Raw genomic sequence first — 57,671 nt, 5'->3', positions numbered from 1 at the left:
TGACAAGAGCTGGACCAGGTACTCATCGAAAGCGCTACCGTCCGCCATGACATGCCGCTTGAGGTATACGACCTTGATCGCCTTCAAATCGTAAAGAAAGCGCAGGGCTTCGGCAGTGGGGCGGCTGGTGTGGGTGTACAGGGTGGTAAGTTGCTCCTCCTTCTCTGCACGCAGCGCATCCACTTCCTGTTCCAAGGTCCTGATCAGCGCATCGTCGCCACCGGCATCGCGCACTACGCTCACTGCCTCGGTCAGTTTGTTCAGCTGAAGATCGTATATCCTGGCCACCAGCGACCCGCTGATATCGATCTCGACATAGGCCTTGGCTGAGGCTCGATGGTCATTGCTCTTATTCAGTAGAGACTGCACCCAACTAGCGAGATCGGCTAGGGGGGCTTCGTCGGGTAACGATGGCTGCTGGACCTCGCGCCACTCGCCATCTACTTGTTCAAAGGTGGCCAATACCTTATCGCTGATCTTCTCACGCACCTCGAGCAAGGATTGCCCTTCGATAAGGTTGCCGATCATCAGTTGGCCCTGGGCGTTACGCACCAACCGCTGCGGCACGCGGGACGCCGGATAAGGCCTACGCCCGGCCGGCAGAAGGGGATGATCCTGCTCATCATACGCTATGCCCAGACGTATGTTCACATCGAGCTTGAGTTTGCTGATGTGCTCCCGATAGCGCTTGATCATGGCCGGTTCGATCAACGCCCCACCCTCTCGGCAAACGCGATCGCTGTTGACCAGTGCAGCACTGTATTCGTCCCAGGCTTCGTGGAGGATGACGATCCGGTCCTGCGCCGGCAGGTTGGAGAAGGCCAGCTCGCCGTGGGCTTCGGCCGCGTTGCGCAGGCTTGAGCTGGCCAGGGCAGCTTTGTAGCCTGCAAGTACGTCTGGCCGGTCGCTTTCCAGGTGCAGCGCCAGCTCGGCCAGATTCACCACCTGGTGTAAACGCAGTTGAACTGTACTGACGCGGCGCTTGGCAATTATGTCTGCGACGGTGCCTTTGGCGTTGCCCCCCCCAATCCTTTACCTCGAAATCTTCCGGCGTTTCGGTCAACAATTGATCCAGCTGCTCACTCCCGACCAACATGCGATCCTGCACGTCGATCACGACTTGCTGTTTGACGCGCAACTTCTCATACAAATCCGCGAATTCACGGACTGACCGCCCACCCAGCGCGTCTTGCATCTCCACAAGTTCGGGGTAATTCGCAAGGCTCCAGAGCTCGGTGAAAATAATCTCGGCATCGTTGATAGCGCTGTTGCGAACAACTTTATCGTGCTCGGCAAGCACCCCGTCCCAGCCCCCCTTTTCCCGCTCACGGGCAAATTTGTCTTCTCGCATGGTCGCGTGCAGCGCCAGTATTTCAATATCGGCGCCGACCGCAGCTTCCAGCTCCTTCAGCATCAGGTTCATCTGTGTGAAGTGGTCCTGCTCGAACGTAATCTTGCGCTCATCGTAAAGCGCGAGCGTTGTGCGCAACTGCGACTTCCCCGCCTCGTCTTCGGCGGGCAACGCGGCCAGCCTTTCGGATGCGTTGGCCCGAAGTTCCCTGAGTTTCAGCAGTTTTTCGCGCAATTCGTCCACAGCCTTGGCAAAAGGCCCGGCTTGCTTTCTGGCCTCCCGGGCGCGACTGTCAAGGCCCTCTATCTTTTGGTGCATGTCGCGAAACCGATCCCTCAGCCACTTTTGTGTACGCTCTCGCCCCATGCCACCCCGCAGACCAAGCGCCGTGTCCACACGCCACGCGCCGTCGACGAAACGCAGCCAGGGCCCCGCGGCTCCGCCACCATCGACCACCCGTACACCCTCTGGCAACCGCTCCACGCGGTACGTATCACTGGCCAGGGCTACATAATGATCACCGTCGATCAGGTACAAGCCCGTCGCCGCGTCGTGGTTCAAGGGCTGCACGCCCGCAAGCGAGAGCGGTGCACGCATGGCCCTGAGTGCTTCGCGCTGTTCGCGCGGCAACCAGTTGAAGCCACTCTGACCTCGCCATGAAAAATCGAGCCAGCGGCTCGGCAGCGCTTGGCCAGGCGCAGGCGTTTTCTCGATAGGCGCAATTGCAATTTCGGCAAATGCGCCGCGCTGTGCCTCAGGCCCCTCGACCTCCGCCGCACCGGGCAATGCATAGGAGGGAAAGGCTTTGGCGGGTTGCCTGGCATGCAGCAACACCATGCCCAGGTTCAATATCAGGTCAACCGTTGCCGCCGACCGATCGAACTCATTGCCACGCTCCAAGGCCTCAATGTCTTGCTGCAACGCGTTCAGCAATTGCACCAACCAGGCCACCGAGGCCACAGGCCCCCGAAGCGCCATGGTCACGACATCGAACAGCAGCCATGCCCCCTCGCACAATGTCTGCCAGCGGCTCTCGGCGTTGGACACAGACTGTTCATCAGCGAGCGTCAGCAGCAGGTCCCGATTGGCTGTATAAAGTTTCTCGTCAATGTTGCTAAGCCAGAGTTCGATCGCCAGCCTGGCAGGTTCCGGACGCTCAGGCAGCGCATAGGGGTCGATGCCGATGACACTGATGTGCGGTTCGCGGAAACCACCATGGTCGTAGACAGGCCTGGCGCTGGGCTGCATCCAGTCAAGAATACTCTCCTGCAAAATCTCCGATTCACGCACGTGTTCGAGCAAAGCCGAGAGGCTGGCATATTCACGCAGCGTGTCTTTGGCGAACAAGGGCCGGTACAGCAACACCAGCGAGGGTTCCGCGCAAAACAGAATGTACATGCAGCGTACCGGGTCCGTGACCCTGGACGCTGCGCTACGCCTGAACGCCAGCGGAAACAGGGTCATGCGCGGCGCGGCGGGGTCGACGTGCCCCGCACAATAGTCGACCACGCATTGCAGGCCTGGCTCTTTGATCTTGCCGTCCATCTTGGCAGTGAGTGCAGCGGCCAGCAGTGCTGCACGCCATTCCCGCCCCAGGCGCGTGACCCGGTCCGCGCGCTTGGCCGGATCGTCCAGTTGCGCCGCGACATAGGCAGGATAATGGCTACCGATATCCACTTTGGTCACGAGGGCTCTGGCGGCGTCGGCATCGAGCCATGCCGGTGCCTCGCCCCCGCCACGCAGGTAAATGCGCTCGATTGCCGCCCCCTTGAGCGACGCGAGGTTGCCAATGGCAAATTCGGTGAGCGTCTTGCTCCCGGCGAAGGCCAATGGCTCGCCGCCGCCGGTGCCTGTGCCCGCCCCACCAGGGATCCCACGGGCCAGGTAAAGGTCAAATACAAGATCGTCCGGCGAGCTGTCTGCCCCGTGATCCTCGCGGATCTGCCTGGTCAGCCGTTGACGGGCGTAATCGGTCAGCGACTGAACGCCATCCAGTGCTGAGACCCCACCCGAGTCGAGCTGGTAAAGCGCGAGCTGCAGCAAGGCAGCGCTGCAGGCAAAACTGTCCTGCGCACTGGCCATCAACCCAGGGGGAGGTTGCACTGCCGGGGTTTCATCCGGGTACCCCACGAACCACGAAGAAGGGTCGCCAAGCTGGTCAAAACGCTGCTCAAGGGCCGGAACATCCTGGATATCGGCATAACGCGCAAGCTCGACCCTGGCGAGCACCGTATCGAGCAGCAGCGAGACCTGCTGGGCAAACACATTGCCGGTGGCGGGATAGCGTTGCCAACTCATCCGTTCGAAGGCGTAGCGTTGCGCCAGTTCGTCACGCAAGGCCAGGCCAAACGCGTGCAACGACTCGAAACTGCGTACTATCCCCGAAGGTGCGCACCACAGGATGACCTTACGCTCATCCCACTCGGCGGCAATCAGCATCTGGCACTGCAGTTGATCGTATTGCATGGAGGCACTGGTCAGCCGGGTCTGCACGAAGTACACCGCGGGCTGTTCATCACCGCCGTGCAGCAGGCCGCGGATACAGGCCTGCTCCTGCGGGTCCAGTCCCTGCCAGGGCAAGCTGCGCAGTAGCGCGAGCTTGAGCAGCAACTGCAACCATTCGTCGCGACTCACTCCGGCGCTACCCTTGCCTCGCCAGAACTCGAGCTGGGCCTCGCAGAAGTGTCGTGGCAAGTCCTCAACCAGCTGGTTCAGGGCAGCTGACAAGTCAGGCAACTGCCGGGTGTCGAACTCGCTCGACGAGCCGGCAAAACGATGGCTGCCGGTGAGCCCGAGGTTGTAATGGCGCCCATCCGCCAGTGGCGCCAGGCTCAACGCCTGGGGGTCGAGCAAGGCTTCCAGAACCCGGTCCACAAAGGGTGTGGTGGTCCAATACGCGGTAGCGGGGTCTGGGCTGTCCAGCATCAGTGGGTCAGCATTTGTCAGGGCTGGCGTGGTGCTGGCCAACCATGGCAGGTGCGGCAGCAGCACGCGCAGTAGCTGCGCACTGGCGACCTGGCGCAGGGTCGGCCGGCCGTCGAACTGCCCGGCCACGGCCTGGCGGAAATCGAAGGGGGGTATCTTGTAACTCGTCATGCTGGGTGCCTCCGCTGAAAAAAACGCAGGCTGCGGTATTCAGGTGCGATACCCGCGCTACATATTGCTCAAAAAAAAGGCCTTGCACGGTGGGCAAGGCCTTTTCTTCATCGCAGCAGCGTCAGCTGTACACTCGCCCCAGCAACTGGCGATGGCTTTCGAACTGGTCCAGCACGTCACGCACGATCTGCTCGGGCGCAAAGCCCATCAGGTCGTACTCCTGGCTGCCGTCGTGCAGGTAAACTTCGGCACGGTAGAAGCGTTGACGGACTTCCGGCTCGCCTTCCACCGGCGCCTCGCTCGGTGCCGCCAGGTAGCCGTCCAGGCTCACTTCGTAGACGAACGGGTTACCCTCTTCCATCATCACCCGCAAGCCCATCATGTCGCGCGCCTGGCCAACACGGGACTCCACGTCGAAGCCCAGGGTCTGCAACTGGGCAGCAGCCTCCTTGAGGGCCGGGCTGACCTGCTTGTCCATGAAGCGCTGCACCACGGCCTGGGTCGGCTGCAGCTCCAGCTGGGTCAGCCGCTCACTGAACCCACGTCGGCCACGGGCAGCCAGTTCGGCGCGCTCCTGCTCTACCGCCACGTCCTGTTTCATGGCCTTGTACAGGCCGAACATGAACAGCACCAGCACCACCGAGAACGGCAAGCCCGCCAGCACGACCATGGTTTGCATGGCCTCGAAATTACCGGCGAACAGCAAACCGATGGTCACCAGGGTGATCACCACCGACCAGAACACCACCATCCAGTGCGGGGCATCCTCGTCGACCTTGCCGCCTTTGCAGGACAGGTTGGCCATCATCACCGCACCGGAATCGGCCGGGGTCAGGAACAGCACGAAGCCGACGAACACCGCCACACCAATCACGAGCTTGGCTGCCGGGAAGTATTCCAGCAGTTGGTAGATCGACATCGAAGGTTGTTCCAGCGCAGTCTTGCCCAGCTCGACCGCGCCTTGGTTGATCACCAGGTCCAGCGCCGTGTTACCGAAAATCGACAACCAGGCCAAGGTGAAGCCCAGCGGGATCAGCAGCACACCCATGACCAGCTGGCGCACGGTGCGGCCTTTGGAAATACGGGCGATGAACATGCCTACGAACGGGCCCCAGGAGATCCACCAGGCCCAGTAGAACACGGTCCACAGGCCCAACCAGCGTTCGGACTTGCCAGCCTCGCCCTCATACACGTACAGGTCGAAGGTTTTCAGCACGATACCGTTGAGGTAATCGCCTACGTTCTGCACGAAGCCGTTCAGCAGGTGCAGGGTTTCGCCGCCCAGCAGGACGAAGATCAGCAAGCCGCTGAACAGCATGATGTTCAGGTTGGACAGGCGGCGAATGCCGTTTTCCACACCCGAAACCGCCGCCACGGTAGCCACGCCAGCCATCACCAGGATCACCACCAGCAGGTTGGTCTTGCTGTGGTCCATGCCGAACAGGTACTCCAGCCCGGACGATACCTGCATGGCACCGATGCCCAGGTTGGTGACCAGGCCCAACAGGGTGACGAACATGCCGAAGATGTCCACGGCATTGCCGGCGGCACCCTTGACCCAACGTTCGCCGACCAGGGGGTACAACGCCGAGCGCAGCGCCAGCGGCTGGTTATGCCGGTAGGCGAAGTAGCCCACGGCCAGGCCGACCAGCGCATAGATCGCCCAGCCATGCAGGCCCCAGTGCAGGAAGGTCAGCTGCAGGCCCTGGCGCGCGGCTTCGAGGCTTGCCGGGGTGCCCTCCGGTGGGTTGAAGTAGTGGTCCAGGGGCTCGGAGGCGCCAAAGTACAGCAGCGAAATACCGATGCCCGAGGAGAACAGCATGCCGGCCCAGGCGCCATAGCTGAAGTCGGGCTGGTCGTCCTTGCCGCCGAGCTTGAGGCTGCCGTAATCGGAGAAGGCCAGGTAGACGACGAACAGCAGGTAACCGCAGATCACCAGCATGTAGTACCAGCCAAAGGTGCGCGTCAGCCACTTCTGGGCCACGCCCAGCACCTGGCCGGCAGTTTCGGGTACAGCGATCAGCAAGGCAGTCAGAACAAGGATCATCAGCGCCGAGGTGAAGAACACCACGCGGTTGACCCGTACCCTCTCGGCGGGGGGCTTGGTAAGTGAGGCAGAACTCATTGCACGAATGCTCCGGGCAGTGCGGCTGTGGAGGCTAATCATTCTTTCCCGAGCAATTGGTGGAATATCCCCACTGCATCAGGTGTTATAAAAGCACCCTGGAAACCGTGATCCCGAATCGATACGTTGCAAAAAACAGACAGGTGGTCTGCTGCAAATGCCACGCTTTACCCGCTGGGTGCGCGCATTCGTCACAGATCACCCCGCCCGCTCCAAGGGCCCGCCGCAGGGCCGGGGCCGCGTGGCAGAATCTGCATTTCGCATCGCTGATGCCCGTCAACGCCTTGTATTCCGGGGGTTACGCGATTTCCTGGGGTGTCAATTCGTGCCTGCTCGACGACCTGAAAGACTGTCAATGGCACAAATTGTCGCAGAGCTTATTCTTTATTGATTGAACGTTCAATCAAAACAAAATAGACTGGTCTTCGCCGAGTCAGCCGCCTGTCGCCTGCTCGCAGGCCTGAGGAGATAGCAAGATGCCCAAGGTCGGTATGCAACCCATCCGCCGCCAGCAGTTGATCGAAGCCACGTTGCAGGCTGTCGACCAGGTCGGCCTGGGGGACGCCAGCATTGCGCTGATTGCCCGTTTGGCCGGGGTGTCGAACGGCATCATCAGTCACTACTTTCGGGACAAGAACGGCCTGATAGCAGCGACGATGGGTTACATCATGAATATGCTCAACGAAGGCGTTCGAGCACGTCGCCAGGCCCTGACGGACGACAGCCCGCGCGCTCACCTGAAAGTGATCATCGAGGGCAACTTCGATGCCAGCCAGGTGAACGGCCCGGCGATGAAAACCTGGTTGGCCTTTTGGGCTTCCAGCATGCACCAGCCCGATTTGCACAGGTTGCAACGGATCAACGACCACCGTTTGTACTCCAACCTGTGTTGCCAGTTTCGCCGTGCCTTGCCGCTTTACCATGCGCGCAAGGCCGCCCGTGGCCTGGCAGCCCTGATCGACGGTCTGTGGCTGCGCGGTGCCTTGTCGGGTGATGCATTCGACACTGGCCAGGCAGTACGGATTGCTTACGAATACATGGATCTACAACTGGCTAAGCAGCACACCCTGGGCACCAACGACCCGGCTGCTGAACAAGCGCGCACGGCCCTTGCCCACCCGGCAGGAGCGTGACGCAAAGCCAAACCACACACTGCACTTGCGAGGACACTATGGCCCGTTTCGGAACGCAAAAACTCTACATTGATGGCGCTTACGTCGACGCTGGCAGCGATGCCACTTTCGAAGCCATCAACCCGGCTACCGGCGAAGTCCTTGCCCACGTGCAGCGTGCGACCGAGGCTGACGTCGAGAAAGCCGTCGAAAGCGCCGAGCGTGGCCAGAAAGTCTGGGCTGCGATGACCGCCATGCAGCGCTCGCGCATCCTGCGCCGCGCCGTCGACATCCTGCGTGAGCGCAACGACGAGCTGGCCATGCTGGAAACCCTGGACACCGGCAAGTCGTACTCGGAAACCCGCTACGTCGACATCGTCACCGGCGCCGATGTGCTGGAGTACTACGCAGGCCTGGTACCGGCCATCGAGGGCGAGCAGATCCCGCTGCGTGAATCGTCCTTCGTCTACACCCGCCGCGAGCCGCTGGGCGTGACCGTAGGTATCGGTGCCTGGAACTACCCGATCCAGATCGCCCTGTGGAAATCCGCCCCGGCCCTGGCCGCTGGCAACGCGATGATCTTCAAGCCATCGGAAGTCACGTCGCTGACCACCCTCAAACTGGCCGAGATCTACACCGAAGCCGGCCTGCCCAATGGCGTGTTCAACGTGCTGACCGGCAGCGGCCGTGAAGTCGGTACCTGGCTGACCGAGCACCCCCGCATCGAAAAGGTTTCCTTCACCGGCGGCACCACCACCGGCAAGAAGGTCATGGCCAGCGCCTCGAGCTCGTCGCTCAAGGAAGTCACCATGGAACTGGGCGGCAAGTCGCCGCTGATCATCTGCGCCGATGCCGACCTGGACAAGGCCGCCGACATCGCCATGATGGCCAACTTCTACAGCTCGGGCCAGGTATGCACCAACGGTACCCGCGTGTTCATCCCGGCTGAAATGAAGGCTGCCTTCGAAGCCAAGATTGCCGAACGCGTTGCGCGCATCCGCGTTGGCAACCCGGAAGACGAAAACACCAACTTCGGCCCGCTGGTCAGCTTCCAGCACATGGAAAGCGTGCTGGGCTACATCGCCAAGGGCAAAGAGGAAGGTGCCCGCCTGCTGTGCGGCGGCGAGCGTCTGACCACCGGTGAGTTCGCCAAAGGCGCCTTCGTGGCCCCGACCGTGTTCACCGACTGCAGCGACGACATGACCATCGTCAAGGAAGAGATCTTCGGCCCTGTGATGAGCATCCTCACCTATGAAACCGAGGAAGAAGTGATCCGCCGTGCCAACGACACCGACTACGGCCTGGCCGCCGGTGTCTGCACCAACGACATCACCCGCGCCCACCGCATCATCCACAAGCTCGAAGCCGGTATCTGCTGGATCAACGCCTGGGGTGAATCGCCGGCCGAGATGCCGGTCGGTGGCTACAAGCAGTCGGGCGTAGGCCGTGAAAACGGCGTCAGCTCGCTGGCCCAATACACCCGTATCAAGTCGGTTCAGGTCGAACTTGGCGGCTACAACTCGGTCTTCTGACCGACAGTTGCAAGCCGCAAGCTTCAAGCTGCAAGAAAGAGCCGGTCGGCGTCAGACCGCCGGCCCTTGCAGATACCATCCATTCGCAAGCTTCGCCCAACTGCTTTTTCTTGCAGCTTGTAGCTAGAAGCTTGCCGCTGCATTTCGGAGAAATGCCATGGAATACGATTACATCATCGTCGGTGCCGGCTCCGCCGGTAACACACTGGCCACCCGCCTGACCGAAGATGCCGGCGTCACCGTACTGCTGCTGGAAGCCGGCGGCCCCGATTACCGCTTCGACTTCCGCACCCAGATGCCAGCAGCCCTGGCCTTCCCGCTGCAAGGCCGCCGCTACAACTGGGCCTACGAGACCGACCCGGAGCCGTTCATGGACGGCCGCCGCATGGAGTGTGGCCGCGGCAAGGGCCTGGGTGGTTCGTCGCTGATCAACGGCATGTGCTACATCCGCGGCAACGCCATGGACTTCGACGGCTGGGCAGAACTGCCAGGCCTGGAAGACTGGACCTACCTCGACTGCCTGCCGTACTTCCGCAAGGCCGAAACCCGCGACATCGGCCCTAACGACTACCACGGCGGTGACGGCCCGCTCAGCGTCGCCACGCCCAAAGCAGGCAACAACCCGCTGTTCAACGCAATGGTCGAAGCCGGTGTTCAGGCCGGTTACCCGCGTACCGAAGACCTCAACGGCTACCAGCAGGAAGGCTTTGGCCCGATGGACCGTTCGGTGACCAAGAACGGCCGCCGCTCCAGCACCGCCCGTGGCTACCTGGACCAGGCCAAGAAACGCCCGAACCTGACCATCGTGACCCACGCCCTCAGCGACCGCGTGCTGTTCGAAGGCAAGCGCGCGGTTGGCGTCACCTACCTGGTGGGCGACAGCGAAGAGCGCGTAGAAGCCCGTGCCCGCAAGGAAGTGATCGTCAGCTCCGGCGCCATCGCTTCGCCGCAGCTGCTACAGCGCTCCGGCGTCGGCCCGCGTGCCCTGCTGGAAAGCCTCGACATTCCGGTGGTGCACGACCTGCCGGGCGTGGGTGAAAACCTGCAGGACCACCTGGAGCTTTACCTGCAGTACGCCTGCACCCAGCCGGTGTCGCTGTACCCGTCGCTGCTGTGGTGGAACCAGCCGGCCATTGGTGCCGAGTGGCTGTTCAACGGCACCGGCATTGGCGCCAGCAACCAGTTCGAGGCTGGCGGTTTCATTCGCAGCCGCCCTGAATTCAAGTGGCCGAACATCCAGTACCACTTCCTGCCGGTGGCGATCAATTACAACGGTTCCAATGGCGTGAAGGAGCATGGCTTCCAGGCGCACATGGGTTCGATGCGCTCCCCTTCCCGCGGCCGCATCCAGGCCAAGTCGAAAGACCCGCGCCAGCACCCGAGCATCCTGTTCAACTACATGTCCTCCGAGCAGGACTGGCAGGAATTCCGTGACGGCATCCGCCTGACCCGCGAAATCATGGCGCAGCCGGCACTGGACCCGTACCGTGGCCGCGAAATCAGCCCCGGCGCTCATGTGCAAACCGATGAAGAGCTGGACAAGTTCATCCGCGAGCACGCCGAAACCGCCTTCCACCCGTCCTGCTCGTGCAAGATGGGCACCGACGACATGGCGGTGGTCGATGGCGAAGGCCGTGTGCACGGCATGCAGGGCCTGCGCGTAGTGGATGCGTCGATCATGCCGTTGATCATCACCGGCAACCTCAACGCCACCACGATCATGATTGCCGAGAAAATCTCGGACAAGATCCGTGGTCGCAAGCCGTTGCCACGCAGCACCGCCAAGTACTACGTGGCTGGTGATGCCCCGGTCAAAGGCAAGCCGATGCGTGAAGTGAAGCAGGCGTAAGCCTGCACCGGCCGCATCGCCGGCAAGCCGCCTGCCACAGGTTGAGCACCGGCAACATGACAAAAGGCACCCCACCGCGGTGCCTTTTGCACATCTGCAGAAACGCTTTACATGCTGCCAATTCATCAGGTTAGAATCGATTGGCACGCGACTTGCCAGTCATTCCCCTTTCCAGCGTTATCCCGGAGTACCTGCCTTTGGATGCCAGCACCATCAACAGCCTGTTCCTGATCGGCGCATTACTGGTGGGCGCGAGTATTCTGGTCAGTTCGCTGTCGTCGCGCCTGGGCATCCCTATTCTGGTCATCATTCTCGCCGTGGGCATGGTCGCCGGTGTCGATGGTGGCGGCATCATCTTCAACAACTACCCAACCGCCTACCTGGTGGGCAACCTCGCCCTGGCGGTGATCCTGCTCGACGGCGGCCTGCGCACACGGGTGGCGAGCTTTCGCGTAGCGCTATGGCCGGCACTGTCGCTGGCCACGATCGGGGTCATGATCACCACAGCCCTGACCGGCCTTGTTGCTGCCTGGCTGTTCAACCTGAGCCTGATCCAGGGCTTGCTGATCGGCGCCATCGTCGGCTCCACCGACGCCGCAGCGGTGTTTTCGCTGCTGGGCGGCAAGGGCCTGAACGAACGGGTTACCGCCACCCTGGAGATCGAGTCGGGCAGCAACGACCCGATGGCGGTCTTCCTGACAGTTACGCTGATCGACATGATTGCCAGCGGCCAGACCGGCCTGCACTGGAGCCTGCTCACCCACCTGCTGCGCGAGTTCGGCATCGGCGGGTTGCTGGGCCTGGGCGGCGGCTGGCTGATGCTGCAACTGGTCAACCGGATCAACCTGGCCGGTGGCCTCTACCCCATTCTGGTGGTGGCCGGTGGCCTGGTGGTGTTCTCGCTGACCAACGCCCTGCACGGCAGCGGCTTCCTGGCTGTGTACCTGTGCGGCCTGGTGCTGGGCAACAAGCCGATCCGCAGCCGCCATGGCATCCTGCACATGCTCGACGGCATGGCCTGGCTGGCGCAGATCGGCATGTTCCTGGTGCTGGGGCTGCTGGTGACACCGCACGACCTGCTGCCCATTGCCCTGCCGGCACTGGGCCTGGCGTTGTGGATGATCCTGGTGGCGCGGCCTCTGTCGGTGGTGGCGGCATTGCTGCCGTTCAAGGCCTTCCACGGCCGCGAAAAAGGCTTCATCTCGTGGGTTGGCCTGCGCGGCGCGGTGCCGATCATTCTCGCGGTGTTCCCGCTGATGGCCGGCCTGCCGGACGCCCAGCTGTTCTTCAACCTGGCTTTCTTCATCGTGCTGGTGTCGCTGCTGGTGCAAGGCACCAGCCTGCCGTGGATGGCCAAGCTGCTGAAGGTGACGGTACCACCGGATCCGGCGCCCATCTCCCGCTCTGCGCTGGAGGTGCACATCACCAGCGAGTGGGAAATGTTCGTCTACCGCCTGGGCAAGGAGAAGTGGTGCATCGGCGCCGCCCTGCGCGAGCTGAAGATGCCGGAAGGCACACGCATCGCCGCCCTGTTCCGCGGCGAGCAGTTGCTGCACCCCTCTGGCAGCACCGTGCTGGAGGTCGACGACATGCTCTGCGTGATCGGCCACGAACACAACCTGCCGGCGCTGGGCAAACTGTTCAGCCAGGCGCCGCAGCGTGGCCTGGACCTGCGCTTCTTCGGCGACTTCGTTCTCGAGGGCGATGCCGAACTGGGTGCGGTGGCCGCACTGTATGGCCTGAAACTCGATGGCCTGGACGCGAAAATGCCGCTGGCGCAGTTCATCCGACAGAAGGTCGGAGGCGCTCCAGTAGTAGGTGACCAGGTGGAATGGCACGGCACGATCTGGACCGTGGCGACCATGGTCGGGAACAAGATCCAGAAAGTGGGCGTCAGATTCCCCGAAGGAACGCGACCCGGACCAGGATTGTTCCTCTAAACTTCGTTTCTGCCGGATCCACAAGTAGTCTGCCTATGTCCCTGCGCGCATACCTTCGCACAGCCCTGCTCGGGCTGTGCCTGTCCCTTTCCTTCGCGGCCACCGCGGCAGAGCCGCCAACGGCTGCCAGCATTCAGAACAGCCTCGACAAGATTGCCGAGCGCAAGCTGCCCGAGGCCGACCAGAAGGCCTTGCAGCAGGTACTGGAACAGACGCTTAGCCTGCTGGCCAGCAAGGACGACAACGAGAAGAAGCTGGCCGCCCTTAAGCAGCAACTCAGTGCCGCACCCAAGGAAACCGACGACAGCCAGAAAGAGCTGGCCCGGCTCAAGCAAACCAAGGTTCAGCCGGTTGCCCAGCGCTATGCCAACCTCAACGTGCAGCAGCTCGAACAGATGCTCAGCGAGCGCAACACCCAGCAGGGCGAGCTGCAGAAGTCGCTGTCCGACGCCAACAGCCTGATCATCAACTCGCAGACCCGCCCCGAACGTGCCCAGGCCGAAATCAGCAGCAACCAGACCCGCGCCCAGCAGATCAACACCATCCTCAAGACCGGCAAGGACGGTGGCAAGTCGATCAACGCCGACCAGCGCAACCAGCTGAACGCAGAACTGGCTTCGCTCAACGCGCTGACCCTGCTGCGCCGCCAGGAACTGGCCGGCAACAGCGTGCTGCAGGACCTTGGCAACGCCCGCCATGACCTGCTGATCGAGCGTGCCGCGCGCCTTGAGCAGGAAATCCAGGACCTGCAGACGCTGATCAACGACAAGCGCCTGGCCCAGTCCCAGGAAACGGTCACCCAGCAATCGATCGAGGCGCAGAAGGCGGGCGGCAGCAGCCTGTTGGCCACCGAAAGCGCAGCTAACCTGAAGCTGTCCGACTACCTGCTCAAAAGCACCGACCGCCTCAATGAGCTGACCCAGCAGAACCTGCGCACCAAGCAGCAACTGGACAGCCTGACCCAGGCCGACCAGGCGCTGGACGAGCAGATCAACGTGCTCAAGGGTAGCCTGCTGCTGTCCAAGATCCTCTACAAACAGAAACAGACCCTGCCACACCTGAAACTCGACCGTGACCTGGCCGACCAGATCGCCGACACCCGCCTGTACCAGTTCGAGGTCAGCCAGCAGCGCGAGGTGATGAGCAGCCCGGTGACCTATGTCGACAAGCTGCTGGCAGCCCAACCGCAGGAACAGGTAACCCCGCAGCTGCGCAAGGCCCTGCTGGAGCTGGCGATCACCCGCAGCGACCTGCTGGAGCGGCTGAACCGCGAGCTTTCGGCGCTGCTCAACGAATCGATCACCCTGCAGCTCAACCAGAAACAATTGCTGGGCACTGCCCAGAGCCTGCGCACCACCCTCGACGAACAGATGTTCTGGATCCCCAGCAACAAGCCCCTGGACTGGGACTGGCTGCGCACCGTGCCGCAACGGCTGGCCGACCAGGTCGCCAACCTGCCGTGGGCCTCCAGCCTGAGCGAGCTGACCGACGGCCTCAGCCACCGGCCGCTGCTGTTCCTGCCGCTGTTGCTGGTGATCGGCGCTCTGTTGTGGCGGCGCAAGTACCTGTACCAACGGCTGGGCAAGGTGCACCAGGACATTGGCCATTTCCGCCGCGACAGCCAGTGGCATACGCCACAGGCGATTCTTATCAATATCCTGCTGGCGATGCCGGTCAGCCTTGTCCTGGCGTTGTGCAGCTACGCCCTGCAAATCGACGCCCGCGGGCAGAACGCCAACCTCGGCGCGGCCCTGTGGCAACTGGCCCAGGCGTGGCTGGTGTTCTATACCGCCTACCGCATCCTTGCACCCGGCGGCGTGGCGGAAGTGCATTTCCGCTGGTACAAACCCCAGGTCGAGTTCCTGCGGGGCTGGGTACGCCGCCTGGGCACCGTGGTGCTGGCCCTGGTCGGGGTAGTGGCGGTGGCCGAGCACCAGCCGTCGGCGCTGGCCGACGATGTACTGGGTATTGGCGTGGTGCTGGCCTGCTATGCGCTGATGGCCTGGCTGCTCAGCCGCCTGCTGCTCAGCAGCCCGGCGCACCGTGACACTTCGCTGTTCCGCAAGGCGGTCGGCGTGGCGTTCACTGCGCTGCCTATCGCCCTGTTCGTCGCGGTGTGCTTCGGCTACTACTACACCGCCCTGAAACTCACCGACCGGCTGATCTACACCCTCTACCTGCTGCTGTTCTGGCTGGTGATCGAGGCCGCCTTCGTGCGCGGCCTGTCGGTTGCGGCCCGCCGCCTGGCCTACCAACGGGCACTGAGCAAGCGCGCGGCGGCCAAGGAAGGGCTGGACGGCGAAGTGGTCGTCGAAGAGCCGACCCTGGACATCGAGCAGGTCAACCAGCAATCGCTGCGCCTGATCCGCCTGGCCCTGCTGGGCGGTTTCATCGCTGGCCTGTACTGGGTATGGGCCGACCTGCTCTCGGTGTTCGCCTACCTCAACAACTTCGTGCTGTACGAATACACCAGCGGCACCGGCGCCGCTGCCAGCATGGTGCCCATCAGCCTGGGCGACCTGTTGGGGGCACTGGTGATCGTCGGCATTACCTTCGCCCTGGCCGGCAACCTGCCAGGCCTGCTGGAGGTGCTGGTGCTGTCACGCCTGAACCTTGCCCAGGGCAGCGCCTACGCCACCACCACCCTGTTGTCGTACACCATCGTCGGCGTGGGTATCGTCAGCACCCTGTCGACCCTGGGGGTCAGCTGGGACAAGCTGCAATGGCTGGTGGCGGCGCTGTCGGTGGGCCTGGGCTTTGGCATGCAGGAAATCTTCGCCAACTTCATTTCCGGCATCATGATCCTGTTCGAGCGCCCGGTACGCATCGGCGACACCATCACCATCGGCAACCTGTCGGGCACGGTGAGCAAGATCCGCATCCGCGCCACCACCATCACCGACTTCGACCGCAAGGACATCATCGTCCCCAACAAGACCTTCATCACCGGCCAACTGATCAACTGGTCGCTGACCGACACGGTCACCCGGGTCACGCTGAAGCTGGGCATCGACTATGGCTCCGACCTCGACTTGGTGCGCGAGCTGCTGCTCAGGGGCGCGCATGAAAACCCACGGGTGCTCAAGGACCCGGAACCGATCGTGTACTTCCTCAACTTCGGCGAAAGCTCGCTGGACCACGAACTGCGCATGCACGTGCGCGACCTGGGTGACCGCAACCCGACGCTAGATGAACTCAACCGCTTCATCAGCCGCGAGTTCAAGGCGCACGACATCAAGATCTCGGTACGCCAGGTCGAGGTGTTCCTGATGGACGCAGCCGGCGGCAAGCAGCAGCTGATACCGATGGAGCAGCCCAAACCCGATGGCACCCAACCTGTGTGAGTGGACGCCATAGGGCATGAACGCCCAGAATGCCTGCGAGGGCTTGGCCCTCGATCGCCGGCAAGCCAGCCCCCACAGCTGGGCCCCGCAAAGCGGCCCCAATGGCACCGACTTCCAGGAGCAGCCCGTGAAAGCCCTCGACCAACTCACTTTCGACAACCGCTTCGCCCGCCTGGGCGATGCGTTTTCTACCCAGGTGCTGCCCGAGCCCATCGCCGAGCCCCGCCTGGTGGTGGCGAGCGAGTCGGCCATGGCGCTGCTGAACCTCGACCCGGCCCAGGCCGAACTGCCTCTGTTCGCCGAACTGTTCAGCGGCCACAAGCTGTGGGACCAGGCCGACCCAAGGGCGATGGTGTACTCCGGCCACCAATTCGGCTCGTACAACCCGCGCCTGGGCGATGGCCGCGGCCTGTTGCTGGCCGAGGTTCTGAACGACGCCAATCAGCACTGGGACCTGCACCTCAAGGGGGCCGGCCAGACGCCGTACTCGCGCATGGGCGACGGCCGCGCCGTGCTGCGCTCATCGATCCGCGAGTTCCTCGCCTCCGAAGCCCTGCACGCCCTGCACATTCCCACTAGCCGCGCGCTGTGCGTCATCGGCTCGAGCACCCCGGTATGGCGCGAAACACGTGAAAGCGCGGCCATGCTCACCCGCGTGGCGCAGAGCCACGTACGCTTCGGTCATTTCGAGTATTTCTACTACACCAAGCAGCCTGAGCAGCAACGGGTGCTGCTCGACCACGTCTTGCAACAGCACTACGCCGAGTGCGGCACCGCCGAGCAACCTTACCTGGCGATGTTCCGCACCATCGTCGAGCGCAACGCCGACCTGATCGCCCGCTGGCAGGCCTATGGCTTCTGCCACGGGGTCATGAATACCGACAACATGTCGATCCTCGGCATTACCTTCGACTTCGGCCCGTATGCCTTCCTCGACGACTTCGACGCCAATTTCATCTGCAACCACTCCGACGACCGTGGTCGTTACAGCTACGCCAACCAGGTGCCCATCGCCCACTGGAACCTCAGCGCGCTGGCCCAGGCGCTGACCACGGTGGTCGAGGTGGAGCCGTTGAAGCAGGCGTTGAGCCTGTTCCTGCCACTGTACCAGGCCCATTACCTGGACCTGATGCGCAGGCGCCTGGGCTTGACCACGGCAGAGGATGACGACATGGCGCTGGTCGAGCGCCTGTTGCAGTGCATGCAGCGCGGTGGTGTGGACTACAACCTGTTCTTCCGCCGGCTGGGCGAGCAACCGGTGGCCGAAGCGTTGAAGGTGGTACGCAATGACTTCATCGACCTGGCCGGCTTCGATGCCTGGGGCGCCGATTACCTGGCCCGCTGCGAGCGTGAAGCCGGTAATGCCGAGGGGCGCCGCGAACGCATGCATGCAGTGAACCCGTTGTACGTGCTGCGCAACTACCTGGCGCAGAAAGCCATCGAGGCAGCTGAAGCGGGGGATTACAGTGAAGTGCGGCGGCTGCACCAGGTGCTCAGCAACCCCTTCGAGGAGCAACCCGGGATGCAGGCCTACGCCGAGCGCCCACCGGAATGGGGCAAGCACCTGGAAATCAGCTGCTCTTCCTGATTGGCGCTTCCCCCCTGTGGGAGCGGCCTTGTGTCGCGATGGGCTGCCAAGCAGCCCCAAAAATCTCGAGGAACCAACATGTCCGAACCACTGGTCATCCCCTGCCCCCACTGCAACGGCCTCAACCGCTTGCCTGCCGAGCGCCTGGGCGACGCGCCGAAATGCGGCCGCTGCAAACAGCAGGTCCTGCTGAGCGCCCCTTTCGAACTCACCGAAGCCAGCTACGCCAGCCAAATCAAAGGCGACCTACCGCTGCTGGTGGATGTCTGGGCCGACTGGTGTGGCCCGTGCAAATCGTTCGCCCCCACCTTCGAACAAGCCGCCCGCCGACTGGCCGGCCGCTGCCGCCTGGCCAAGCTCGACAGCGAAGCCAACCGCAACCTGGCCGGGCAACTGGGCATCCGTTCGATCCCCAGCCTGCTGCTGTTCAAGAACGGCCGCGACGTCAGCCGCCAGGCCGGGGCGTTTCCACTCCAAGCGTTGTTGGAGTGGGTGCGCAGCCAGGGGGTTTAGTTTTCAAGCGCTTGCCAGCAGCGACTCATAGGGAATGCGAAGGCCATCATGCAGGCGCTTAATCATGGAAAGGCTCAGCCCGCGCTTCCCGCTCAGTACTTCCGAAACTCGCCCGCTTGGACCGATGTACGGTTCAAGATCTCTTGGCGTGAGCCCCTGCTGATCCATACAAAACTTGATAGCCTCGATGGGATTGGCGGGGTGAATGGGATAGTGCCTGTTCTCGTACACTTCGATCAGTGTCACAAGCACTTTCATTTCATCAGCCTCAGGCGTGCCCGCTTCAGACTGAAAAATGGCTTCGAGGCCCTGGAATGCTGCTCGAAGATCGTCCTCGTTACGAATCGGCTTAATATTCACAGTTTGTCTCCACGTCAATCTCGTCATCGCGCTTGTGCGTACCGACGAACTTCACCCAGGCGATACCGGCGCGGTACTGCATCTCAACCACAAGCCGGTACTTGTTACCCCCAATAAGGAAGCGGGCTAGATACCTACTCGCTGCGCTCCAGCAAATCATGCAACTCGACAAACTGCTGTGTCAGCTTGTGCCTGGGCTCCAGGTGAATCAGCGGCAGGCTGGCGTGGTGCGATTCACGCATCTTCACCGAGCTGCCAAGGTACACCGGCAGCACCGGCAGCCCTTCGGCCAGCAGTTCGTCGAGCATCTGCTGCGGCAGGCTGGCACGCGACTGGAACTGGTTGACCACGATGCCTTCGACTACGAGGTCTTCGTTATGGTCTTCCTTGAGGTCTTCAATTTCGGCCAGCAGGCCATACAGGGCCTGGCGCGAAAAGCTGTCGCAGTCGAAGGGAATCAGCACACGGTCAGCCGCGATCAGCGCCGAAACTGCATAAAAATTAAGCGCCGGCGGGGTGTCGATATAGATCCGCTCGTAATCCTCGTCTAGCTCATCGAGCAGCTTACGCAGCTTGTTGATCTTGTGCTTGGCCTCGAGCTTGGGCTGCAGGTCGGCCAGTTCAGGCGTTGCAGTCACCACATGCAGGTTGTCGAACGGGGTTTCATAGATATCCACCCTGTTCTTCTTGCTGAATGGCCCGCTGGACAGGCTCTGCTTGAAGAAATCGGCGATACCCATGGGGATATCCTCACCCGTCAGCCCGGTGAGGTACTGTGTCGAGTTGGCCTGGGCATCCAGGTCGACCAGCAGGGTCCGGTAGCCCTCATTGGCACTGACCGCCGCCAGGTTGCAGGCGATGCTCGACTTGCCTACGCCACCTTTCTGATTGAACACCACGCGCCGCATGGTTGACCTCCGTGTTTCAACGAATGCCCGAGTATGTGGCGGTGTCGCCGCCATGGCCAGTGCTATTCGCCTGAAGCAGCTGCGCAAACGCCTTGGCCATGGCCGACCCGCCGCCTTCGCGCTGCACCAGCCACACCGCGGTCATCGCCCCCTCGTCGAGCAAGGTGCGGTACACCACCCCTTCGATACGCATGCGCTGGAACGAGGCCGGCAGCACCGACACCCCCAACCCCGCCGACACCAGGCCGATGATGGTCATCGCCTCCCCTGCCTCCTGGGCAAAATGCGGGCTGAACCCGGCCTGCCGCGCCAGGCTCAGCAACTGCGCATGCAAGCCGCTGCCATAGCTGCGCGGGAAGAACACGAACGGCTCATGGGCCAGCGCCGCCATGTGCACGCCTTGCCCGCTGGCTTCGGCCAGCGGGTGTGAGGCATTGATCACCGCCACCAGTGGCTCGCGGAACAGCTCGGTGGCCAGCAACCCTTCCGGCAGCGGCATTGGCCGCATCAGGCCGACTTCGATGGACTCATCGAACACCCCCTCGGCAACATCGCGGCTGCTCATTTCCTTGAGGTTCAGGTGCACTGCGGGGAAGCGCTGGCGAAAGGCATGGATGGCCTTGGGGATCTTCGATGTGAACGGGGCCGAGGAGGTAAAGCCGATCTTCATCTCGCCCAATTCACCCAGTTGTGCACGCCGCGCCACATCCGCGGCCTTCTCCACCTGCGCCAGCACCTGACGCGCCTCGCCCAGGAACAGCCGGCCTGCCTCGCTCAGCTCGACCCGGCGGTTGGTGCGCTCGAACAAGCGCGCCCCCAGCTCCTGTTCCAGCGCCTGGATCTGCTGGCTCAGCGGCGGTTGCGAAATGCCCAGTTGCTGGGCGGCGCGGCCGAAGTGCAGCTCTTCTGCCACGGCAATGAAATAACGCAGATGGCGCAGTTCCATGGTTCGCTCCAAACAAGTCGCACAACGTCTTAAATAGGTCGAACAATATATTGGATATAATCATTAGCCAGCTATATGCTTTTTTCATTGCACCAGAGGTACCCGCCGTGAAAACTGCTGTAGCCGCGCAGCCCATCGAACTCGAACCTGCCACCTTGACCGACATGTGGATCGAAAAAGGCACCCCCGCCTTCATGAAGACCGTGCTGGCCCTGTTCAGCGGCGGCTTCGCCACCTTCGCCCTGCTGTATTGCGTACAGCCGATGATGCCGTTGCTGTCTAAAGAATTCGCCATCAACGCCGCACAAAGCAGCCTGGTGCTGTCAGTGTCGACCGCGATGCTGGCGTTCGGCCTGCTTGTCACCGGCCCGATCTCGGACCGCATCGGCCGTAAGCCGGTGATGGTGTTCGCCCTGGTGTGCGCCGCGCTCTCCACCCTGGCCAGCGCGGTGATGCCGAGCTGGGAACTGGTGCTGGCCACCCGCGCACTGGTCGGCCTGTCGCTGAGCGGCCTGGCAGCAGTGGCCATGACCTACCTGAGCGAAGAGATCCACCCCCAGCACATTGGCCTGGCCATGGGTTTGTACATCGGCGGCAACGCCATTGGCGGCATGAGCGGGCGGCTGATCACTGGCGTGTTGATCGACTTCGTCAGCTGGCACACAGCCATGCTGACCATCGGCGGCCTGGCCCTGGGCGCCGCCCTTGTGTTCTGGAAGGTGCTGCCGGAGTCACGCAATTTCCGCCCGCAGACGATGAGCCCGCGCAGCCTGCTGGACGGGTTCGTCATGCATTTCAAGGATGCCGGCCTGCCCTGGCTGTTTCTGGAGGCCTTCCTGCTGATGGGTGCCTTCGTCACCCTGTTCAACTACATCGGCTACCGCCTGCTGGCCGAGCCCTACCACATGAACCAGGCACTGGTCGGCTTGCTGTCGGTGGTGTACCTGTCCGGCATCTACAGCTCGGCGCAGGTCGGCGCCTTGGCGGACAAGCTGGGCCGACGCAAGGTGTTCTGGGCCAGCATCGTGGTCATGGCGTGTGGTTTGCTGATGACCCTGGCCAGCCCACTGGCCATGGTGATCGTTGGCATGCTGGTGTTCACCTTCGGCTTCTTTGGCGCGCACTCGGTGGCCAGTAGCTGGATCGGCCGGCGGGCGCTGAAGGCCAAAGGGCAGGCGTCGTCGCTGTACCTGTTCAGCTATTACGCCGGCTCGAGCGTGGCCGGTACGGCGGGCGGGGTGTTCTGGCACCAATGGGGCTGGAATGGCATCGGCCTGTTCATAGGCAGCTTGCTGGCAGTGGCGTTGCTGGTGGCGCTACACCTGAGCAAGTTGCCACCGAAGTCGGGGTGAGGCATTCGCGGGCACGCCCGCGAACTGGCCCGGGAATCAGTTGATGATTTCGACGATATCCACATCCACTTCACGGCTCATCAGGTGTTTCTCCACCTCACCGGTCAGCTTGACCTTGGTCTTGTCGTTGAATGGCGTCGGTGGCAGGTCTTCATCATCGATTTCCACGGTGATGGTGCCGGTGTTGTCCTTGAATTCGTATTTGTCGTCGTTGTTGATCTTCTTGGTGACGAAGCCCTGCAGCACCGCCGGCGTGTCATCGGCGGCATCGTTCGCAGCGGCCACGGTGGTTACCGCTTGTGCACCCGGGCCGGTATAGCCGGCAGCCAGGGCAGCAGTGCTGAACAGCGGGGCGAGGATCAGAGCAAGGTAACGGGTTTTCATGGAGGCAGGTCCTGTTTCGGTTTGGATGGGAACAGCCTACCGAAGCTGGCTGAATCCAATCTTAATCGCCTCAGGCTTCGTCCAGTTCCAGCGCCAGCTGCACCTGCAACTGCTCGCCAGTCACCTGTAGCTGCACACTGCGCAGCTGTGCGCCGTCACGTTCCAGCGTGTGCAGCCAGCTCAGCACTGCCGTGGGCTGGCCTTCGAGGCTGACATCGAGCTGATTGGCCCGAGCCTGCAGCCCGACAACGCGCAAACCGGCGGCCAAGGCACGCTCATTGAGCGCGGCGGGCGTCAGTGCCCGCACCGCTTCGCGCCCCCCGACCGGCGCTGACGCCACCTGCTGCAACTGCCCGGCCAGCTCCAGCGCCTGCCCATGGGCAAGCTCGGCCTGCAGCATGCGCTGCTTACCAGGCAGCCAAGCCAGTTGCCAGAGCGCCAGCATGGCCACCCCCCATAGCGTGGCCCTGATCAGTGCCCGCCGCGTGGCGGGTAGGGTTTGCCATTGGCGAACAAGAGCCTGCTCAAACCTGTGCTTCATCAAGTCCCGCTCCAGGTCAGGGTTGCCCGCACCCCTTGGGCAGTCTGCCGGGCCTGGTCCATCAGCACGGCAGGGGCCAGCAAACGCAAGCGCTCGAGGTCATCGAACCCCAGGGCCAGCACATCCATACGCCACCCTTGCGCCGGGCTGAACGCGGCCCGTTCAAGGGTAATGTTCCCGGTTTCCACCAGCGGCTGCGCGACGGCCGCCAGGCCTTCCATGCGGGTGGTCGTACGAGGGCCGGCCTGCAACGCCCTGACGCGCACCGCCAGGTCACCGGTGACGGGCTGCCCGGGCGCCCACCGCTGGAATGCCTGAACGTTTTCGGCATGCTGTTGAGCCACGCGCTGCAACAGCCCCTCGACACGCCAATGATCGGCCACGCACAGCATGGCGAAGCCCAGCAGCACTGCGCCCGCCAACGCCGACCAGGGTAACGCCAGGCGCTGACGGCGGAATGGCCCCTGGCGCAGGTCCAGCGCCTTGGCTCGCCCTTGCAGCAAGGTCTGGAAGGCATTGTCGACCCTGTGGTTGACCAGCGGTTGCCCGCCATCGGCAGCAGCGGCCTGCCAGGCCATCGGCGGCAATTGCCGCGCCACGATTTCGGCTGCCTGGGGCGTGGCGACCAGCCACGGCCCACCTCCGCCGCCCACCAGCCAGCGCCCGTCAAGCCACAGTGCACTGGGCTGCTCGCCACCCAGCAGGTCGGCATCGACATGGATCGCGACCGGGTCGATACCCAGGGTTTGCAACAAGGCCAAGACATTGCGCAGCACCTGACGCTCTATCACCAGCGCACGGCGGTGCCCTTGCATATCTGCTGCGGCAAAAACCAGGTGCACCGATTCCAGCGCCGCTGCCAACTGCTCTTCGGCGGCGTAGGCCAATGATTCAGGCTTCGGCCGCTTGCATGGCACGGGGCCGATTTCGCAACTGCCGAGCATTTCCATCGGCAAGACAAGGATCACAGGGCCGGCCAGGGTCGCCCCGAGCGCGTCCAGACGCGTCTTGCGCACGCTGCCATCGCCTGCTCGCAGCCACACCGGCCACTGCGCATCGGCCGCCGCAACGCCCGCGGGCAATAGGTACAGCCAGGTTTCACTCATCTGCTCTTCGCTCCCGCATTGCAGTAAATACACGCCGCACCACACGAACCTGGTGCGTGTTCAAATCGATCTCCAGGTCGCTGTACAGGTACATGCGCCTACCCGCCTGCTGTGCCTGCACCTCAAGGCGAAACCAGCGGCTGGTCACGGCAAGCCGGCGCCGGTTCACGCCCACGCCGTCCAATTGCGCAGAGGCCAGAAAACGCTCCACTGTCGGGTAGCCCGCCTCGGGGCGTTGCCGTACCAGGTCGGCGGCCACCGCTGGCGACAACTCGGCCAGTGCTGCCAACAGACGTGCCGGGGCCGTGTTGATGTTGAGCCGCGCCTCCTTGGGCAACACCACTACCCAAGGCTGCAAACGCGCCATCACCTCGGCAGTGACGCCCGGCAGGGCCCGCAACTGGGTAGGGTCCAGCAGCGGCTGGCCCGCCAGCGCCTCCAAGGCCGGCGGCGCCACCTGCAGTGCATGGCACAGGCGCTGCCAACGCTCGAGCAGCAAGGGGTCGGGGGTTTTACCTGCGGTCAGGGCGCCGAGGTTGAAGCGCCCTGCAAGGTCCTCCAGCTGTAGTTGCACCCGGCCTTCGCCCAAGGTCAACACACGGGGTTGGCCCCAGCCCTGCCGCCCGTGGGTCACCTGCAGGATCTCCCCTACCTCACCCCGCAGGCTCGCAAGCGCCTGTTGTTCGCCGGCTTGCGCCAGGCGCAACAGGCGCGTGGCTTCGAGCTGCTGGGCAACACCGCCAAGCAGCAGGCGATGGCTGTGCAACATGCCGGCTACCAATAACGTCAGCAGCGCCATCACCAGCAGCACGGTAATCAGCGCCAGCCCCTTCTGCCGTTGCCGCTTCACTGGCTGGCCCCGCCAAGCGGCAGTACCCGCCGAATCTGCGCCAAGCGCCGGGTGGACAGGGTCACCTCCAGCGCCTGCGGTGGCAGGGCCCGGCGCTGGACCATTGGCCAATGCGCCTGCCAGCCGCTACCGGGTACATGCAGGCGCCACTGCAGTTCGCCCACACCTTCGAGCAAACGCTGCGGGCGCGGCTGGCCCTGCCCCTGGGTGCGCCGCTGGCGCCACAGCACGCCGTCGGCGAGCCAGTATTCGACCACCCTCAGTTCGCTGCGCTTGAGCGCCTGGTGGTCGGGTTCGCGGGTCAGCCAATGGGCCCGGTCGCCGTTCAGCAGGATGCCGTAACCGCCCTTGCCCAGGCTCGCCGGCAGATACCCTTGCAAGGCATCGCGCTGGATCAGGCTCATGGCCCTGCCCAGCGCATGCAACTGCTCGGCCTGGGCCTGGCGCGCACGCTCGGCCCGCATGACCACATCCAGCACACGCGCACTGCCCACCGCCAACAAGGCAAAGAGGGCGATGGCCAGCAGCAGTTCGATCAAGGTGAAACCGCGCTGGCGGGGCCTAGCGTGAAGCATCGCTGCCCCCCTGCCACCCGGTGGCCTGGTGCAACACCTGGCGATCGGCCGCAAGGCCCACGTGTACCTCGACCTCCAGCAGGCCAGCCCCGCCCAGCCGTCGCCGGCTTTCCTGCAGCAGCCAGCGACGCTGGCCGAACATCACCTCCATGCTGCGCTGGCCGGGCGCCAGGGCCGGTTGCAGGCGCATCTCCATCAGGTGGTTGTCGGCGACCCAGCTGGCAAAAAGACGGTCCTGCAACCCCTGCGACTGCACCAGTATGCGCTGGCTGGCCGTGCTCACCGCCACGGCCAGCACCGCGAAGATCGCCAGCGCCACCAACACCTCGAGCAGGGTGAAGCCGCGTTCAGGGCTGGAACTGCGGGGCATTGAGGCCATCGCTCGACAGGGAGACCGGGCGCACAGTGTCGGCCTCGAAATACAGGGAAAACGGCGTGTGCTCGTCATTGCCGTACATCACCAGTTGCGGCGCCTTGCCAGGCACGACGGGTGGCACTGGCAGCCCATCGATCTGCAGGCGCAGGTCCAGGCCAATATCGCGCTGCTGGCCCGCGGGCTCCCAGCGGTCACCGCGGGCCTTCAGCAGTTGATAGCCTTGCGGGTCGATTCGGATACCCAGCGCCACGCCCTCCAGCACAGCCTGTTGCCGTGCGTGTTGCACCAGTTGCAGGAACAGGTTGGCCTCCTGGCTGGCCAGGCGCTGCGGGTCGCGCCCGATACCGAGCCCCGCCATGCCCATAACGATGCTCAGCAGCAGCAGGACCAGCAACAGTTCCAGCAGTGTGAAGCCTTGCGCGCGGGGCCGTTTCATTCAGACCAGTTGCCGATATCGGCATCCATCTGTTCGCCGCCCGGCTGCCCGTCGGCACCCAGCGAGTAAAGGTCATACCCCTGGTTCGAACGGCTGCCCGGGTTCACGTACTGGTAAGGCGAGCCCCAAGGGTCGGTAGGGGTACGCTTCAGATAGCCCTGGGCACTCCAGTTGCGCGGCAATGGCGCCACGCTGGGGCGTGTGACCAAGGCGTCCAGGCCCTGCGCGGACGTTGGATAACGGCCGTTGTCCAGCCGATAGATTTCCAGCGCGGTGGCGATCGACTGCAGGTCGGTGCGGGCTGCGGTCAGCTTGGCATGGTCGGGACGGCTCATCACGTTGGGTAGCACCAGCGCGCCAAGCACGCCCAGAATGATAACCACCACCATGATTTCGATGAGTGTGAAGCCACGTTGCGCGTGGCGTGTAGCACGAAGGGACATGTCAGTTGACCAGTTGGTTGAGGTTGAGGATCGGCAGCAGGATGGCCAGCACGATGAACAGCACGATGCCCCCCATCACCAGCAGCATCAGGGGTTCGCAGAGGCTCACCAGCAGCGCGATACGCCCTGCCAGTTGCCTGGCCTGGAGGTCTGCGGCACGTTCAAGCATGGTGTCCAGTTCACCGGCGCGTTCGCCGCTGGCGATCATGTGCAGCATCAGCGGTGGCAGGGTGTCGCTGCGTGTCAGGCAACTGGCCAAGGCGCTGCCCTCGGCCAGCTCGCGGGCGGCCTGCAGCAGACGCTCGCGCAGGGTGAGGTTGCCGATCACCGCCGCAGCGATGTTCATCGCTTCTACCAAGGCCACGCCGCTGCGCCCCAGGATCGCCAGGGTGCTGATGAACCGCGCCGCCTCGCTGGCCCGCGCGAATTCGCCATAACCTGGCAGGCGCAGTGCCAAGGCATGCCACCGGCTACGCCATGGCGGTTGTTGCAGGGCCCACGCGCCCAGAGCAATGCCGGCCAGCAGCAGCGTGAGCGCTGCCAGGCCGTACTGGTTGGCGGCATCGCTCAGGGCAATCAGCACTTGCGTGGCCAACGGCAGGCGCGCCTGGTCGCGGGAGAATGCCTGCACCACATCAGGCACGACATAGCCCAGCAGAAACCCCACCACCAGCAACGAGACGGCCAGCAGAATCACCGGGTAGACCATGACCAGCTGCACTTTCTGCCGCAAGGCTTGCTCGTCCTCGCCATGCGCGGCCAAACGTTCGAGCACGTCCGCCAAGCGCCCAGAGCGCTCCGCAGCGGCCACGGTGGCCCGGTAGATGACCGGGAACGCCCGCGGGTACTGGGCCAGCGCCTGGGCCAGGGCATGGCCTTCGGCAACCCGCTCTGCCACGCCGCGCAACATCTGCCGCTCCTGGCGCCGGGTGCCTTGCTCGGCAACCGCCTCCAAGGCTTCGGTCAACGGCAGCCCAGCCTGCAGCAGGGTCGCCAGCTGGCGGGTCAGCAGCGAACGCCGGGCCAGGCTCAAACCGCTGCGGTTCAGCACGCCCGCCAGCAGTGACCGCGGCACGGGGCGCAGTTTCAGCACCTGCCAGCCTTGCTCGCGCAAGGTTTGCCGAGCCTGACGCGCCCCTGGGGCTTCCAGCGTACCGCGCTGGCGGGCGCCCTTGGCATCCTGGGCCTGATAGCGAAACAGCGGCATGTCAGTCCTGCCCGGTCACGCGCAGCAGCTCTGCCACGCTGGTCTGCCCTTGGCAGACACGCTGAACACCGTGCTGGAACAGGCTCGGCGTGTCCTGGCGAATCAGTTCATGCATGGCGGCCTGGGATGCCTGGGTGTGGATCGCCTGAGCCAGTGCGGGCTTGACCACCACCATCTCGTGCAAGGCCAGGCGCCCACTGTAGCCCGCCTGGCATTCACTGCAGCCCTGCGCCTGGTAAAGCTGCGCGGGCAGCCCGGCAGGGTTGCCCAAGGCGCTGGCCATGGCCTGGTCCACCTCGCAGGCCACCTTGCAGTGCGGGCAGAGCCGGCGTACCAGGCGCTGGGCCATCACCCCGGCCAGCGACGAAGCCAGCAGGCAGGTATCGATGCCCATGTCGGCAAGCCGCGTGATTGCCCCCAGCGCGCTGTTGGTGTGCAGGGTGGAAAGTACCAGGTGGCCCGTCAGCGACGCCTGCACCGCGATGTTGGCGGTTTCCTTGTCGCGGATTTCGCCCACCATGACCACGTCCGGGTCCTGACGCAGAATGGCGCGCAGGCCACGGGCGAAGGTCATGTCGACCTTGGGGTTGACCTGGGTTTGCCCGATGCCGGCCAGGTGGTACTCGATCGGGTCCTCCACGGTGAGGATATTGCGCGACTCCTGGTTCAGGTACGCGAGCGCGGTGTACAAGGTGGTGGTCTTGCCCGAGCCGGTTGGGCCGGTGACCAGGAAAATACCGTGTGGCTTTTCCAGCATGCTCATGAAGCCAGCACGCACAGCCGCCGGCATCTGCATGTGGTCGATGTCCAGGCGCACGGCCTGCTTGTCCAGCAACCGCAGCACCACCCGCTCGCCATGGGTGGCAGGCAAAGTCGATACGCGCACGTCGACTTCATGGCCAGCCAGGCGCAGGCTGATGCGACCGTCCTGGGGCACGCGCTTCTCGGCGATGTCCAGGCGCGCCATGACCTTGATACGCGAAACCAGCAGGGCAGACAGTTCCCGCGGGGGTGACAGCACTTCGCGCATAACGCCGTCGATGCGCATGCGCACGCGCAGCTGATGCTCGAAGGTTTCCAGGTGGATATCCGAGGCCCGCGAGCGCACCGCTTCGCTGAACAGGGCATTGAGCAGGCGGATGATCGGCGCATCGTCTTGCTGTTCGAGCAGGTCGCTGGTTTGCGGCAAGGCCTCGGCCAGCCGTGGCAGGTCGATTTCCTGGTCCAGGCCCTGGACGATCGATTGCGCGGCATCCCCACCGAGGCCGTAGCAACTGGCCAGGCGCTCGGCGAAGTCGGCTTCGCTCACCTGGCGCAGCGGCCAGGTATTGCCCAGCAAGCGGCAGGCTTCGGCCAGGGCGGCCAGGGAGGCGCCCTCTCGCATCATCAGCACCGGCTCGGGCGCCTGGCGGTCGAGCAGGATCCCGTGACGCCGGGCGAAGCCGAATGGCAGCTCAGGACTCATGGCTGTGGCACTTGCGCGCTTGGCAAGCGACGCGGCTCGAACAGGCGCTGGGCATCAGCCGGCAAGGGCGAATCATCGGCGGCGCGCACCCCGTCGTAGGCCCTGCGCCCTACCTCGACCCGCTCCGCCTGGCTACGCAGGATGGTCGGGCGCAGGAAGACCATCAGGTTGGTTTTCTCCTGAATGTCGCTGCGCCAGCGGAACAGACCGCCAAGCCACGGAATGCGGCTGAGCAACGGTACCCCACGCTCGACCTTGCGCATGCTGTCCTTGATCAGGCCGCCAATCACGATGATCTCGCCGTCGGAGGCCAGGATGGTGCTCTTGAGCGTACGCTTGTTGGTGACCAGGTCGTTCTCGGCCGTGCTCGGCGCGATTTCGGAGCTTTCCTGCTCGACCTCCAGGCGCAGGCTTTGCCCCTCATTGATGTGCGGGCGCACCTTCAGGCTGATACCGATATCCTTGCGTTCGACCGTGGTGAACGGGTTCTCCGAACCACTGCCGGGGGTAACGTAGGAGCCGGTCTTGAAGGCGACGTTCTGCCCCACCAGGATATGCGCCTCCTGGTTGTCCAGGGTCAACAGGCTTGGCGTGGACAACAGGTTGCTGCGGCTGCTGCTGGCCAAGGCCGATATCAGCGCGGCAAAACGGTCCGTGCCAATGGCCAGGGCAGCACCACCCGGCAGCTTGGCCTCCTTGCCCAGCAGGTCGGCCAGCCCGGTGCCACTTTCGCTGAACGAGACCCCGCCGTTGAGCCCGCCGGTGCCCACGCCCCACTGCACACCCAACGCTTCATCGATGCTGCCGCTGACTTCGACGATTGCCGCATGGATGAGGACCTGCGCCCGTGGCTGGTCCAATTGCTGGATGATCTGCTCGACGCTGCCCAGTGTCTGCGGCTCGCCCAGCAGCACCAGCGCATTCTGGTCGGCATCGGCCTTGACCACGGCGTCGCCAGTGAGGTTGGCGCCCAAGTCACGGGTGCCCGGCGCGCCATCCAGGCGCTTGCCCACCTCACCCAGCACGTCGGCAAGCTGCTCGGCGTTACTGTGCTGCAAGCGCACCACACGCCAGTTCTGCGCGGTGGCGGGTGCCGCCACATCCAGCGAACGGGTCAGTTGTGCCAGGCGCTGCCTGGACTTGGCCGGGCCGAGGATCAGCAGGCGGCTACCGTTGGCGTCGGCCACCACCTGCACACCGCTGTCCGGCCCCCCGGCGGCCGCTTCGACCACGGCGAACACGGCCTCGGTCTGGGCGTTATGCAGGGTCACCAGCTCATAGTCGTGCCGCTGGCCGCTGTCCAGCTGCAAGACCAGGCTCTCCAGGCGTTCAAGGTTGGCTGCAGAGTCGGTCACCACCAAGGCGTTGGCCGAGCTGGAGGGGCCAATGTAGCCGCTGCTGGACACCAACGGCCGCAACAGGCCGGCCAGGTCGGCAGCGACGCTACCCGACAAGGTAAAGACGCGCGTGGTGAACGCGGCCGGTATGGCCTCCACCTGTTGGTTGGCCCAGGCCTTGGCTTCGCTGGCCGGCAGCACCAGCAAACGGTCGCCGTCGTTCACGGCGGCAAAGCCCTGGGCATTGAGCACCGAGTAGAACAGCCGGCGTATGCCTTCACGATCCAGGGCTTCGTTGGAAAGCACCGTGATGCGCCCCTGCACACGGGGGTCGAGGATGATGGTCTGGTCGAGGATTTCCCCCACCTCACGCACCACCTCGCGTACGTCGGCATCGCTCATCGCCAGTTGCCAGGTGGGCATTTCAGCCAGCGCCAGGGAACAGCACAGGGTCAAACAGGCGCCGAACGAGGCGCCTTGCAAATATCGCTTGAAAGTCATTGCACCTCCCGCAACAGGCGGGATGAAGGATCAGAAACCGGGCGCGGGCGAGGGGCCGCTCCCATGGGCAGAAAAACGCTGGGGCCAGGGGTAGCCAACGCCACGACTTCCTCGCGGCCGTCGACCCACAGCACGATGGAGCGCACATCGATACGGCGCAGCACACCGTGGCCCGCAATCCGCTCACCCACCCGGTAGACAGCCTCGCCCCCAGCGCTTTTCACCAACGCCCGCGCCCCGCCCTGGCTGGATACGAAGCAGGCCTTGAGCGTGATGTCCGCCCGGCTAGACCGCTGGCGCTCAGGCTGAAAGCCGAATGCCAAGGCCAGGGCGGTCGTCGAGAACGGTTGCTCCGGGGCGGCTGCCGTGGCCAGCGCCGAGGCCGGCAGCAGCGGGGGCGCAGTTAACGGATACAGCCGTTCCCGCGCTATCAGCCCGGCAAGCGTTACCAGCACCAGCGCCAGCCAGATCACATGAGACGAGCGCTTCATCCGAATCAGGGCAGCATGCGCCGCAGTACACGGCGCCCGGCCAGCTCATGCAGCACCACGGCGCCAATGTGCACCGACACGCCCAGGGCCAGCAGCAGGCACGCGCAGATGTGGACCTTGAACCACAGGCCGTGCCAGAACGGTTCGCTCAACAGCGGCGCGAGGGTGAACCAGCCGAACACGTCGATGGGCCGGTCCATCATCAATACGCCGGACAGCAGCACGATCGCGGTGGTCCAGTACAAACCTTCATGGACAAGATGGGCGATCCGCTCCCCCCTGGCTGCACCCTCCAGGCTGCCGGGTTTGAACAGGGTCCGCCGCAGCAGCCAGCGCAGCAGGAATATCGGGATGAACAGGGTGGTCATGGCCACGTTGACGAACGCAACCAAGTGAAACGTGGTCGGGGTGACGTTCAGGTGCGCCACGTAGAAGCCGCTGAGCAGTACCCAAATGATGACCAAGGCAGAGACCCAGTGCAGGAGGATCTGCTGCCAGGCATATTTTCGTGCTTGCATAAACAGTACTCGAAGGGCCTGGCCCCCCGTCGAGGGGCCAGGTGTGCTGCATTACTTCTCGGTCCAGGCCATGTTCCAGTGAGAGCCGGTACCTGGCTCGAACTGGGCGGCATTGGCGGAGTACTGCACGCAGTAACCCGAGTTCGGGAAGGGCTGGCACTCGTAGACCTTGCCATTCTTGGGCTGCAGTACCTTGGTGCCGGCCTGGTAGCTCGACAGCGACTCCGGGAAGACAAAGTCGTACGACCCGTCACCCGACGCCTTGAGCTGGACCGTGCGCTCATCCTGCAGCAGCTCGCGCTCGCGCTTGTCTACGCCGACGACCTTGAGGGTGTGCTCACCCGGCACGCTGGCGACGTTCAAGGCGAACGGCGCGCTGCCGTTGACCAGTTGCCGTGCGTAGGCGACCTGCTTGTTGCTGGCGTCGAACAGCCGCGCCGATACGGTCAAGGCCTTGTTGGTCATTACGGTAAAGTCCACGCTACCCTGGCCATCAGCGATGGTGTACTCAGGTTTGACATCATGCAGGTGCAGGGTGGCGGGCTCACCGGCAGCGGCCTTGAAGTCGAGGATGTAGTTGGTCAGGCCACTTTCGGCTTTGGCGAAGATGCTGTTGGAGCCCTGGACAGGCTCGATGTTACCGTCGGCATCCATTTGCCCGGCACGGACCAGCGTCTGGGTTTCGTTGATCTGCCTGGCGAGCTTGTAAGCCCAGTTGGCAGCGATACCTTCTTCGGCGTTGTCGATGGTAACGCTCACATGGTGCGACGGACGCTCGCCATTGGCATCGAATGCGCGGGCCGTCACCTGGTCGCCCACTTCAAGGTCTCGGCTGGCGCTGATCTCGGCCAGGCGCGGCCATTCGGGCGCTGGCCCGCCGTCAAGTTGAATATCGACGTCAGCCACGCTATGGAAGGCCTTGTCGGTATCCCCCACTTTCCAGACACCCAGGATCACGTGCTGGCCGGCACGGTCGGCTGGCAAGGTGCAGCTATGCTTGGGGTTGGTGCCAGTGCCGCTGGCAGGCACCTGGTTGTTGCCATCGACTACACAGAACGGCGCGTCGTCGAACGAGGCGCGGCTCAGTGCGGTATTGGGGTTCCAGTCGGCTTTGGTGATGAAGTATTCCCACGTGGTTACCGGGTGCGGCGCCTGGTAATGCCAGTCGAACTGAATGTTCCGGTCAACGATGGGGGTCAGATGCCAGCGGTTGGCCGACTGCTCGTCGAGGGCACCGAAATCACCACGGACACCACCGCTGGCAATTTTCCCGTCAACAGGGCCGGCCGCCGGGAAACGCCCAATGGCCTCACCGACCGACCACGGTTCGTACTGAGCGCCGCCACAGTTGCTGTTCAGGTTCTTGTGGTTGGCATGGCACAGCGCTGCACGTGAAGGCGGGTCAGCCAGATGGCCGTGTGCCTGGGCAACCTGAACCTGCAAACCTGCACCTGCGATAGCCATCCACACACCGGTGGCAACAACGCTTCTGCGCAGGGTTTTTCTTGTATTCATCACGAACTCCGAAGGTTGAATGCAAAAGGGCACATTCACGCGCGGCGAATGTGCCCTCTGCTCAAGGGAGGTCGGACATTAGAAGAAACATCTGTGCCTATATGTAGGAATACGGCTGAACGTTCGGCACATTTTCGGAAATGCACGGCAGCGGCAGGCACAGGCTCCCCAAACCCTGGTTCGGGGAGCCTGGAAACTCAAACGTGGTATTGCGCCGACAGCTCGTGCACCGCGTTGATGAACACGCCTGCGTGCGCCGGGTCGACTTCCGGGGTGATGCCATGGCCCAGGTTGAACACGTGGCCGTTGCCGTGGCCGTAGCTGGCCAGGATGCGCGCCACTTCCTGGCGGATGGCCCCTGGCTTGGCGTACAGCACGGTCGGGTCCATGTTGCCCTGCAAGGCCACCTTGTCGCCCACACGGCGACGGGCGTCGCCAATGTCACAGGTCCAGTCCAGGCCCAGGGCATCGGCACCGGCCTCGGCGATGCTTTCAAGCCACAGGCCACCGTTCTTGGTGAACAGAATGACCGGCACCTTGCGCCCTTCGTGCTCGCGGATCAGGCCGCTGACGATCTTGCGCATGTAGGCGAGGGAGAACTCCTGGTAGGCCGCCGCTGACAGGTTGCCGCCCCAGGTGTCGAAGATCTGCACGGCCTGGGCACCGGCAAGGATCTGCCCGTTGAGGTAGCTGGTCACCGACTGGGCCAGCTTGTCCAGCAGCAGGTGCAGCGCTTGCGGGTTGTCATAGGCCATGGCCTTGGTCTTGCGGAAGTCCTTCGACGAACCGCCTTCGACCATGTAGGTGGCCAGGGTCCAGGGGCTACCGGAAAAACCGATGAGCGGAACGCGGCCGTTGAGTTCGCGGCGGATGGTGCTGACCGCATCCATCACGTAGCCCAGGTCTTTTTGCGGGTCGGGAACCGGCAGGGCTTCGATATCGGCCGGGGTACTGACGACCTTCCTGAAACGCGGGCCTTCGCCGGTTTCGAAGTACAGGCCCAGGCCCATGGCATCGGGGATGGTGAGGATGTCGGAGAACAGGATCGCAGCGTCCAGCGGATAGCGGTCCAGCGGCTGCAAGGTAACCTCGCAGGCGAACTGCGGGTTCATGCACAGGCTCATGAAATCGCCTGCCTTGGCACGGCTGGCGCGGTACTCCGGCAGGTAGCGCCCGGCCTGGCGCATCATCCACACCGGGGTGACGTCTACGGGTTGCTTGAGCAGTGCACGCAGGAAACGATCGTTCTTCAGGGCAGTCATGTCGGCATCCGGAAAAATAGTGCGGGCATTTTCTCAGACGCCAGCGCAAAAGGCACGGCCATGGCCATGCGTTTTGTCTATTGGATGCCACAGATCAAGCGTTTTTGTATACAAAAGCTTCGCGGGCACGCCCGCTGCCACAGGTTCTGCGCCGAACCCTGTGGCAGCGGGCGTGCCCGCGAACAGGTCGAGAATCAGACTTCCAGGTAGTCCAGGATACCCTCAGCAGCAGTGCGCCCTTCGAAGATCGCCGTCACCACCAGGTCCGAACCGCGCACCATGTCGCCACCGGCAAACACTTTCGGGTTGCTGGTCTGGTGCTTGAACTTGCCCTTCTCCGGCGCCACCACACGGCCCTGGCTGTCCAGCTGGATGTCATGCTGCTCGAACCACGGCGCCGGGCTTGGGCGGAAGCCAAAGGCGATCACCACAGCATCGGCCGGCAGGATTTCCTCGGAACCCGGAATCGGCTCGGGGCTGCGACGGCCACGGGCATCCGGCTCGCCCAGGCGGGTTTCGACCACCTTCACACCCTCGACCTTGTCCTCGCCGACAATGGCGATGGGTTGGCGGTTGTAGAGGAACTTCACGCCTTCTTCCTTGGCGTTCTTCACCTCTTTGCGCGAACCCGGCATGTTGGCTTCGTCACGGCGATAGGCGCAGGTCACTGCCTTGGCACCCTGGCGGATGGAGGTACGGTTGCAGTCCATGGCAGTGTCGCCACCGCCCAGCACCACAACCTTCTTGCCCTGCATGTCGATGAAGTCTTCAGGCGACTTCTCGAAGCCCAGGTTGCGGTTGACGTTGGCAATCAGGAAGTCCAGCGCGTCATGCACGCCCGGCAGGTCCTCACCCGGGAAGCCACCCTTCATGTAGGTGTAGGTACCCATGCCCATGAACACTGCGTCGTACTCGGCGAGCAGTTGTTCCATGGTCACGTCCTTGCCCACCTCGGTATTGAGGCGGAACTCGATACCCATGCCGGTGAACACTTCGCGGCGGTTGCTGAGCACGCTCTTTTCCAGCTTGAACTCGGGAATACCGAAGGTCAGCAGGCCACCGATTTCCGGGTTCTTGTCGAATACCACCGGGGTAACCCCGGCGCGCACCAGCACGTCGGCGCAGCCCAGGCCCGCTGGGCCGGCGCCAATGATGGCGACGCGCTTGCCGGTGGGCTTGACCTTGGACATGTCCGGGCGCCAGCCCATGGCAAAGGCGGTATCGGTGATGTACTTCTCCACCGAGCCGATGGTCACCGCGCCAAAGCCGTCGTTCAGGGTGCAGGCACCCTCGCACAGGCGGTCTTGCGGGCACACCCGGCCGCACACTTCGGGCAGAGTGTTGGTCTGGTGCGACAGCTCCGCCGCCGCCAGGATGTTGCCTTCGGAAACCAGCTTCAACCAGTTGGGGATGAAGTTGTGCACCGGGCACTTCCACTCGCAGTACGGGTTACCGCAGCCCAGGCAACGGTGCGCCTGCTCCACGGACTGCTGCGGCTTGAACGGCTCGTAGATTTCCACGAACTCTTTCTTGCGCTGGCGCAGCAGCTTTTTCTTCGGGTCCTTGCGGCCCACTTCGATGAACTGGAAGTCGTTGTTCAGACGTTCAGCCATTTTTCAAAACCTCTTTACAGCAGCTGCAAGCTACACGCTGCAAACTGCAAGACGATCACTTAAGCCGGGCAAACCTCGTGCTGCTTCTGCGTGCAGCTTGAGGCTTGCCACTTGCAGCTGTTGTTACTGCGGGTTGGCGCGAGTGCTGGACAGCAGTTGCTTCAGGTTGGCTGCCTTGGGCTTGACCAGCCAGAAGCGCCGCACGTAGTCGTCCAGGTTCTCCGAGAGCTCACGCCCCCACTCGCTGCCGGTCTCCTCCACATACTCGGCAAGGACCCGCGCCAGATGGCTGCGGTAAGCTTCCATGGCTTCCCCACTGATACGCTGGATTTCCACCAGCTCGTGGTTGAGCTTGTCGACGAAGCTGTTGTCCATGTCGAGCACGTAGGCGAAGCCGCCAGTCATGCCAGAACCGAAGTTGTAACCGGTGTTGCCCAGCACGCAGACAAAGCCGCCGGTCATGTATTCACAGCAGTGATCGCCGGTACCCTCGACAACAGCGTGGGCGCCGGAGTTACGGACAGCGAAGCGCTCGCCGGCAGTACCGGCGGCAAACAGTTTGCCGCCAGTGGCACCGTACAGGCAGGTGTTGCCGAGGATGGCGCTGTCCTGGGTGGCGAACGGGCTGCCAGCAGGCGGCACGATGGTGAGCTTGCCACCGGTCATGCCCTTGCCGACGTAGTCGTTGGCGTCGCCTTCCAGGTGCAGGTTCAGGCCACCGGCGTTCCACACGCCGAAGCTCTGACCCGCGGTCCCTTTGAAACGGAACGTGATCGGCGCCGCGGCCATGCCCTGGTTGCCGTGCAGGCGGGCGATCTCGCCCGATACACGCGCGCCGATGGAACGGTCGCAGTTGCAGATGTCGAGGCTGAACTCGCCACCGGCCTGGTCACGAATGGCCGGCATGGCCATTTCCACCATCTTCTCGGCCAGGTGGCCTTCGTCGAACGGCGGGTTCCTGTCGACTTCGCAGAACTGTGGCTTGTCTGCCGGAATGTGCGAGCTGCCCAGCAGCGGCGACAGGTCCAGGTACCGCTGACGCTCGGTGTCGCCTGGCAGCACGTCGAGCAGGTCGGTACGGCCGATCAGTTCGCCGAGGCTGCGCACGCCCAGCTTGGCCAGCCACTCACGGGTTTCTTCGGCGACGAAGGTGAAGAAATTGATCACCATGTCGACGGTGCCGATGTAGTGGTCCTTGCGCAGCTTGTCATTCTGCGTGGCTACGCCGGTCGCGCAGTTGTTCAGGTGGCAGATGCGCAGGTACTTGCAGCCCAAGGCGATCATGGGCGCGGTGCCAAAGCCGAAGCTTTCGGCGCCGAGGATGGCAGCCTTGATCACGTCCAGGCCGGTTTTCAGGCCACCGTCGGTCTGTACCCGCACCTTGCCGCGCAGGTCGTTGCCGCGCAGGGTCTGGTGGGTTTCGGCCAGGCCCAGTTCCCACGGGGCGCCGGCGTACTTGATCGAGGTCAGCGGCGACGCACCGGTACCACCGTCATAGCCGGAAATGGTGATCAGGTCGGCATAAGCCTTGGCCACACCGGCGGCAATGGTGCCCACGCCGGCCTCTGCCACCAGCTTGACCGACACCAGGGCCTGCGGGTTGACCTGCTTGAGGTCGTAGATCAGCTGGGCCAGGTCTTCGATCGAGTAAATGTCGTGGTGCGGTGGCGGCGAGATCAGGGTCACGCCCGGTACCGCATAGCGCAGCTTGGCGATCAGGCCATTGACCTTGCCGCCTGGCAGCTGGCCGCCCTCGCCGGGCTTGGCGCCCTGGGCCACCTTGATTTGCAGCACTTCGGCGTTCACCAGGTATTCCGGGGTCACACCAAAGCGGCCGGTGGCCACCTGCTTGATCTTCGAGCTGCGGATGGTGCCGTAGCGCGACGGGTCTTCGCCACCCTCACCGGAGTTGGAGCGCGCGCCCAGGCGGTTCATCGCCTCGGCCAAGGCTTCGTGCGCTTCCGGCGACAGGGCGCCAAGGGAAATACCGGCGGAGTCGAAGCGCTTGAGGATGGCCTCCAGCGGCTCGACCTGTTCCAGCGCCAAAGGCTGGTCGGCCACCTTGACCTTCAGCAGGTCGCGGATCATCGACACCGGGCGCTGGTCGACCAGCGTGGTGTATTCCTTGAACTTGGCGTAGTCACCCTGCTGCACTGCAGCCTGCAGCGTGTTGACCACGTCCGGGTTGTAGGCGTGGTACTCGCCACCGTGCACGAACTTCAGCAGGCCGCCTTGCTGGATCGGCTTGCGCGCGCTCCAGGCTTCGGCTGCCAGCAGCTTCTGGTCGCTTTCCAGGTCTTCGAAGCGTGCACCCTTGATGCGGCTGGACACCCCCTTGAAGCTCAGGCCGACCACTTCTTCGGACAGGCCGATGGCTTCGAACAGCTGCGCACCCCGGTACGAGGCGATGGTGGAGATACCCATCTTCGACAGGATCTTCAGCAAGCCTTTGGAAATGCCTTTGCGGTAGTACTTGAACACCTCGTCCAGGTCGCCCAGCACTTCACCGGTACGAATCAGGTCGGCGAGCACTTCGTAGGACAGGTACGGGTAGACGGCCGACGCACCGAAGCCCAGCAGCACGGCGAAGTGATGCGGGTCGCGGGCTGTGGCGGTTTCCACCAGGATGTTGCTGTCGCAACGCAGGCCCTGCTCGGTCAGGCGGTGGTGTACGGCACCCACGGCCAGCGAAGCGTGCACAGGCAGCTTGCCCGGGGCAATGTAGCGGTCGCTCAGCACCAGCTGGGTCTTGCCCGCGCGCACGGCTTCTTCAGCCTGGTCGGCAATGTTGCGGATCGCCGCTTCCAGGCCGACGCTCTGCTCATAGTTGAGGTCGATCAGCTGACGCTCGAAGCCTTCACGCTCCAGGTTCATCAGCGAACGCCACTTGGCCGGCGAAATGACTGGCGAGCTGAGGATCACCCGCGAGGCGTGCTCCGGGGACTCCTGGAAGATGTTGCGCTCAGCGCCGAGGCAGATTTCCAGCGACATCACGATCGCTTCGCGCAGCGGGTCGATCGGTGGGTTGGTCACCTGGGCGAACTGTTGGCGGAAGAAGTCGTACGGCGAACGCACGCGTTGCGACAGGACAGCCATCGGCGTGTCATCACCCATCGAGCCAACGGCCTCCTGGCCCTGCTCACCCAACGGGCGCAGCACCTGGTCACGCTCTTCGAAGGTGACCTGGAACATTTTCATGTATTGCTTGAGCTGGTCAGCGTCGTAGCTGGCCACGCCCTGGTCGTCGGTCAGCGTCGCCTGGATACGCGTGGCGTGCTGACGCAGCCAACGCTTGTACGGGTGGCGCGACTTCAGGCGGTCGTCGATGGCATCGGTATCGAGGATCTGCCCGGTTTCGGTGTCCACGGCAAGGATCTGGCCCGGGCCCACGCGGCCCTTGGCCAATACTTCCTCAGGCTGGTAGCCCCACACGCCGATTTCAGAGGCGATGGTGATGTAGCCATTGGTGGTGGTCACCCAGCGCGCCGGGCGCAGGCCGTTACGGTCGAGCAGGCACACCGCGTGGCGGCCTTCGGTCATGACGATACCGGCCGGACCGTCCCACGGCTCCATGTGCATGGAGTTGTATTCGTAGAACGCGCGCAGGTCGGCGTCCATGGTCTCGACGTTCTGCCAGGCTGGTGGTACCAGCATGCGCACGCCGCGGAACAGGTCGATACCGCCGGTGACCATCAGCTCCAGCATGTTGTCCATGCTCGAGGAGTCCGAACCGACGCGGTTGACCAGCGGGCCAAGCTCTGCGAGGTCGGGGATCAGGTCGTTGGCGAACTTGGTGCGACGGGCCATGGCCCAGTTGCGGTTACCGGTAATGGTGTTGATCTCGCCGTTGTGGGCGAGGAAGCGGAACGGCTGCGCCAGCGGCCACTTCGGCAGGGTGTTGGTCGAGAAGCGCTGGTGGAACACGCAGATCGCCGTTTGCAGGCGCTCGTCACCCAGGTCCGGGTAAAACGCCGCGAGATCGCGCGGCATCATCAGGCCTTTGTAGATGATGGTCTTGTGCGAGAAGCTGCAGATGTAGTGGTCGGCGTCATCGGCGTTGGCAACCGACGAACGGCGCCGGGCGCTGAACAGCTTGATGGCGAATTCCTGGTCGCTCAGGCCCTCACCGCCGATGAACACCTGCTCGATCTGCGGCAGGCGCTCCATGGCCAGGCGGCCGAGAACGCTGGTGTCGATCGGCACCTTGCGCCAGCCAACCAGCTTCAGCCCGGCAGCGATGATCTCGCGATCCATGTTGGCACGTGCAGCTTCGGCTTTGACCGGGTCCTGGTTGAAGAACACCATGCCGACGGCGTACTGCTTGGGCAACTCGACGGCAAAATGCTCCTGGGCCATGGCGCGCAGGAACTGATCGGGCTTCTGTATCAGCAGACCGCAACCGTCACCGGTCTTGCCGTCGGCGTTGATGCCACCGCGGTGGGTCATGCAAGTCAGTGCCTGCATGGCGGTTTGCAGAAGGTGGTGGCTCGCCTCGCCCGTCATATGGGCGATCAGGCCAAAACCACAGTTGTCCTTGAATTCTTCGGGATGGTACAGACCTGTTTTCATAGACACATTCTCACCAGGTTCACCTCTCAACGGAGGCAAATCTCTTTTTTAACAACCACTTACCATCCACGCCGATCAAACGCCAGCTTTTTTGCGGTGGCCATGGAAAACCATTGTTGCACAGCGACAGCGATGCCCACAAATTTTCATGTCTCACCATTGAAAATTTATGTCGCCATTTTGAATGTTTTTGCGTCATGCACCGTGATAGGCGCTTGACTTGAGTCTGAAGCGTTTCAGCCATGACTGCAACTCGGGGCTTGTGGCCGGCAGTCTGGGACAGAAAAGCCTGCCGCGCTCGGGCGCAGCAGGCTAGTCGAAAGCTAGAATTCGCTTAGCAACAGGGCAGCGGGGTGGTGCCGCCCGGCAGGTATCAGCGGGCCGAGGCCAGCTCTTGTTGGACGCTGGCGACGGTACGTGGCCAAGGTTTACCAGCCTGGACCTTCGCTGGCAAGTTCTTGATTGCGGCAACCGCAGCATCGCGGCTGGCGAAACTGCCGTAAGTGACCACATACAGCGGCTTGCCTTGCAGGTCTTTCTTGAAGTAGCGATAGTCGCCACCCTGGGCTTTCACGTACGCCTGCGCCGAGGCCTCGGAGCTGGTGCCGAGGATCTGCACCACGTAATTACCCGGTTTCTGGCCGGCGTACCAGCTGCTGTTGCCAGTGCCGCCAGCGGCTGGTTTTTCAGCAGGCTTGGCGGCCGGCTTGGCCACGGCGACCTGGGTCGGTGCCGGGGCCGGCTTGGCCGTCGCAACCGGCTTGGCAGGCTGGGTTGCGACCGGTTTCTGCGCAGGCGCAACCTGCTGCACGGGTTGCACAGGCGTCGGCGCGGGGCCCGCCGCTACGCCTTGCGGCGGGGCGATGGTGGTCACGGTCGGCGGCGGGTTGCCAGGCTGCAGGGCGGTATCGCCAGCCGGGCTGCCTTCTTCCCCCTCACCCATGCCTGCGGCCTGGGCCAGCGGCTCGCGCATCACCGGCTGCGACTGGCCTCCCAGTGGCAGCGGCACCGGCTGGGACGAGCCAGAGAACTCGATGTTGGCGCCCTGCTTGCCGTCGCCAAGCGGTAACTGAGCCTGGGCAGCCGGTGCGTCGGCCGGCGCTTTCTCGCCTTTCTTGGGCATCAACACGGCAGCTGCAACGGCAACCACGACCACGGCAGACAACGCGAGCACATGTTTTTTTGGCATCTTGAACCCCATGGATGGTCGCTTGGCCGTCGTCCGGCTGGCGATCATGGCTTCGATCAAAGTGTCACGGGCGACCTGGTTGATGTTGCCAGGCCAGCCGTCGGAGTTTTCATGGATATCGACGATCTGTTCACGGCTGAACACCTCGATGCCCCGGCCTGCGCCTTCCAGGCGCTGCTCCAGGTATTCGCGGGTTTCCTCTTCACTGTAGGGGGCCAGCTCGATGATGTGGAAGCGTTCTTCCTCGACATTGAGCTCGTCCAGCCCTGCAATCAGCGAAGGCTCACCAAACAGGAACACGTGCGGGCGCCCTTCCGGCACCCCCGCCGCCAATTCCAGCAACGCTTGGAGTGCCGACTCGTCGAGTTGTTCCGCATCGTCCACCAGCAAGTACACTTCCTGCCCGGTGAGTGCCAGTTGCACCACCTTGGACAGGATCGCCTGCATCTCCGGCTGGGCCACGTCCAGGTTCTGCGCGACCTGGCCCAATACACTGGCAGCATCGCTGGCACCACGGGCGGACACCACAACGCTCTGCACCGCCTGCTTGTTGGTACTGGCCACCAGCGCCTGGCGCAGCAGGGTCTTGCCGCTACCCTGCGGGCCGGTGACGACCAGCATCAGTTGGCTGTAGCGAGCCAGGTGGTGCAGCTGGCCGAGCACAGGCTTGCGCTGGGCAGGGAAAAACTTGAAGCCGGGCACCCGCGGTGCGAACGGATCGTGGCTCAACTGGTAATGGTCGAGAAAGGCCTCATCGGCATGCAAACTGGTCATTGCGCTGTCACAACCTCAAAGCTGGGCCACGATCGCGCGGTGATCCGCCGACAGCGTGGCCTGTAGAATCTCTTTCGGATAGTCGTCGGTGACCACGGCCTCGCCCATCTGGCGCAGCAGCACCAAACGCAGACGCCCGTCGAGCACCTTCTTGTCGACCGCCATGTGCTCCATGAAATGCGCCGGGGTCATTTCCTGTGGTGGCACCACCGGCAAACCTGCGTCCTGCAACAGGCGGATTCCGCGATCGCGCTCGGCCTGGTCGAGCCAGCCAAGGCGCATGGACATTTCCAGGGCCATGACCGTGCCCGCCGCCACGGCTTCGCCGTGCAGCCACACGCCATAGCCCATGTGGGTTTCGATGGCATGCCCGAAGGTATGCCCCAAGTTCAGCGTGGCCCGCACGCCAGACTCGCGTTCGTCGGCGCCCACCACTGCGGCCTTGGCCGCACACGAGCGGCGAATGGCTTCGGTCAGGGCTGCCGAGTCGAGGGTACGCAGGGCCTGCATATTGTCTTCGAGCCAGGCGAGGAAGGGCTTGTCACAGATCAGCCCGTACTTGATCACTTCGGCCAGGCCTGCCGAAAGCTCGCGCGCCGGCAAGGTCTTCAGGCTGGTGGTATCGATCAGCACCGCGTTGGGCTGGTAGAAGGCGCCGACCATGTTCTTGCCCAGCGGGTGGTTGATGCCGGTCTTGCCGCCTACCGAGGAGTCGACCTGGGACAACAGGGTGGTCGGCACCTGGATGAAGTCCACGCCCCGCTGATAGCAGGCAGCGGCAAAGCCGGCCATGTCACCGACCACCCCGCCGCCCAGGGCGACCACGGTGGTACGGCGGTCATGCCGCGCCGTCAGCAGGCCATCGAAGATCAGTTGCAGGGTTTCCCAGTTCTTGTGGGCTTCGCCATCGGGCAGTATCACTGGCAGCACCGAGTAGGCCCCCAGGGTCTTGGCCAGGCGGTCGAGATACAGCGGCGCGACGGTCTCGTTGGAGACGATGGCAACCTGCCGGCCGACAATGTGCGGCGCCAGCAGCTCGGGCTGGTCCAGCAGGCCTTCGCCAATGTAGATCGGGTAGCTACGCTCGCCCAGGTCGACCTTCAGTGTCTGCATGTATCCCCACAATGTTCTTGGGCGCGGTGCCGTTCTGGCGACCTGCGCGGTAACGTTGAACCTCGCCTCGGCGCTGGTGGCCGAGAATAGTCCCGGGTTAACGGGGCGGCAACTGCTGCAAGCGCTCGAGGATGTCGATCACCACCATGCGTGGTGGCCGCTCGTCGGTTTCTACGACCAGGTCGGCGATCTCGCGGTAGAGCGGGTCGCGGGTTTCCAGCAGGTTCCGCAGGGTGGCCTCGGGGTTGGCGGTGCGCAGCAGCGGGCGATTGCGGTCGCGCGCCGTGCGGCCGACCTGCTGTTCGACCGAGGCGTGCAGGTAGATTACCCGGCCGCCCTGGTGCAGCGCCTGGCGGTTGGCTTCGCGCATGACGGCACCGCCACCGGTGGCCAGGACCACGCCGTCGAGGCCACACAGCTCGGCAATCATCGCTTGCTCGCGATCACGGAAACCCGGCTCGCCTTCCTTGTCGAAAATCCACGGGATGTTGGCGCCGCAACGCAGTTCGATTTCCTTGTCGGAATCCTTGAACAGCAGGCGCAGCTCTTTGGCCAATAGGCGGCCGATGGTGCTTTTACCAGCACCCATGGGCCCCACAAGTATCAAATTTCGCACAGAATCAACGACTCACAGCAATCGCCTGGTCACTCATGATACGCGGAGTCAGGAAGACCAGCAGCTCGGATTTTTTCTCTTGTAATGCATCGCGTCGAAACAGCCGCCCAACATACGGCAGATCACCCAAAAATGGCACCTTGTCGACCACATTGTTTTGCGAAGTCGAGTACACGCCGCCAATCACGATCGTTTCGCCGTCGGCCACGCGAACCTTGGCATTCACCTCGTTCTTGCGGATCGGCGGCACGTTGTTCAAGGCATTGACGTAATCCGGTTCGTCCTTGGTCACCCTGACAGCCATGATTACCTTGTTGTCCGGGGTAATTTGCGGGGTCACCTCCAACGACAGCGAGGCCTCGCGGAACGACACCGAGGTGGCGCCGCTCTTGGTGGTTTCCTGGTAGGGCACCTCGGTGCCCTTGAGGATCCTGGCCGTTTCCTTGTCGGCCGTGACCACCTTGGGTTGCGAAATGATCTCGCCATTGCCGCTTTTTTCCATGGCGCTGAGTTCGAGGTCCAGCAGCACATCCCCGCGCAGCAGGCCAAGGCCGATGCTGCTGCCAGCCCGCTCGACACCCAGGTCGACGAACAGCGACTTGCCCGGCAGCGGGTTGTCGCCATACAAAGGGCTGCCCCAGCGCACCCCAAGGGCTTTCTCGTAATCGACGTTGGCCTCGACGATGCGCGCCTCGATCGCCACCTGGCGCACCGGCACATCCAGCTGCGCCACCAGTTGCCGCAGTTCATCGAGGCGTTCGGCCGGCAGGTAGGCCACCAGGGTATTGGTGCGCTCATCGACACTCAGGCTGCCCCAACCGGCGAGCAGGCTTTCGTCGGCCAGGCTGGTCTTGAGCAGTTCCGCAAGTTCGGCAGCCTTGGCATGGTGAACAGGCAACAGCTCCCGGCGCATGGGCTGCAACTGCGCCTCCAGCACCTGCCCCGCACGCGCTTCGGCAGTTTGCGCAGCCAGCGTGGCCGCCGGCGCCACCAGCAGCACATTGCCCTCCTGGCGCCGGGCGAGGCTTTTGCTGCGCAAGACCAGGTCCAGCGCCTGATCCCACGGCACATCCTGCAAGCGCAGGGTGACATTGCCCTGCACATCGTCGCTGGCGACCAGGTTGACGCCGGCATAGTCGGCGAGTACCTGCAAAACCGAGCGAATCTCGACATCCTGAAAGTGCAGCGACAGCGGCTCACCCTGGTAAGGCGTCGCGGTCGCCAGAGGCATGGGCAGCAGGGCCGCCAGCAGGTAGATCATCCTCGTTCTCATTCTGATCCGGGGCCTCCTTGCCCAGGCGTTTTGCGAGGGTGATGAACGCCGTGCGCTCATGCCACACCCCCGCCATGAACAACCGTTCGCGCACTTCGACCTGGCGCGGGCCGATGTGCATCACTATCCCTTGATCACGCCCTACCCGGTCCCCAAGGCGGACGCGATAGAGCCTGCCGGCCGCCCGCAGCAGCGCTTGATGTTCCTGCCCACGCGTCAGGCTGCCGACCATTTCCAACTGGGCCAGGGGCGCGCGGGTCAAACCACCCGACAGGTGCGTTGCCAACGCGGCGAACGGATCCATGGCCGGTGCTCGCGTTGCCGGCCTGGCAGGCAGCCGCGCAAGCATGGCGACTGCCACCCCGGCAACCGGCGCGTGATAGGCATCGACCCGCAGTTGCAAACGCAGCAGGCCTGGTTCGCCACCGCCGGCTGCCAGGCGCATGCTGCGACCGTGCATGACACGCACCTGCCCCAACCACTCGTCCAGCCAGCCCCGCAAGGCTGGGTAGCTGCCCACCACCTGCAACTCCAGTGGCACTACGCTGAAGCCCTGCCGCTGCTGCTGCTCGTGCACATCGAGGCGCTCGACGAGCAGGCCGTGCTCGCGCCCCGAACCCGACAGGCGGTCTAGCAGGTCGCTCATGCTTTCGCCGGCAGCCAGCTGCCATTGTGCCTTTTGCAAGCGCTGCCCATCGCTCGCCAGCTGTGCCCGCACCCCCTGCAACTCGGCAATCTGCGCCTGCGTGGCAGCCTGCTGCCGGTTCAGCTCGGCGTGCTTGCCCTCTTCTTCACCCTGCTGCTGCCACATGCCCGGCAGGCGAATCGCGCAGCCCAGGCCGAACAGCAGCACCGCCAGTGCCACAGGTGCCAGCCGCCGGAAGCGGCTGGAGCGCTCGGCTGCGCCAAGCCATGCGAGCAGTTGCACCTTGGTCACGACCAGAACGCCGCCACGCGCGCAGCCAGCAAGAACTCATCGCCGCCTGGCTGGCTCTTGATGTGTTTGAGCTCCAGGTCCAGCAGCACGCCGGAGCGCTCGAGGTCGCGCATGAACTGGGCCAGTACGGCGCCGGAGGTGGCGAGCCCGGTCAACTCCAGGCGGCCGTTTTCCAGGCTGAGGCCCAGCAACTGCATGCCCAATGGCAGTGACCTTTCGAGGTCGGCGAATACGCCAGGCAGAACCCCTTGCTGAGCCTGCAGGCCCTCCAGCACCGCCAGGCGGCCGAGCAGTGCGGCATGCTGGGCACGCACATCAGCCAGTGGCTGAGCCTCCAGGCCCAGGGTTTCCAGGGCTGCCTGGCGCTGGGTGTTGGCCAACGCTTGTTGCTGGCCGCGCTGGCGTGCCTGTTGGTCGACCAGCGTCACGGCGCACAATGCCAGCAATGCGCCAGCCACCAGATGGCTGCGAAATCGGCGCATGGCCGCCTGGCGCTGGCGCTCGCGCCACGGCAGAAGGTTCAGCCGCATCATGGTCGCGCCCCTCCAAGCGCCAGGGCACTCGCCAGCAGCATCGGCCCATCGACCTGGGCAAGCCCGGCCAGCGCAGGCAGTTCTTGGCACGGCAGCGCCAGGCTTTGGCCCAGGGCCTGCAGCCAGCCCGGCTGCAGCGGCGACCAGTTGCTGACCCACAACCTGGCAGGCAAAAGCCCTTCGGCGAGCAGCGCAGGCAGCCGCTCGGGCAGTTGCGCGGCCATATCCCCGTCAGCTGCCCGCAGCTCCCGGCGCTGCAGCGCCCCGCCAGGCGCCCAGGCATGAACAGTCGCCCGGTGGGGCTCGATACGCAGCAACGCCGCCCCAGCCTGCTCACCCGCAGGCAGCATGCGGCGCAGGGCAATGCTGTCGACCTCGACCGCCTCCAGTTGCAGCCCCGCCTGCTGCACCAGCGCTTCGAGGGGTGCCAGTGCACTCTGCCGACAGGCTGCAACCAGCACCTCGCTGCAGGCTGGCTGAACACCTGAAGCCCCCAGGACCTGGAAGTCCAGGGCCAGGTCTTCCAGCGGGAACGGAAACAACCGTTCGGCATCCGCCAGCAACTGCGCCTCCAGTTGCTCCTCACCGGGCGCCAGTGGCAGGTGACACAGCTTGCAGATGACCTGGCTGGCGGGCAGCGCCAGGGCTAGCCGGCGCTCGCCGAGGCCGCTGCGCCGATGAGCGCGCTGCAATGCCGCCGAGACCTGCTCGGGCGCTGCTGCCCAGTCATTGCCTGCCCCGAGCTGCAGCGGCTCATGGGCCCAACCCAGCACCCGCCAGCCGCCTTTGCGCTGTTGCAGTTGCACCAGATGAATGGCGTGAGCGGTAATTTCCACCCCTACCAGTGAACCGGCATCCTTGCCGAAGCGTCCAAGCATTGCGAATTCCTTGCTGTATGTCGCGCCCCCGCGGCAACACTGGGCCGGGGCCACCCGTCAGGGCGACGGGCTGCCTGGCCGGTGGCCCGGAAAGGCGAAAAAATGCGTATAATGCCCAGCGTTTTTTGGTCCGCCGGACCTGCGTGCAATCCACTTTCAACCTGGACACCGAAAAGCCTTGATACGTCTGCTGAAGTTCTTCTGGTGGTCTTCCGTCGCAGTCATTTGCGCGCTCGTACTCGGTGTGAGCGGTGCGTTTCTGTATCTTAGTCCCAACCTGCCCTCGGTCGATTCGCTCAGAAGCATCCAGTTGCAGATCCCCCTCAAGGTGTACAGCAGCGATGGCAAGCTGATTGCCGAATTTGGCGAAATGCGCCGTTCGCCGATCCGTTTCGCAGACATTCCCCCACAGTTCATTCAGGCATTGCTGTCAGCCGAGGACGACAATTTCCTCAACCACTACGGCGTGGACCCCAGCAGCCTGATGCGCGCGGCCACCCAGCTGGTGAAAACCGGGCACATTCAGACCGGCGGCAGCACCATCACCATGCAGGTGGCCAAGAACTTCTTCCTGACCAGCGAGCGCAGCTTCTCGCGCAAGACCAACGAAATTCTGTTGGCCCTGCAGATCGAGCGGGAGCTGACCAAGGACGAGATTCTTGAGCTGTACGTGAACAAGATCTACCTCGGCAACCGCGCCTACGGTATCGACGCCGCGGCCCAGGTCTACTACGGCAAGTCGATCCGTGACGTGAGCCTGGCACAGATGGCGATGATCGCCGGCCTGCCCAAGGCGCCCTCGCGCTTCAACCCGCTGGCCAACCCGGTGCGCGCCAAAGAGCGTCGCGACTGGATCCTGGGCCGCATGTACAAGCTGGGCAAGATTGACCAGGCCAGCTACCAGGCCGCCCTGGACGAGCCACTCAACGCCAGCTACCACGTGCCGACGCCCGAGGTGAATGCACCGTACGTCGCGGAAATGGCTCGCGCGGAAATGGTTGGCCGCTACGGCAGCGACGCTTACACCGAAGGCTTCCGCGTTACCACCACCGTGCCCAGCGACATGCAGGAAATGGCCAACAAGGCCATCCTCAATGGCCTGTCCGATTATGACGAGCGCCACGGCTACCGCGGCCCTGAAGCCCGCTTCCCGGGGCGCACCGAGGCTGCCTGGCGCCAGGAACTGGGCAAGCAACGCACCTTGGGCGGGCTGGAGCCCGGCATCGTGACCCGGGTCGAAAAAACCGGCCTTGCGGTGCTGACCCGTGACGGCCAGCAGGTGCATGTGGCCTGGGACACCATGAAATGGGCGCGCCCGTTCATCAACAGCAACGCCCAGGGCCGCACCCCGCAATCGCCCGCCGATGTCGCCCAGGTCGGTGACCTGGTGCGCCTGCAACGCCTGGACGATGGCACCTTCAAGTTCAGCCAGGTGCCGGGGGCACAGAGTGCACTGGTCACCCTCGACCCTAACAGCGGCGCCATCCGCGCCTTGGTCGGCGGTTTCTCGTTCGAGCAGAGCAACTACAACCGGGCGATGCAGGCCAAACGCCAACCGGGCTCAAGCTTCAAGCCGTTCATCTACAGCGCTGCACTGGACAGTGGCTATACCGCCGCCAGCCTGGTCAACGACGCGCCGATCGTATTCGTAGACGAATCGGTCGATAAGGTGTGGCGACCGAAGAACGATACCAACACGTTCCTCGGCCCGATCCGCATGCGCGAAGCGCTGTACAAGTCGCGCAACCTGGTTTCGATCCGCTTGCTGCAGGCCATGGGCGTGGACCGCACCATCGACTACATCGCCAAGTTCGGCTTCAACAAGCAGGACCTGCCGCGCAACCTGTCGCTGGCCCTGGGTACCGCCACCCTGACGCCGATGGAAATCGCTACAGGCTGGAGCACCTTTGCCAACGGTGGCTACAAGATTGCCCCCTACCTGATCGACCGTATCGAGAGCCGCAGTGGCGAAACGCTGTTCACCGCCAACCCGGCTCGCGTACCCCAAGGTACTGAAGACCAGGCCGGCCTGGCCGCCCCCGAGCAGCCGATCAGCACCGCCAGCATGCCCGGCGAGGCACCGGCGGCCCCCGGCCAAACCCCTGCGGCAGCGCAGCCACCAGCGGTTGCCGAGCGCATCATCGACGGGCGTACCACCTATATTCTCACCAGCATGCTGCAGGACGTGATCAAGCGCGGCACCGGCCGCCGGGCGCTGGCTTTGAGCCGCACCGACCTGGCAGGCAAGACCGGTACCACCAACGAGTCCAAGGACGCCTGGTTCTCTGGCTACAACGCCGACTACGTGACCACCGTGTGGGTTGGCTTCGACCAGCCGGAAACCCTGGGCCACCGGGAGTACGGCGGCACGGCGGCGCTGCCGATCTGGATGAGCTTCATGGGTGCGGCACTCAAGGACAAGCCTGCACATGCGCCGGCCGAGCCAGAAGGCATTCTCAGCCTGCGCGTAGACCCCGTCAGCGGCCGGGCCGCTTCGCCGGGCACACCCAATGCCTACTTCGAGCTGTTCAAGGCCGAGGATTCGCCACCATCGGTGGACGAACTGGGCAATGGGGCCGTGCCGGGCAGCCCATTGCCAGCGGATGAAGCGACGCCGATGGATCTGTTCTGAGGCAGGGCGCGCGATCCGGGGCAGGTGCACGGCGGCGTTCGACCCTACGGGCGCCGACACTGTCGGCCCCTGCCCCTCACCTCTCGGCCCCGACGCATTCCCATCGCGCATAAAAAAGCCCCGGCTCGCAGGAGCCGGGGCTTTTTACTTCGCTACAACAGCAATCAGCCGTTGAACACGTCATCCACGCTCTTGAGCGGGTAGTGCTTTGGATACGGCAGGGTAGCAACGCCAGACTCGATGGCAGCCTTGGCCACGGCGTCGGAAACGACGGTGATCAGGCGGGCATCCAGGGGCTTCGGAATGATGTACTCACGGCCGAACTCCAGAGCTTGCACGCCGTAGGCATCGCACACTTCCTTGGGTACCGGCAGCTTGGCCAGGTCTTTCAGGGCGATGGCCGCAGCGATTTTCATTTCTTCGTTGATGCGCTTGGCGCGTACGTCCAGGGCACCACGGAAGATGAACGGGAAGCCCAGTACGTTGTTGACCTGGTTCGGGTAGTCCGAACGGCCGGTGGCCATGATCACGTCGCTGCGGGTGGCGTGAGCCAGCGCTGGCGAAATTTCCGGATCAGGGTTGGAGCAGGCGAACACGATCGGGTTGGCCGCCATCGACTTCAGGCCTTCCGCGCTCAGCAGGTTCGGGCCGGACAGGCCAACGAACACGTCGGCACCCTCCAGGGCGTCGGCCAGGGTGCGCTTGTCGGTCGCGTGGGCGAACTGGGCCTTGTACTGGTTCAGGTCGTCACGGCCAGCGTGGATTACGCCGCTGCGGTCGATCATGTAGATGTTCTCGACCTTGGCACCCATGCTCACCAGCAACTTCATGCAGGAGATGGCAGCTGCACCGGCACCCAGGCACACGATCTTGGCTTCTTCGAGCTTCTTGCCGGCGATTTCCAGGGCGTTGATCATGCCGGCCGCAGTAACGATGGCGGTACCGTGCTGGTCATCGTGGAACACCGGAATGTCGCACTGTTCGATCAGCGTGCGTTCGATCTCGAAGCACTCTGGCGCCTTGATATCTTCGAGGTTGATGCCACCGAAGGTGATCGAGATGCGGCGAACGGTGTCGATGAATGCTTGCGGGCTTTCCGATTCGACTTCGATGTCGAATACGTCGATACCTGCGAAACGCTTGAACAGAACGCCCTTGCCTTCCATGACCGGCTTGGAAGCCAGTGGGCCGAGGTCACCCAGACCGAGGATGGCAGTGCCATCGGAAATCACCGCAACCAGGTTGCCTTTGCCGGTGTATTTGTATGCCAGCTCTGGATCCCGGCCAATTTCACGCACCGGCTCGGCAACACCTGGGCTGTAGGCCAGGGCGAGGTCACGGGCAGTGGCAGTTGGCTTGGAAAGTTCGACGCTCAGTTTCCCCGGGCGAGGTTGAGCGTGATATTCGAGAGCGGCAGTTTTCAGGTCTGACATGGTGGGCATTCCGCTATTTACTGTTCTGACGGACCGCCGAGGATACGCAAAGAGCCGGGTAGTCACAAGACTGGTCGGTCACTTGTGTCAAGGCCTTTAGCCTACGACTTTCCGCTAAAACCCACGGGGGCATACGGCTAACAGTGTGTACAATCCAATAGCGAACTGTCTACATTTTTTAGCCAGAAGTACGCGCCAGCATGCTCGGGTCGGTCAGTGGCAATACCCAGCGCCGCTGCCCTGGCTTGAGGCCGCCCTTGCGGGAACGGTCCACCACCCAGCCACGCACCTCGACCTGGCGCCCTTTGAGGTTAGCGAAGAAACTGGCCGGGAAGTTGCGCTGCAGACGAGCGGAGACCTGCACCACCACGGCACGGTCAAGGTTCAACCAGACACCACCACGGTTGCGTTCGATGCTCATGATTCGGCCACTGAGCACAGCAAAACCAGGGTGCCTGATGGCATCTGCCGGCACCACGGGCGACTGCCGCCAAAGGCCGGCGCCGGCCTGGCGTGCGGCCTGCTCGGCGCGTTGCTGGCAGCCACTGAGGCGCACATTGGGGGCGACGGCCACCCGGTAGCCCAAGCCTTCACTGAGCAATTGTGCTTCGAGATTGTCGCCATTACGGCCATAAATGTGCGCCAGTGTGCGCCCATACTTGTCTTTGGCTTGCACACCGGGAACCAGCCCTACACGCCCGTCACTGGCCTTGACCAACGCCTGCAAGCGCCGCTTGGCAGCTTCGGCATAGGGCTCGCTGCTACGCCCCTTGCGACCGATCTCCGGGGTGTTGATGCCGATCAGCCGCACACTGCGGCCATCCACCAGACGCACCGTGTCGCCGTCGACCACCTGTCGCACTCGAACCTGCTCGGGTTTGACCGGCAGCGGGCAGAAGGCCAGGGCGGGCAAATGCCAGATCGCACCCACAAAAAAGGCGCCCACGAGGGGCGCCTTTTTCAGCAACAATGCGAAGCCCGAAGGACTCGCCATGCGCATGATTACTTCTTGGTACCGAACATACCGAAGCGGTCGGCGAACTTCTGTACGCGGCCACCGGTGTCCAGGACTTTCTGCTTACCGGTGTAGAACGGGTGGCACAGGTTGCAAACGTCGATCGACAGGGTGCTGCCCAGGGTCGAACGGGTTTCGAACTTGTTACCGCAGCTGCAGGTGACTGCAACAGCTTCGTAGTTCGGGTGGATACCTTCTTTCATGGTCACTTCCTCGAGCTGCGTGCCGCCACCCAACACCAATTGTTGAATACCGCACGTAATTAGGCGGCGAATAATACCAGAGCACACCGTCAGTGCAAGATGTCGCTTGCACCGACCGTCGTCTGCTAGGCTCGCCAGTTCTTGTAATGCCCTCCGAGACTTTCTGCGTGTCCGACGTCATCCTGCGCCTTGCCCTGCCCTCGCCGTTGCGGCGCCTGTTCGACTACAAGGCGCCAGCGAGCATGGCGCGCCAGGCCCTGGCCCCGGGCATGCGCATTCGCGTGCCCTTTGGCCGCCGCGAAATGATCGGCGTACTGGTCGAAGTGTGCGCGCAGAGCGAGGTGCCCGCCGACAAGCTGAAGCCGGCCAGCGCCTTGCTCGACCCGGTCTCCCCGATTCCGCCTTCGCTGTTCAAGCTGTGCCTGTGGACCGCGCAGTACTACCAGCACAGCCTGGGTGACACCTTGAGCTGGGCCTTGCCCACGCTACTGCGCCAGGGCGAGCCCGCAGAAATGCGCCAGGAGCGCTTCTGGCACATTGCCCCCGACGCCCGCCTGGACGACCCGCGCATCGCCCGGGCACCGCGCCAGCGCGATGCCCTCAAGACCCTGGCGCAGCACCCGCACGGGGTGGCGCACAGCCTGCTGGCCAAGCTCAACCTGAACAAGGACAGCCTCGACCTGCTGCTGGCCAAGGAACTGGTGCAGATCGAAGTCCGCCGCCAGAAGCCGGGCTTGCGCCACGAACACTGGCTGGCACAGCCGGAGCTGCCGCTCAATGACGAGCAACGCGATGCCTTCGAGGCGGTGTGCGAGGGCTTCGGCGGTTTTGCGGCCTTCCTGCTGGCCGGCGTGACCGGCAGCGGCAAGACCGAGGTCTACCTGCAGCTGATTCGCGAAACCCTCGAGGCCGGCAAGCAGGCGCTGGTACTGATCCCGGAGATCAACCTCGGCCCGCAAACCCTGGCGCGCTTCGAGCAACGCTTCAACGCCCGGATTGCCTTGCTGCATTCGGCGGTGAACGACCGGGACCGCCTGGACGCCTGGCTGGCGGCACGCGATGGCGAAGCCGACATTATCATCGGCACCCGTTCAGCGCTGTTCACGCCCATGAAAAACCCTGGCCTGATCATCATCGACGAAGAACACGACGGTTCTTATAAACAGCAGGAGGGCCTGCGCTACCATGCCCGCGACCTGGCGCTGGTGCGGGCGCACCAGGAGAACATTCCGATCCTGCTCGGCTCCGCCACGCCCTCGCTGGAAACCTTGCACAACGCCCTCACCGGCCGCTACCGCCTGTTGCGCATGAATCAGCGCGCGGGCGGCGCACGCCCACCGCGCATGCTGCGCCTGGATGTCAAAAGCCTGCCGCTGGACAGTGGCATCAGCGGTCCGCTGCAGCAGGCCATCCGCCTGACACTGGAAGCCGGCCAGCAAGTGCTGGTGTTCCTCAACCGCCGCGGCTTCGCCCCGACGCTGCTGTGCCACGATTGCGGCTGGCTGTCGGAATGCCCGCGCTGCGACGCGCGCATGACCGTGCACCAGCGCTCCGGGGTGTTGCGCTGCCACCACTGCGGCTATGACGAACGCCTGCCACACCAGTGCCCGCAGTGCGACCACGTCGACCTGCGCCCGGTCGGTGCGGGCACCGAACGCGCCGAAGAACGCCTGAAAGTGCTGTTCCCGGACTACCCGGTTCTGCGTGTGGACCGCGACAGCACGGCGCGCAAGGACGCCATGCACCAGCTGTTCAGTACCATCCAGAAAGGCCAGCCGAGCATCCTTGTCGGTACCCAGATGCTTGCCAAAGGGCACCATTTCCCGCGGGTAACCCTGGTGGCCATCCTCGACGCCGACGGGGGGCTTTTCTCGGGCGACTTCCGCGCCAGCGAGCGCATGGCGCAACTGATCGTGCAAGTCGCAGGGCGCGCCGGGCGTGCCGAGGAACCGGGCAAGGTCATCATCCAGACCCACCTGGCCGATCACCCGCTGCTGGTGCAACTGACCGAACAAGGCTACTTCGCCTTTGCCGAACAGGCCCTGGACGAACGCCGTGCCGCCGGGCTGCCGCCCTACTCGCACCTGGCCTTGCTGCGCGCAGAAGCGCACAAGCCGGGGCAGGCTGAAGGTTTCCTGGACGAGGCCTGCGCCGCCGCCGAGCGCCTGGTCGCCGAACAGCGGCTACCAGGCATCGAGCTGCTGGGCCCGGTTCCGGCCCCCATGGAGCGGCGCGCCGGGCGTTTCCGCGCGCAGTTGTTGATACAGGCCAACACCCGGGCGCCTTTGCATCGACTGATCAGTGCCTGGTTGCTAGTGTTGGAGCAGATGCCGAGCGGGCGCCAGGTCCGCTGGTCGCTGGATGTCGACCCGGTCGACCTTTATTGAGCTGCAAGCTGCAAGCTGCAAGCTGCAAGCTGCAAGCTGCAAGCTGCAAGCTGCAAGCTGCAAGCTGCAAGCTGCAAGCAAGAGCGGAACAGGGCCAGGCGGCGCAACCAAGCTTTTTCTTGCGACTTGCTACTTGCGACTTGCTACTCGCGCCTTCCAACGTGAAGCCCAAAGGTTGGCAACCCGCTCCCAGGCACGGATAATGCCCAGTTTTTCCACCTGCGCATCCAAGCGCTGCACCGCGCTTGCGGTCGAAAAGAGACCCCCATGAAAGACACCATTCGCCAGCTGATCCAGCAAGCCCTCACCCAACTCGTCACCGACGGTGTGCTGCCTGAAGGGCTGTCGCCGGCGATCCAGGTGGAAAACGCCCGGGACAAGACCCACGGCGACTTCGCCAGCAATATCGCGATGATGCTGGCCAAGCCGGCCGGCATGAAGCCGCGCGACCTGGCGGAAAAACTGATCAACGCCCTGCCGGCCAGCGCCGATATCAGCAAGGTCGAGATCGCAGGCCCTGGCTTCCTCAATTTCTTCCAGAATACCGACGCCCTGGCCAACCGCCTGGACGCTGCCCTGGCCGACGCCCACCTCGGCGCGCGCAAGGCCGGCCCGGCGCAAAAAGTGGTGGTCGACCTGTCGGCCCCCAACCTGGCCAAAGAGATGCACGTCGGCCACCTGCGCTCGACCATCATCGGTGACAGCGTGGCGCGGGTGCTGGAGTTCCTGGGCGACACCGTCATTCGCCAGAACCACGTAGGCGACTGGGGCACCCAGTTCGGCATGTTGATGGCCTACCTGCAGGAAAACCCGATCACCAGCGATGAGCTGTCGGACCTGGAAAACTTCTACCGCGCGGCCAAGCAGCGTTTCGACGAGTCCGAGGCATTCGCCACCCGTGCCCGCGGCCTGGTGGTCAAGCTGCAGGCCGGTGACCCGGAATGCCTGGCCCTGTGGACACGCTTCAAGGACATTTCGCTGTCGCACTGCCAAAAGACGTATGAACTGCTCAACGTCAAGCTGACCATGGCGGACGTGATGGGTGAAAGCGCCTACAACGACGACCTGGCCAATGTCGTGGCCGACCTCAAGGCCAAGGGCCTGCTGGTCGAAGACCAGGGCGCCCAGTGCGTGTTCCTCGACGAGTTCAAGAACAGCGACGGCGACCCGCTGCCAGTGATCGTGCAGAAGGCCGACGGCGGTTACCTGTACGCCACCACCGACCTGGCCGCCGTGCGCTACCGCAGCAATGTGCTCAAGGCCGACCGTGCCCTGTACTTCGTCGACCAGCGCCAGGCCCTGCACTTCAACCAGGTGTTCGAAGTGGCCCGCCGCGCAGGCTTCGTCGGCCACCCGATGCAAATGGAGCACATGGGCTTCGGCACCATGAACGGCGCCGATGGCCGCCCGTTCAAAACCCGCGACGGCGGCACCGTGAAGCTGATCGACCTGCTGACCGAGGCCAAGGAAAGGGCCTACGCGC

General features: G+C 63.8%; 44 protein-coding genes and 2 pseudogenes (2 of these 46 only partly in view). 11 read left to right on the top strand and 35 right to left on the bottom strand.

The annotated features are described in order from the left end of the window. From EGJ22_RS26380 to EGJ22_RS04890, 4 genes and pseudogenes are all read right to left on the bottom strand, one after another. Positions 1-696 carry the 5' portion of a hypothetical protein gene (locus EGJ22_RS26380; RefSeq protein ID WP_223809611.1) on the bottom strand. It extends 210 nt beyond the left edge of the window, so the window shows 696 of its 906 coding nt (coding positions 1-696); it begins with the start codon at positions 694-696; its stop codon lies off the left edge, out of view. Further along, positions 623-4,447: a dermonecrotic toxin domain-containing protein gene (locus tag EGJ22_RS04895; RefSeq protein ID WP_230584477.1), complete on the bottom strand. Its 3,825-nt coding sequence runs from the start codon at positions 4,445-4,447 to the stop codon at positions 623-625. Before EGJ22_RS04895 ends, EGJ22_RS26380 begins: the two co-directional genes overlap by 74 nt. A gap of 121 nt (positions 4,448-4,568) precedes the next feature. Then, a complete protein-coding gene (locus EGJ22_RS26865; protein WP_370593771.1) occupies positions 4,569-4,925 on the bottom strand; it encodes a hypothetical protein in 357 nt (118 codons plus the stop codon). 52 nt (positions 4,926-4,977) lie between these two features. Continuing rightward, positions 4,978-6,515 (bottom strand): annotated as a pseudogene (locus EGJ22_RS04890) (BCCT family transporter). Between the two features lie 533 nt (positions 6,516-7,048). On the opposite strand from EGJ22_RS04890, the gene betI reads away from it, so the two are divergent. The 7 genes from betI (at position 7,049) to trxC (ending at position 18,450) form a co-directional block, all read left to right on the top strand. Beyond that, on the top strand, positions 7,049-7,705 hold the full coding sequence (gene betI, locus EGJ22_RS04885; RefSeq protein ID WP_009684989.1) for a transcriptional regulator BetI: 657 nt from the start codon (positions 7,049-7,051) through the stop codon (positions 7,703-7,705). A 38-nt stretch (positions 7,706-7,743) separates the two neighbouring features. Beyond that, positions 7,744-9,216 (top strand): betaine-aldehyde dehydrogenase, encoded by a 1,473-nt coding sequence (gene betB / locus EGJ22_RS04880; protein ID WP_009684988.1) that lies wholly within the window; start codon positions 7,744-7,746, stop codon positions 9,214-9,216. A gap of 157 nt (positions 9,217-9,373) precedes the next feature. Beyond that, entirely contained in the window at positions 9,374-11,065 is a 1,692-nt protein-coding gene (betA, locus tag EGJ22_RS04875; protein WP_009684987.1) for a choline dehydrogenase, read from the top strand. Positions 11,066-11,262: 197 nt separating this feature from the next. After that, positions 11,263-13,005, top strand: a complete 1,743-nt coding sequence (locus EGJ22_RS04870; protein ID WP_029886549.1) for a potassium/proton antiporter — start codon at positions 11,263-11,265, stop codon at positions 13,003-13,005. A gap of 35 nt (positions 13,006-13,040) precedes the next feature. Continuing rightward, positions 13,041-16,349 carry a mechanosensitive channel MscK gene (gene mscK, locus EGJ22_RS04865; RefSeq protein ID WP_054912242.1) on the top strand — a complete coding sequence of 1,103 codons (3,309 nt, stop codon included), beginning with the start codon at positions 13,041-13,043 and terminating at the stop codon, positions 16,347-16,349. Between the two features lie 127 nt (positions 16,350-16,476). Further along, the gene (gene selO, locus EGJ22_RS04860; protein ID WP_029885854.1) at positions 16,477-17,937 is read left to right on the top strand and encodes a protein adenylyltransferase SelO; all 1,461 of its coding nucleotides are present in this window, start codon (positions 16,477-16,479) and stop codon (positions 17,935-17,937) included. 78 nt (positions 17,938-18,015) lie between these two features. Further along, a complete protein-coding gene (gene trxC, locus EGJ22_RS04855; protein ID WP_029885853.1) occupies positions 18,016-18,450 on the top strand; it encodes a thioredoxin TrxC in 435 nt (144 codons plus the stop codon). 3 nt (positions 18,451-18,453) lie between these two features. Here the strand turns inward: trxC and EGJ22_RS04850 are convergent, their stop codons facing one another. The 4 genes and pseudogenes from EGJ22_RS04850 to EGJ22_RS04835 all read right to left on the bottom strand — a co-directional run bounded on the left by EGJ22_RS04850 (position 18,454) and on the right by EGJ22_RS04835 (position 20,664). After that, positions 18,454-18,810 (bottom strand): type II toxin-antitoxin system HigA family antitoxin, encoded by a 357-nt coding sequence (locus EGJ22_RS04850; protein ID WP_029885852.1) that lies wholly within the window; start codon positions 18,808-18,810, stop codon positions 18,454-18,456. Then, positions 18,800-18,931, bottom strand: a pseudogene (locus tag EGJ22_RS04845) (type II toxin-antitoxin system HigB family toxin); the annotation flags it as partial. The pseudogene EGJ22_RS04845 and the gene EGJ22_RS04850, both read right to left, overlap by 11 nt. 13 nt (positions 18,932-18,944) lie before the next feature. Further along, the gene (locus EGJ22_RS04840; protein WP_029885851.1) at positions 18,945-19,718 is read right to left on the bottom strand and encodes a ParA family protein; all 774 of its coding nucleotides are present in this window, start codon (positions 19,716-19,718) and stop codon (positions 18,945-18,947) included. A 16-nt stretch (positions 19,719-19,734) separates the two neighbouring features. Beyond that, the gene (locus tag EGJ22_RS04835) at positions 19,735-20,664 is read right to left on the bottom strand and encodes a LysR family transcriptional regulator (RefSeq protein WP_050492194.1); all 930 of its coding nucleotides are present in this window, start codon (positions 20,662-20,664) and stop codon (positions 19,735-19,737) included. A 107-nt stretch (positions 20,665-20,771) separates the two neighbouring features. Here EGJ22_RS04835 and EGJ22_RS04830 point away from each other — a divergent pair, with 107 nt between their 5' ends. Then, positions 20,772-22,016, top strand: coding sequence for an MFS transporter (locus EGJ22_RS04830; RefSeq protein WP_029885849.1), 1,245 nt, complete (start codon positions 20,772-20,774; stop codon positions 22,014-22,016). Positions 22,017-22,052: 36 nt separating this feature from the next. Here the strand turns inward: EGJ22_RS04830 and EGJ22_RS04825 are convergent, their stop codons facing one another. From EGJ22_RS04825 to pilM, 24 genes are all read right to left on the bottom strand, one after another. After that, positions 22,053-22,400 carry a YgiW/YdeI family stress tolerance OB fold protein gene (locus EGJ22_RS04825; RefSeq protein WP_029885848.1) on the bottom strand — a complete coding sequence of 116 codons (348 nt, stop codon included), beginning with the start codon at positions 22,398-22,400 and terminating at the stop codon, positions 22,053-22,055. A gap of 70 nt (positions 22,401-22,470) precedes the next feature. Next, positions 22,471-22,941, bottom strand: a complete 471-nt coding sequence (locus EGJ22_RS04820) for a hypothetical protein (protein WP_104148217.1) — start codon at positions 22,939-22,941, stop codon at positions 22,471-22,473. Next, entirely contained in the window at positions 22,941-24,047 is a 1,107-nt protein-coding gene (gspL, locus tag EGJ22_RS04815; RefSeq protein ID WP_064314823.1) for a type II secretion system protein GspL, read from the bottom strand. Before gspL ends, EGJ22_RS04820 begins: the two co-directional genes overlap by 1 nt. Further along, positions 24,040-24,897: a general secretion pathway protein GspK gene (locus tag EGJ22_RS04810; RefSeq protein ID WP_029886135.1), complete on the bottom strand. Its 858-nt coding sequence runs from the start codon at positions 24,895-24,897 to the stop codon at positions 24,040-24,042. Before EGJ22_RS04810 ends, gspL begins: the two co-directional genes overlap by 8 nt. Then, entirely contained in the window at positions 24,894-25,472 is a 579-nt protein-coding gene (gspJ, locus tag EGJ22_RS04805) for a type II secretion system minor pseudopilin GspJ (RefSeq protein WP_029886136.1), read from the bottom strand. The genes EGJ22_RS04810 and gspJ overlap by 4 nt, the downstream gene beginning before the upstream one ends. Further along, positions 25,459-25,842: a type II secretion system minor pseudopilin GspI gene (gene gspI, locus EGJ22_RS04800; RefSeq protein ID WP_009684969.1), complete on the bottom strand. Its 384-nt coding sequence runs from the start codon at positions 25,840-25,842 to the stop codon at positions 25,459-25,461. The genes gspJ and gspI overlap by 14 nt, the downstream gene beginning before the upstream one ends. Beyond that, positions 25,820-26,284, bottom strand: a complete 465-nt coding sequence (locus tag EGJ22_RS04795; protein WP_029886137.1) for a GspH/FimT family protein — start codon at positions 26,282-26,284, stop codon at positions 25,820-25,822. Before EGJ22_RS04795 ends, gspI begins: the two co-directional genes overlap by 23 nt. Next, the gene (gene gspG / locus EGJ22_RS04790; protein WP_009684967.1) at positions 26,281-26,727 is read right to left on the bottom strand and encodes a type II secretion system major pseudopilin GspG; all 447 of its coding nucleotides are present in this window, start codon (positions 26,725-26,727) and stop codon (positions 26,281-26,283) included. The genes EGJ22_RS04795 and gspG overlap by 4 nt, the downstream gene beginning before the upstream one ends. 1 nt (position 26,728) lies before the next feature. Further along, entirely contained in the window at positions 26,729-27,934 is a 1,206-nt protein-coding gene (gene gspF / locus EGJ22_RS04785; RefSeq protein WP_029886138.1) for a type II secretion system inner membrane protein GspF, read from the bottom strand. Between the two features lies 1 nt (position 27,935). Beyond that, complete coding sequence (gene gspE, locus EGJ22_RS04780) at positions 27,936-29,399, bottom strand: type II secretion system ATPase GspE (RefSeq protein ID WP_029886139.1); 1,464 nt, start codon at positions 29,397-29,399, stop codon at positions 27,936-27,938. Beyond that, complete coding sequence (gspD, locus tag EGJ22_RS04775; RefSeq protein ID WP_029886140.1) at positions 29,396-31,237, bottom strand: type II secretion system secretin GspD; 1,842 nt, start codon at positions 31,235-31,237, stop codon at positions 29,396-29,398. The genes gspE and gspD overlap by 4 nt, the downstream gene beginning before the upstream one ends. After that, a complete protein-coding gene (locus EGJ22_RS04770; protein ID WP_029886141.1) occupies positions 31,234-31,728 on the bottom strand; it encodes a type II secretion system protein N in 495 nt (164 codons plus the stop codon). The genes gspD and EGJ22_RS04770 overlap by 4 nt, the downstream gene beginning before the upstream one ends. Positions 31,729-31,733: 5 nt before the next feature. Then, a complete protein-coding gene (locus EGJ22_RS04765; protein ID WP_029886142.1) occupies positions 31,734-32,246 on the bottom strand; it encodes a cytochrome b in 513 nt (170 codons plus the stop codon). A 51-nt stretch (positions 32,247-32,297) separates the two neighbouring features. Then, a complete protein-coding gene (gene gbpA / locus EGJ22_RS04760; RefSeq protein ID WP_029886143.1) occupies positions 32,298-33,761 on the bottom strand; it encodes an N-acetylglucosamine-binding protein GbpA in 1,464 nt (487 codons plus the stop codon). Positions 33,762-33,958: 197 nt separating this feature from the next. Beyond that, the gene (gene hemE, locus EGJ22_RS04755; RefSeq protein WP_029886144.1) at positions 33,959-35,023 is read right to left on the bottom strand and encodes a uroporphyrinogen decarboxylase; all 1,065 of its coding nucleotides are present in this window, start codon (positions 35,021-35,023) and stop codon (positions 33,959-33,961) included. A gap of 194 nt (positions 35,024-35,217) precedes the next feature. Beyond that, a complete protein-coding gene (locus tag EGJ22_RS04750; RefSeq protein ID WP_009684959.1) occupies positions 35,218-36,636 on the bottom strand; it encodes an FAD-dependent oxidoreductase in 1,419 nt (472 codons plus the stop codon). A gap of 123 nt (positions 36,637-36,759) precedes the next feature. Beyond that, entirely contained in the window at positions 36,760-41,205 is a 4,446-nt protein-coding gene (gene gltB, locus EGJ22_RS04745; RefSeq protein WP_029886145.1) for a glutamate synthase large subunit, read from the bottom strand. A 373-nt stretch (positions 41,206-41,578) separates the two neighbouring features. Beyond that, complete coding sequence (locus tag EGJ22_RS04740) at positions 41,579-43,168, bottom strand: SPOR domain-containing protein (RefSeq protein WP_029886146.1); 1,590 nt, start codon at positions 43,166-43,168, stop codon at positions 41,579-41,581. A gap of 15 nt (positions 43,169-43,183) precedes the next feature. Further along, positions 43,184-44,281, bottom strand: coding sequence for a 3-dehydroquinate synthase (gene aroB, locus EGJ22_RS04735; RefSeq protein WP_029886147.1), 1,098 nt, complete (start codon positions 44,279-44,281; stop codon positions 43,184-43,186). Between the two features lie 97 nt (positions 44,282-44,378). Then, complete coding sequence (gene aroK, locus EGJ22_RS04730) at positions 44,379-44,897, bottom strand: shikimate kinase AroK (RefSeq protein WP_009684951.1); 519 nt, start codon at positions 44,895-44,897, stop codon at positions 44,379-44,381. A 4-nt stretch (positions 44,898-44,901) separates the two neighbouring features. Continuing rightward, positions 44,902-46,170 (bottom strand): type IV pilus secretin PilQ, encoded by a 1,269-nt coding sequence (locus EGJ22_RS04725; protein ID WP_050492206.1) that lies wholly within the window; start codon positions 46,168-46,170, stop codon positions 44,902-44,904. Continuing rightward, entirely contained in the window at positions 46,094-47,092 is a 999-nt protein-coding gene (locus tag EGJ22_RS04720) for a pilus assembly protein PilP (RefSeq protein ID WP_029886149.1), read from the bottom strand. Before EGJ22_RS04720 ends, EGJ22_RS04725 begins: the two co-directional genes overlap by 77 nt. Before the next feature lie 11 nt (positions 47,093-47,103). After that, positions 47,104-47,640, bottom strand: coding sequence for a PilN domain-containing protein (locus EGJ22_RS04715; protein ID WP_029886150.1), 537 nt, complete (start codon positions 47,638-47,640; stop codon positions 47,104-47,106). After that, entirely contained in the window at positions 47,637-48,518 is an 882-nt protein-coding gene (gene pilM, locus EGJ22_RS04710) for a type IV pilus biogenesis protein PilM (RefSeq protein ID WP_029886151.1), read from the bottom strand. Before pilM ends, EGJ22_RS04715 begins: the two co-directional genes overlap by 4 nt. Before the next feature lie 178 nt (positions 48,519-48,696). On the opposite strand from pilM, the gene EGJ22_RS04705 reads away from it, so the two are divergent. Beyond that, positions 48,697-51,150, top strand: a complete 2,454-nt coding sequence (locus EGJ22_RS04705; protein WP_029886152.1) for a penicillin-binding protein 1A — start codon at positions 48,697-48,699, stop codon at positions 51,148-51,150. 164 nt (positions 51,151-51,314) lie between these two features. Here the strand turns inward: EGJ22_RS04705 and EGJ22_RS04700 are convergent, their stop codons facing one another. The 3 genes from EGJ22_RS04700 to rpmE all read right to left on the bottom strand — a co-directional run bounded on the left by EGJ22_RS04700 (position 51,315) and on the right by rpmE (position 53,801). Next, positions 51,315-52,583, bottom strand: a complete 1,269-nt coding sequence (locus tag EGJ22_RS04700; RefSeq protein ID WP_009684943.1) for a malic enzyme-like NAD(P)-binding protein — start codon at positions 52,581-52,583, stop codon at positions 51,315-51,317. A gap of 178 nt (positions 52,584-52,761) precedes the next feature. Beyond that, positions 52,762-53,583, bottom strand: a complete 822-nt coding sequence (locus EGJ22_RS04695) for a thermonuclease family protein (protein WP_029886153.1) — start codon at positions 53,581-53,583, stop codon at positions 52,762-52,764. 2 nt (positions 53,584-53,585) lie between these two features. Beyond that, complete coding sequence (rpmE, locus tag EGJ22_RS04690) at positions 53,586-53,801, bottom strand: 50S ribosomal protein L31 (RefSeq protein ID WP_009684941.1); 216 nt, start codon at positions 53,799-53,801, stop codon at positions 53,586-53,588. 167 nt (positions 53,802-53,968) lie between these two features. On the opposite strand from rpmE, the gene EGJ22_RS04685 reads away from it, so the two are divergent. Further along, on the top strand, positions 53,969-56,188 hold the full coding sequence (locus EGJ22_RS04685; RefSeq protein WP_029886154.1) for a primosomal protein N': 2,220 nt from the start codon (positions 53,969-53,971) through the stop codon (positions 56,186-56,188). Positions 56,189-56,455: 267 nt separating this feature from the next. Further along, a protein-coding gene (gene argS / locus EGJ22_RS04675) for an arginine--tRNA ligase (RefSeq protein ID WP_029886155.1) crosses the window boundary here: on the top strand, positions 56,456-57,671 show its 5' portion. Its footprint extends 521 nt past the window's final position; the window shows 1,216 of its 1,737 coding nt (coding positions 1-1,216); it begins with the start codon at positions 56,456-56,458; its stop codon lies beyond the right edge, outside the window.

It is taken from the genome of Pseudomonas sp. p99-361, from assembly GCF_003935475.1.
GTDB classification, from domain to species: Bacteria; Pseudomonadota; Gammaproteobacteria; order Pseudomonadales; family Pseudomonadaceae; genus Aquipseudomonas; species Aquipseudomonas juntendi.
Note: the sequence above shows the minus strand (reverse complement) of the source record. Positions and strands in the feature narration are given on the sequence as shown.

Bases quoted from the DNA above. Each gene is read 5' to 3' on its own strand.
- EGJ22_RS04895 (WP_230584477.1), bottom strand. From the start codon at position 4,447: ATGACGAGTTACAAGATACCCCCCTTCGATTTCCGCCAGGCCGTGGCC.
- EGJ22_RS26865 (WP_370593771.1), bottom strand. From the start codon at position 4,925: ATGGACAAGCAGGTCAGCCCGGCCCTCAAGGAGGCTGCTGCCCAGTTG.
- betI (WP_009684989.1), top strand. From the start codon at position 7,049: ATGCCCAAGGTCGGTATGCAACCCATCCGCCGCCAGCAGTTGATCGAA.
- betB (WP_009684988.1), top strand. From the start codon at position 7,744: ATGGCCCGTTTCGGAACGCAAAAACTCTACATTGATGGCGCTTACGTC.
- betA (WP_009684987.1), top strand. From the start codon at position 9,374: ATGGAATACGATTACATCATCGTCGGTGCCGGCTCCGCCGGTAACACA.
- mscK (WP_054912242.1), top strand. From the start codon at position 13,041: ATGTCCCTGCGCGCATACCTTCGCACAGCCCTGCTCGGGCTGTGCCTG.
- trxC (WP_029885853.1), top strand. From the start codon at position 18,016: ATGTCCGAACCACTGGTCATCCCCTGCCCCCACTGCAACGGCCTCAAC.
- EGJ22_RS04840 (WP_029885851.1), bottom strand. From the start codon at position 19,718: ATGCGGCGCGTGGTGTTCAATCAGAAAGGTGGCGTAGGCAAGTCGAGC.
- EGJ22_RS04835 (WP_050492194.1), bottom strand. From the start codon at position 20,664: ATGGAACTGCGCCATCTGCGTTATTTCATTGCCGTGGCAGAAGAGCTG.
- EGJ22_RS04825 (WP_029885848.1), bottom strand. From the start codon at position 22,400: ATGAAAACCCGTTACCTTGCTCTGATCCTCGCCCCGCTGTTCAGCACT.
- EGJ22_RS04820 (WP_104148217.1), bottom strand. From the start codon at position 22,941: ATGAAGCACAGGTTTGAGCAGGCTCTTGTTCGCCAATGGCAAACCCTA.
- gspL (WP_064314823.1), bottom strand. From the start codon at position 24,047: ATGAGTGAAACCTGGCTGTACCTATTGCCCGCGGGCGTTGCGGCGGCC.
- gspJ (WP_029886136.1), bottom strand. From the start codon at position 25,472: ATGCTTCACGCTAGGCCCCGCCAGCGCGGTTTCACCTTGATCGAACTG.
- gspI (WP_009684969.1), bottom strand. From the start codon at position 25,842: ATGCCCCGCAGTTCCAGCCCTGAACGCGGCTTCACCCTGCTCGAGGTG.
- EGJ22_RS04795 (WP_029886137.1), bottom strand. From the start codon at position 26,284: ATGAAACGGCCCCGCGCGCAAGGCTTCACACTGCTGGAACTGTTGCTG.
- gspG (WP_009684967.1), bottom strand. From the start codon at position 26,727: ATGTCCCTTCGTGCTACACGCCACGCGCAACGTGGCTTCACACTCATC.
- gspF (WP_029886138.1), bottom strand. From the start codon at position 27,934: ATGCCGCTGTTTCGCTATCAGGCCCAGGATGCCAAGGGCGCCCGCCAG.
- gspE (WP_029886139.1), bottom strand. From the start codon at position 29,399: ATGAGTCCTGAGCTGCCATTCGGCTTCGCCCGGCGTCACGGGATCCTG.
- gspD (WP_029886140.1), bottom strand. From the start codon at position 31,237: ATGACTTTCAAGCGATATTTGCAAGGCGCCTCGTTCGGCGCCTGTTTG.
- EGJ22_RS04770 (WP_029886141.1), bottom strand. From the start codon at position 31,728: ATGAAGCGCTCGTCTCATGTGATCTGGCTGGCGCTGGTGCTGGTAACG.
- EGJ22_RS04765 (WP_029886142.1), bottom strand. From the start codon at position 32,246: ATGCAAGCACGAAAATATGCCTGGCAGCAGATCCTCCTGCACTGGGTC.
- gbpA (WP_029886143.1), bottom strand. From the start codon at position 33,761: ATGAATACAAGAAAAACCCTGCGCAGAAGCGTTGTTGCCACCGGTGTG.
- hemE (WP_029886144.1), bottom strand. From the start codon at position 35,023: ATGACTGCCCTGAAGAACGATCGTTTCCTGCGTGCACTGCTCAAGCAA.
- EGJ22_RS04750 (WP_009684959.1), bottom strand. From the start codon at position 36,636: ATGGCTGAACGTCTGAACAACGACTTCCAGTTCATCGAAGTGGGCCGC.
- gltB (WP_029886145.1), bottom strand. From the start codon at position 41,205: ATGAAAACAGGTCTGTACCATCCCGAAGAATTCAAGGACAACTGTGGT.
- EGJ22_RS04740 (WP_029886146.1), bottom strand. From the start codon at position 43,168: ATGACCAGTTTGCATGCCGATGAGGCCTTTCTCGACCATTACCAGTTG.
- aroB (WP_029886147.1), bottom strand. From the start codon at position 44,281: ATGCAGACACTGAAGGTCGACCTGGGCGAGCGTAGCTACCCGATCTAC.
- EGJ22_RS04725 (WP_050492206.1), bottom strand. From the start codon at position 46,170: ATGAGAACGAGGATGATCTACCTGCTGGCGGCCCTGCTGCCCATGCCT.
- EGJ22_RS04715 (WP_029886150.1), bottom strand. From the start codon at position 47,640: ATGATGCGGCTGAACCTTCTGCCGTGGCGCGAGCGCCAGCGCCAGGCG.
- pilM (WP_029886151.1), bottom strand. From the start codon at position 48,518: ATGCTTGGACGCTTCGGCAAGGATGCCGGTTCACTGGTAGGGGTGGAA.
- EGJ22_RS04700 (WP_009684943.1), bottom strand. From the start codon at position 52,583: ATGTCAGACCTGAAAACTGCCGCTCTCGAATATCACGCTCAACCTCGC.
- EGJ22_RS04695 (WP_029886153.1), bottom strand. From the start codon at position 53,583: ATGCGCATGGCGAGTCCTTCGGGCTTCGCATTGTTGCTGAAAAAGGCG.
- rpmE (WP_009684941.1), bottom strand. From the start codon at position 53,801: ATGAAAGAAGGTATCCACCCGAACTACGAAGCTGTTGCAGTCACCTGC.